This window comes from Clostridium pacaense (genome assembly GCF_020709765.2).
GTDB lineage: Bacteria > Bacillota > Clostridia > Lachnospirales > Lachnospiraceae > Enterocloster > Enterocloster hominis.
In genome coordinates this window covers 1-57,671 of record NZ_JAJFEB020000023.1, presented here as the reverse complement: position 1 = coordinate 57,671, position 57,671 = coordinate 1, and the positions used below count along the sequence as shown (strand labels likewise).

The window sequence follows — 57,671 nt, the reverse complement described above, 5'->3', positions numbered from 1 at the left end:
CGAATGGGCGGACCGGGTTCTCAACTGCCTGTCCTAAGAACTTAATCTCCTTCTCCATCAGGTAGCCAACCACGTTCTCCTTGGTGTATCTTGTGACACCTACATTGGAGCAGTGCGCCCTGTGGGCGGTACCGAATGCATCATTTACAAAAATGCCGTCGCACAGGTCAGCCAGTTCCTTGGCATAGGCTTCCGTAGCAGCATCGCCATCCTTGAACTTGGTCTCTTCAATCCTGTAACGTGTATTCTGAAGCAGAAGAACCTCGCCGTCCTTTAATTCAGCGGCAACCTTCTGTGTCTCAGGTCCGGTAACCTTGGCATCATCCACAAACTTAACTTCAACGCCCAGTCTCTCGCTGAGGGCCGGGGCAACCGGTGCAAGACTCATCTCAGGTACAGGCTCGCCCTTTGGCTTGCCCAGATGGGAACACAGGATAACCTTTGCGCCCTGGTCAAGAAGCTTCTTGATGGTTGGGATGGCACCGTCGATACGGTTGTAGTTCTGGATGACACCTTCCTTTAACGGCACGTTGAAATCGCAGCGCACCAGTACCTTCTTGCCCTGTAAATCCTTTAAATCATCTACTGTTTTCTTATTTAACATTGTATTAATCCCCTTTCAGAGTCTTAAGATTCCATGCAGGAACCCCTGCGCAAAAAAGGGTCCGGTCCAAACGACCGGACCCCTCATGAGTCAACTTATTGCTTCAATTAGCCAAGCTCAGCAAAGTACTTAATGGTCCTGACCATCTGGCTTGTGTAGGAGTTCTCGTTGTCATACCATGAAACAACCTGAACCTCATACAGATCATCAGCAATCTGAGCTACCATGGTCTGGGTTGCATCGAACAGGGAGCCGAATCTCATACCGATTACGTCGGAAGAAACAATGGCATCCTCGTTGTATCCGAAGGACTCAGAAGCAGCAGCCTTCATAGCGGCATTGATGTCTTCCTTGGTAACGCCAGCCTTCTTAACAACAGCTGTAAGGATTGTGGTGGAACCGGTCGGTACCGGAACACGCTGTGCGGAACCGATTAACTTGCCGTTCAGCTCTGGGATAACCAGGCCGATAGCCTTAGCAGCGCCGGTGGAGTTAGGAACGATGTTGGCTGCGCCGGCTCTTGCCCTTCTTAAATCACCTTTTCTGTGTGGTCCGTCCAGAATCATCTGATCGCCTGTGTAAGCGTGGATGGTGGACATGATACCGCTCTGGATAGGAGCGTAATCATTCAGTGCCTTAGCCATAGGAGCCAGGCAGTTGGTTGTACAGGAAGCAGCGGAGATGATCTTGTCATCAGCTGTCAGTACGTTCTCGTTAACACTGTATACGATAGTAGGAAGGTCATTGCCTGCTGGAGCAGAAATAACAACTTTCTTAGCGCCTGCATCGATGTGTGCCTGTGCTTTGTCCTTGGAGCAGTAGAAGCCTGTGCACTCCAGAACTACGTCAACACCAATCTGGCCCCATGGAAGGTCAGCAGCCTTTGGCTCCTTGTAGATGGTAATCTTCTTGCCATCAACAGTAATGGAATCCTCACCAGCCTCTACAGTATGAAGGCCCTGTCCATAAACACCAGCGTATCCGCCCTGTGCTGTATCATACTTTAAGAGATGAGCTAACATCTTAGGATCGGTTAAGTCATTGATTGCTACTACATCGTAACCTTCTGCTCCGAACATCTGACGGAAAGCCAGACGTCCAATACGTCCAAAACCATTAATTGCTACTTTTACTGCCATGATTCAATTCCTCCTAGTTTGTTAAAAATTATATTATTGTTAAATAATAATCAACCTTCTTACATTGTAATCAATTTCTCTGGAAATGGCAAGTCCTTTTTTCAATTTTTCGCAGGACAGGCTTTTTCTGGAAATTTCTTTCATCCCCTTGGTGATTATGTCCAAATGAATGCTTAGTCCTCATTATACCACAAATCTTCACACCTTTATACATCTAAATTATTATTATTATTGGCTTCTATTTTGGGAACTTTCTGTTATAATGAACCTGTTGAATGATTTGACCACAAGGAGAAACATTTATGATTAACGACTGTCATCTGCATACTGCATTTTCCGGTGATTCAGATACGCCTGTGCGCAGGCAGATAGAAAAGGCCATGGAACTTGGCATGAAGGAAATCTGCATCACGGACCACCATGATTATGATTCGGGGTTCTGTGACACGGATTTTAACCTGGACATTCCCTCTTACCTCTCTGCCATGAAGGCATTCCAGGCTGAATATGAGGGGCGTATCCGTATTAATATAGGGGTGGAGCTTGGGCTTCAGAACCATTTGGATGGATATCTCCATGAGTTTATCCGTGAACACGGCTCCAGCTTTGATTTCATCATTGGCTCCAGCCACTTCGTTTCCGGCATGGATCCCTATGAACTAAGCTACTGGGAGCATTACGGCGAGGAGCGCGGTCTGGAGGAATTTTTCAAGGTATCCTTAGAGCGCGCCAGGAACCTATATGATGTGTTTGATTCCTTTGGACACCTGGATTACATTGTCCGCTACGCGCCTCACCAGAACGCTTCCTATTCTTATGAGCGCTTCAGCCAGTGGATTGACCCCATCCTTATGGAGCTTATCGAACATGGCAAAGGGCTGGAGTGCAATACCGGGGGCCTCCGGTACGGCCTTGCACAGCCCAATCCCTCCCGCAGGATATTAAAGCGCTACCGGGAACTGGGCGGCGAAATCATCACCATCGGCTCCGATGCCCATACCCCGGACTATCTGGGCTACGGGTTCCAGGAATGCCGCCGCTTCCTCTTAAGGTGCGGGTTCCGCTATTATACCATGTTCCATGGACGCAAGCCTGAGTTCCTCCCATTATGAACCTTCCATTTCCTGAAAGCCCTGAACCGTATTGATTCCTATGTATTCCAGCGGCCGTCCTCTCCTGCCGGCGGCCGGGTATCCGGTTTGGGGCCGTTCCTACAGCTCCTTCATGGCAGCATCCACATCTTTTTTGAACTGTACCCATGCATCTTCATTGTCCACATAGTACTTGGGGCAAAGCTTGCCATTGATGTCATAGTGGCGGACCACGTCCTTCGACCCCAGCTTAAGTTCCCTGCACAGCCAGGCCGTCAGGTTCACCACGGATTCATAGGTTGCGTCATTGAACCTGCCTGTCTCATCCGGGTGGCAGACTTCAATGGAAATAGTATCGTCATTGCGCGGGGCATTGCCATAGGCGATTTCCGTGACCGGGATACACTGGATGACCTCCCCCTCCAGGCCCACCACAAAGTGGCTGCTGGTGGATGTACCGCTCTTCTGCGGGTCCTGGTCCGCCAGGCTGTCGAAATAATCCCTGTTGTTCTTTGCCGTACTTCCCGGATTGGCCACATAGTGGATTACGATATTATTAATCCGTTTCCGGCTCACATCCGGCCTTGAGAAAATGTTCTTCCTGATGAATTCCTGTTTTACCCATTCCGGGACCTCCACTGACTTCAGGTCAATGGTGTAAGGTCTCTCCCGGCCCCACAGATAATAACCGCCGCCCAGGCCCGCGCCAATCCCAAGGACCAGCACAAGCAGGAGTGCGATGAAAGGAACACCTTTCCTTCTGCCACCGCTGCCCCGGGCTGCCTTTCCCGCCGGATGCGGGTAGGATTCCCCTGGCCCGTCAACCGGGTGGAGCGTGACTTCACGCGGCGCGGATTCAAGCGGCAGCTGTCCGGCCCGCTGATTCCTGGATTTGGGCGTCCTGGTTTCCGTCAGCCCTGGTTCCCGTCTCCTGCCCGCTTCCCCTGCCTGGGCCGGTCTTCCCTGCCTGGAGCGGACCTCCTCTGCTCCCCTGCCTCCTTTTGCCCTGGAACGTCCATGTCCCTGGGTTCCGGCCTGTGCCCCGCTGCCATCCGTGACATTCACACTGCTGCGCTGGCGCGGCACACGGCCCAGACCTTCATCCATACTGCCCGCGCTGCTGCGCCGCCCTGACACGCCGCCCAGACCTTCATCCGTACTGCCCGCGCTGCTGCGCCGTCCCGGCACACGGCCCATTCCTTCATCCATACCGCCCGCGCTGCTGCGCCGTCCTGGCATGCCGCCCGGGCCTTCATCCATACCGCCCGCGCTGCTGCGCCGCGCCGGCGTCCCGCCTGTATAGGAAGCGCCGACCGGCCTTTCCCTGGGTCTTTCCTTTCCCGAAGCAGTCCTGTTCCCCGGCTCCAGGGGTACCTGGCGGATATCTTCCATTTCCTTATTTAAATCCATATCCTTTGTATGATCTTCCCTCATCTACCGTACACCTTTCATAAGATTCCTTTTAACAATATAGCATTTTTCACATTAAATTACAATGAATGTTGCATTTCTGATTTCTTACGATAAAATGTTTAAATGGATGCAACTTTACAGAATCCTCAAACGTCTAACAGACAGAACCAAATGAAAGGAGGATGCATTGCATGGGCTTTCAGAACAATACGGCGGAGACGGAACAGATCCTCACTGATAACTATGAGCGTTATTACCGCCTTGCATATAGCTATATGCGCAATGAAGATGATGCCCTGGATGTGGTCCAGGAAAGCGCCTACCGGGCAATCAGGGACTGCAGAAAGGTCAGGAATAAAGACTACCTGTCCACATGGATTTACAGGATCGTAGTCAACACCGCCCTGGATATGCTGCGCAGGAAAAAGAAGGAAACAACCACAGAGGAACTGCCGGAGATACCGGTGGAGGACCAGTACCGGGACCTGGAGCTGCGGACTGTATTAAACCAGCTGGATGACAAGAGCAGGACCATAATCCTGCTGCGGTACTTTGAAGATTTAAAGCTGGAGGATATTGCGGATATTGTAGGCGACAATTTAAACACAGTAAAAGCCAGATTATACAGATCCTTAAAAAAGCTCAGACTGAACCTGGAGGCAGAGCATTACAGGGAAATACCGGATAAGTCTTAGAAAGGAGCCATGTCCATGAAGCAGGAACATTTAAAACAGGACGAATCGAAACAGATTGATATGTTAAAGCAGGAATATGAACACATCCCCGTACCGGAAGAAGCCAGGCAGCGCATGAAAGCAGGCATTGCCCAGGCAAAAAAAGAACAGAAAGGCGTGATTATCATGAAATCTTTTAAGAAAACAGGCGGCGCAGCCGTTGCAGCCATGCTGACCATAACACTACTCGCCAATTTAAACCCCACCACTGCCAATGCAATGGAACAGATTCCCCTCATCGGTTCCATCGCCAAAGTGGTTACCTTCCGCACCTTTGAGGACAGCCGCGGAAACTTACAGGCAGACATAAAGGTCCCCCAGGTCACCCTGGACAATGGACAGGACACTCAGGTCCCTGCCAACAAGTCCATTGAGGATTATGCCAATGAGCTGATTGCCATGTATGAGGAGGAGGTTGCCAAGGATAACGGACAGGGGCATTATGGACTGGATTCCAGCTACAAGGTGGTCACCGACACGGACCGCTACCTGTGCATCCGGATTGACACCACCCTTACCATGGCCAGCGGCACCCAGTTTGTAAAGATATTTACCATTGATAAATCCACAGGCAATGTAATCCCCCTCAAGGAACTTCTTAAGGATAAGCCGGGTATGCTGGAGGCTGTCAGCAATAACATCAAACAGCAGATGACCGACCAGATGGCGGCTGACGACAATATCATTTATTTCTACAATTCCGAGATGCCTGAGGATGACTTCAAGGGTCTGACGGGAGACGAGAGCTACTATTTCAATGACAGGGGCGAGCTTGTGATAGCATTTGCAGAATATGAGGTGGCTCCCGGTTATATGGGGGCGGTTGATTTCACGATTCCCGCTTCGGTAACCGGAACATTTTAAATCATCAAAAGAAAAGTAAATTCTTATAAGGAAAATAAATCCTGATAAGGAAAACCCTGATAAAGCCGTGACTGTATGTGGTCACGGCTTTCTGTCATGCATTAGGTCGTATTTGAAAACAGGAATTCATATCATAATGTACGCGCATATTTTTGCTGTCCCGGTTCCATACTAACCGTGAGGTGATGAACATGATAAATAAGATTAACAATGATGAACTGCCCATCGGCTTTACCATGGAACTGGCCATGCACTCCGATGCCCTGAACCGCTTTGCCGGACTGAGCAAACCGGAACAGGAGCGGATTGTGGATGGGGCCAGGACCATTGAAAGCCGCCAGGAAATGCGCAACTATGTGGAGAATATGTTTACGAAAGGGTGATGGAACATGGATGCAGGACAGACCCAAAGGCCTATGGAACCAATGGAACTTCCGGGCCGGAACAGCAGCTCCTATGGAGATGGGGACATACCGGAGATTGACCTTCCGGGAGCTGATAACGCAACCCCTTCCATACCGGAAGAATGCCCCCAGCGCGGCATGCAGTCCTGATTCATCAGGGCTGTACATATACAGCATCTGCCCTTATCCCACCGGTACTATATAGAACATTTCCTCCGATGTTGTCCCGCATTCCCCTGCAGGCTTTGCAAACAGCAGGCTTTCCACCTGGTCCACATCCAGCACCCGGTCAATGGCAAACATGGTCCTGTAACGGCTGGATTCCTCTGATTCATATCCCATGCTTCCTGGTCCCAGATAAATATACGGATACATGGTCCCATCCTTCATGCGCACGCCCATGAGCCAGGGCGGCTCCGCATAAAATGTGGTTTCTTTTTCCTGTCCATTTTCATCAACCGCGGTCCCTGGTTCCAGCTGCCGGGGAAATTCATACTCCACTCCCAGGGAAATGGGGGAAATCTCCGCTTTTACCACACTTGCCCCCGTATTGCCCAGCGGCGTGTTAAGGCTGCACTCTTTCAGTTCCGGTGAACCGGACAAGGTTAAATCAAAGGTCCAGGTGCCGTCAATATCCGTCTCATACGCTGCCTTGGCCACGGTTCCCAGACCGGACAGTTCCACATGGACCGGCTTATTAATGAAGAATCCCCTTTTTTGTGTGTTGGACAGGGTAATCTGGTACTCCATGGTCCCGTCGTCCATTGTATAGTTTTCGATGAGGTTGCCGGCTTCGTCGGTCTGTACCGGGGAGCCGTCCGCATGGATGATTTTCCCGTTCTCCCCCATGATAAAGCCATTATAGAAGCCTGCAGTGTAATTGAAGCTGTCTTCCGGGGAAGCTTCGTCGTGCCCGTCCTTTCCATCAACCGTAACCTTAATTGTCCCAAAATCAGGCTGGGTTCCCACATCCACCTTATACCCCTCCACCCGGAAGGCAATATGGGTGTAATAATTGTCCGTTATGCTGTCCACTGCCGTTACCGTGATTCCTTTATCCGTACAGGACCGGTTCACTATGGCTGACAGGTGCTTTTCCTGCATCTGCACCTGCTGCTGTTCAGTGACCTGCATCCCCTCGGTAAGGCTCTTGCTGCGTTTCATATAATCGGCCACCGCAGTGATGGTACCCACAGCCAGCGCCGCCACTGCCGCCGCTATCCATATCTTCCTTCCCGGATGCCTGTGTGTCCCCGGTTTCCTGCGGGACCCCCGCTGTCCACGGTCATCTTCCATCCTTCTGTCTGCAGGAAGTCTTACGACGGGGCCGACGGATTTGCTGTTTTCTGCTTCCCTGTGGATGGCTGCAAATGCAGCGTCTGCCTTTTTCTGTACAATGTCAGGGATTTCTACCTCTTCCTGCAATGTTTTTATGATATCCTTATTATTCATATCTGTTTCCTCCTCAGTTCCGGGCGGTAATCCTCTGCCAGTTTTTCCCTTCCCCTGGACAGGCGGGTCCTGACCGTGCTCTCGGCGATATCCAGGATACTGCTGATTTCGCTGATTTTAAAACCTTCCACATAGTACAGTATCATGATTAACCGGTACCGCTCACCCAGCATGTTCAGCGCTTCCTTCCATTCCGTGTCCTCATATCCATTATCCCGGGATGGAATCTCCGGCACATCTTCCATCAGACAGAACTGCTTTTTCTTCTGTATGATATCGGTGCACTTGTTGACCAGGATGCGGGTCATCCAGGTCCTGAAATATCCATCCTGCTTCAACTGTCCGATTTTTTCCCAGCATGCCAGTATGGTATCTGATATGGCGTCCGCCACATCCTCCTCATTGTATAAAACAGCCCGGGCTGTTTTGTACATGTTCTGCATCTGCTGCTGCATCAGCTTTGTAAAAGCATCCGCATCCCGCAATTTTGCTTTCTTTATTAAGTTTTCCATTGCTGTTCCTCTCTTTTCTGTACGTACAGTCACATGTTTTCCATGCTTCTATCTATTAGACTGTAAAATGCCGGAAAAAGTCCCATTTAATTTGGATATTTTTGAAAATACCCCGGAACCGGGGCCAGTGGACATGAAAACCTGAGTTTCGGACACGAACACCTTGGTTTCAGATATGAAAACCTGAGTTTTGGACACGAACACCTTGGTTTCAGACATGAAAATACCGCCAGTCCATGAACTGACGGTCTAAAGTGCGCTTAGCAGGAATGGATGCCCATACCCGCGCCGGGCGTTTCAAACGGAGGAGGAGGGATTTGAACCCTCGCGCCGGTGCTACCGACCTACTGGTGTTCGAAGCCAGACCCTTCAGCCGCTTGGGTACTCCTCCAAAAAATGCCAACTACTGCATTATACACTAAATTTCGTGTTTTGTGTAGTAGCTGGCATAACTTTTTTACTCTTTTTTATAACTGGCCGGTATTACTGGTTGGCTGCTGCCGTTATATCGGTGTACTCGGCAACATTGGGGACCGGAACATCCACTGGCTGGCCGGGATCCGCGATGCCCACATCGCCGTCCATGCTCATGGTCATGGTCTCGCCGTCCATGGTCATGGATATATCCATCTTAAGACGCATCTTAATCAGATTGCCGTTTGGATCCACAACGTACTCGTACTTCATGTTATGAAGGCTCATGCTGGTTCCGTCCACCATTCCCATAAGTCCGGTGGAGTTCAATACGGTCTGAAGGAATTCATTCATCCGGTTGTCATCAATGGTAAATCCGATTACCTTGTTCTCGCCTTCATCCCACAGGTTCATATCCTTAATTATATCCGTGGGGACATCAAAGGCATTGGCGCTGGCCATGCTCTGCTGCATCATGTCACCCATGGCCATGGGCATCTTAATCTTCTGTCCCAGCATATCCATATACATATATCCGTCCAGATAGTACATGGAATAAGTCATCTGGCTGCCATCCTGGTCGGTCATCCTACAGTAAGCCATGTAGCGCATCAGGGCCGGTTCCGTCAGATGGTTCATCTTGACATTCATCTCCAGACGCATGTCTGTGTCGGTAAGACCTGCATTCTCCATCATGGAACCGCCAAGCTTAATCTTGAAATCATAAAAAGCATTCATGTCCGTGATGGCATTGCTCTTCTCCTGTACCTGGTCATACAATGTCCTGGCTTCCTCTGTCTGGCCGGCATACGCGGTCATAGGGCAGAGAAGCGCTGCGCCAAGGATAACAGCCAGCAGGCGTTTCATACATTTCATAAAAAGTCCCTCCTTATATTGACAATAATTAAACTGTTATACACATTGTAATGCAGTTTTCAGATTTTGTCTATTATAAGAAGGGTTATGTAAGAAAATGTTAATAAACAAACAAGGCTTTTATGTGCAGTATCCTATGATTGCCCAAAATACTGGTTGATTCCGGCCAGCAGGCCGTCTGCCAGCGTGTTCAGGGTTGCCTGTGAATGGTCGGATGCCTTATCCCCCAGCTCGATATCCACGGACGGGACAGTGGAATAGGAGGTCTGGGTCAGGTCCATGGCCATGGAACCGCCTGAGAAAATCTTTACCCCGGCGCCTTTCAGGCCTGCCACCAGGCTTTCCCCCAGCGCATTGTGCTGCTGCCAGTGGGATTTGACCGGCTCCATGTTCCTGTAGGACTCCACATTGGGCACGCTCATGTAAAATGCCCCCTTGTTGCTGGTGGTGGAATCCCAGTGAAGGGCAATGTGGCAGTCGCTGGCATTGTTGGCAATCACGGTCCTTGCCACGTTATCCAGCTGGACGTCATCATTTTCACGTATCATCAGCACATCATAGCCTGCCGCCAGAAGCTTATCCTTCAAGATCCTGGCCATGGCAAGGGTTACCTTGCTCTCCGCCGTGCCGTCCGCAAAGGTCATGCCGCCGGACACGGCTGCCGCGGATGTGGCGCCTGCGCCAGTGGTGCCGCCTGTTACCTTGGGCGTGCCGTCGGGATGGCACAGGTTCTTCACGGATGAACCGCCCTTGGTGCCGTGGCCCGCGTTGACGCAGATTGTGATGTTCTTCCTGGTCCCTGCCTCTGAACGGTACAGGACGGCAGCCCCTGTGTTGATTTTGGAGAACTCCGCATACTTCCAGGACGGGTTCAGCGTCACTTCCCCGCTGTCCACACACACGCCGCCAGCCGGTGCAGCCGTTGTCTCCGGCACGTCCGTGGTAATAAATGCAGATGATATGTAGGCCGGGGTACCGTTGTAATCAATCCTGGTCCATTCACTTCCCTTTCCGGTACGTGTAAGCCTGGTGCCGGAACTGGCGTATGTCACGATGTTGGCATCGCTGCCCGTGTCGCAGGATGAGCGCAGACGGACGCTTCCCCCATCCTCTGTCTTGACATATACATCGTCCTCCACGGAATCAAATTCAGGCATGGGGGCGGTTGTAAGCCCGGTCTCCACACGGATGGTTTCAGCTGACGGCCCTCCGGTCCGGTCATCCTGGCCGTCCGGCGTCCCCTGGCCATCCCGTGTTCCCGGATTGTCCGGTGTCCCACTGTCCGCTGTCCCGCTGTCCGGTTCCACCTGGATGCCCTGGCCGGACCCGCTCCCGCTGTCCGCCTGGTCCAAAAGGGAGGCTTCCGCCTGCTGCCTCAGTTCACTGCTTGACGCATAGCTGCCGCAGCCTGTCAGTGCCAGGCTGCCTGCCATGATTCCTGCCAGGGCCGCGGCCCCATATCTTTTTATCTGCAATCTCATAAAATCGTACCTCCGCCCGCCACATAGTCCCCGTCATAGAACACCACGGCCTGTCCCGGCGTGGCTGCCCTGACCGGTTCATGGAACCTGCACTCCACCAAACCGCGGCCAATCTCACGGATGGTGCACGGGGAACCCTTGTGGCTGTATCTGATTTTGGCAGTGACCTCCATGGATTCCCCATGCAGGCCGTCTATTGCCATCCAGTTCAGTTTATCGCAGCAGAGGACATTTGTAAATACATCTTTCCCTTCCCCGATAACCACCTCATTGGTCTCAGGCCGTATCTCCACCACGAACACGGGATGTCCCATGGACAGGTTCAGCCCTTTCCTCTGGCCTATGGTGTAATGGGAAATCCCCTTGTGTTTTCCAAGCACATTGCCCTCCAGGTCGACAAAATTCCCTTCAGGGACCTGCATCCCGGTATAGGCTTCTATGAAGCGGGCATGGTCGTGGTCCGGAATGAAACAGATTTCCTGGCTGTCCGGCTTGTGGGCCACCTGCAGGCCTATGTCCTCCGCCATCCTGCGGATCTCGTCCTTGTGGTAGCTTCCCACAGGCATCAGCGTTCGGGCCAGCTGCTCCTGGGTCAGGTTATACAGTGCATAGGTCTGGTCCTTTTGTGCTGTCACCGAGGTCTTAAGGGCATATCTTCCGCTTGGAAGCCGGCAGATCTGCGCATAATGCCCGGTTGCGATGTAATCCGCCCCGATTGCCATGCTGCGGCGCAGCAGCGATTCCCACTTCACATAGCGGTTACAGGCAATACACGGGTTGGGGGTCCTTCCAGCCACGTATTCGCCCACAAAATAGTCCATCACGTTCGTCCGGAACTCTTCCTTAAAATTCATTACATAATAAGGGATACCGAGGTCCATGGCAACCCTGCGGGCATCATCCACAGCGCTTAAGCCGCAGCACCCCCCTTCTGCCTCCTGGACATCCGTATCCTCATCCTGCCATATCTGCATGGTCACGCCAATGACATCGTATCCCTGCTGTTTTAAAAGCCAGGCAGCCACGGAGGAGTCAACTCCTCCGGACATGCCTACTACAACCTTCTTACTCAATAGTCTTCCTCTTCTTCCTCTTCCTCAATATTATCCTTGGGCTTCTCCAGTCCTTCAATGGTAATACCGTTTTTCTGTGCATAATCCCAGAGGGCGGCGTGGATGGCCTCCTCTGCCAGTAATGAACAGTGTACCTTAACAGGCGGCAGTCCGTCAAGTGCTTCCATCACTGCTTTGTTGGTCACTGCCATGGCTTCCTGTACGGATTTGCCTTTCACAAGCTCGGTTGCCATGCTGCTGGTGGCAACGGCAGCGCCGCAGCCAAAGGTCTTAAACTTTACATCCCTTATGATCTGGTTCTCGTCAATGTCCAGATAAATCCTCATGATATCGCCGCATTTGGGATTGCCTACGGTTCCCATGCCGCTGGGGTTCTCTAATTCACCCACATTCCTTGGGTGCTCAAAATGGTCCATTACTTTATCGGTGTACATCTGTTTTCCTCCTGATGGATTTCTGTCTTAATTTTGTTTGTTGTGTTTGTTATGCTTCATATAGTCTTCGTATAAGGGCGACATGCTGCGCAGGTAAGCCACTACCTCCTTAATCTGCTCCACCACGTAATCCATTTCTTCCTTCGTGTTTTCCTCGCTCAGCGTCAGGCGAAGGGAACCATGGGCAATCTCATGGGGCAGGCCGATGGCCAGCAGCACATGGGACGGGTCCAGGGAACCTGACGTACAGGCAGAACCGCTGGAACCGCAGATTCCGGCCATGTCCAGTTTAATCAAAAGTGATTCGCCCTCAATGAACTGGAAGGCAAAGTTCACATTATTAGGAAGGCGGCTGGTGCGTGAGCCGTTAATCCTGGTAAACGGCACCTCGTCCATGACCCGGTCCATCAGGTAATCCCTGAGTTCCGTTTCCTTCTTTGTGCGCTCTTCCATATTATTCATGGCAATCTCAACCGCTTTGCCGTAGCCCACGATGCCAGGGACATTTTCCGTGCCCGCGCGGCGCTTGCGCTCCTGTGCGCCGCCGTGTATAAAGGAGCGGATTTTCACGCCTGTGCGGATATAGAGGAATCCGATTCCCTTGGGCCCGTTTAACTTATGGCCGCTGGAGCTGAGCATGTCAATATTATATTCATCCACCTGGATGGGCACATGGGCAAAGGCCTGTACCGCATCTGTGTGGAAAAGGATGCCGTGTTCTTTTGCGATTGCGCCGATTTCCTTAATCGGCTCAATGGTCCCGATCTCATTGTTGGCAAACATGATGGAAATCAGGATGGTGTCCGGCCGGATTGCCTTCTTAAGTTCGTCCAGCTTGACCACTCCGTTCTCATCCACATCCAAATAGGTGACCTCGTATCCCCTCTTCTCCAGATACTGGCAGGTGTGGAGGATTGCATGGTGTTCAATCTTGGTGGTGATGATATGTTTTCCCTTTGAAGCATAGGCTTCCGCAGTTGCTGTCAGGGCCCAGTTATCGGACTCGCTGCCGCCTGCCGTAAAATATATTTCATTGGTCTTTGCCCCCAATGCCCGGGCAATGGTCTCCCTTGCATGGTTCACCGCTTTCTTACTCTCTGTGGAAAAATCATAGACCGAGGAAGGATTGCCATAAAACTCCGTGAAATACGGGAGCATGGCCTCAACCACTTCCGGCCTTGTCTTGGTGGTGGCCGCATTATCAAGATAAATCAACTGTTTCATATTAAAAATCCGCCTTTCTGTAGTCCTAAAGTTAAAAGCTTCATCTACGCTTCCTACTATATCATAGTATTCCTACAATTTCAATAGGAATACTTATATTTTGTCTGGTACTGTTATTATATGCAAAACAGTGACAATATCCACCCCGGATGCCCTATTCAGGACCGTCCGTATCCGCCACGCAGAACAGGCCGTATCTGTCCCCATTCTTATAACAGAACATCATTGCCTTTCCATAACACCCTGTATAGGTATAGGATACGTCCCTGGGAGGAAGGATATACACCTCATATCCGTCTCCAGGGCTTGCCAGCTTCCTGCCGTCATTGCCGTAGAACCCAGTGACCTGCCAGCCTTTGTGATACCAGCCGGTGAAGGAGCTGTCCGCCTTCTTTACACGGACATTCACATCCGGCAGAAGGGGCACCTCTATCATATCCCCGCCAATGTCCCGCTGAAGGTAGAAATTACTCGTCCCCCTGTTTTTATCCCCATCCGGGTCATCGTAGGCAGCGGGGGTTACAAGTCTTCCCCGCCGGTCCATGTATCCGGTCTTTCCCCCCAGCTCCACCTTTGCATAGCCGCCGTTAAAGTCATAGACATGATCATATATGGCAGGAGCGATTTCATTTCCCTTCGCATCCACGAACCCGAAACGGCCGTCCTTCATGACGGTAATGACACCATCCTCCCCCAGCGCGCTGACCCAGTCATATTGGATTGGGATCCGCGGTTTTCCATTGGTGTCAATCAGGCCGTATCTGCCGTCTTTGATGACCACTGCCAGCCCATTCTGGAAATTGGATGCAAAATCATAGGACAGTGGAATGACCTCACGGCCGTTCCTGTCCACATATCCCCATTTCCCATCCTTTGAAACCGACCCGCGGCCATAGCAGAATAAAAATGCGGCGTCGTATCCAAAGGGCACCATCTCCCTTCCCTCCAGGTCGATGTAGCCGTATCTGCCATCCAGACAGGCCGCGGCAATCCGGCCGCTGACGCTTCCAATCCAGTCATAGACCGGCTCCGTCACTTCCCTGCCAAGAGGGTCCATCAGGGCATATCCCGCCCCTTTGCTGACACTGTAATACCCGTCTGAAAGATTACTTATGGATTGGTACTGGTAAGGGACCTGGGTTCCTTCCCTGTAATTGACAAATCCGTATATGGTCCTGTAATCCCCTTTCCCTTCGCCTGTCTTTACATTGGCTCCGGTAAGCGCAATGTCATCATGACCGGTAAACAGATGGGTGTGCTCAATGGGCACCGCAATGCCGCCGTTCCTGTCAATCACGCCTCTTTTGCCATCCAGCCTGACTGCGGCATATCCGTTTTCAAACGGGGATACCTGGTCATAGATCACAGGGATGATTTCGCGGCCGGATGCATCTATGAAACCGTATTTCCCATCCTTCTTAACGTCTGACAGCCCTTCGCTGAACCGGCCTGCGTTTTCATATTGTATGTCCGTGACACGGTTTCCTTCAAAATCAGCGTATCCATACAGACCGTCCCGCTCCAGTATGACCAGTCCTCCTGAATATGACACTGGATTGTCGGTCAGTACCGGGTCCGTGATTATGTGGAAACGCGGGTCATGGTCCTTGTAAATGTAAATCTCCCCTTCCACCGTCCCCTGGTAATCCCCATACCGGTTCCCCTGCCCGGCGGCCGGATGGCTGCTGTCATTATAGATACCGGATGTCACTAATATCCCTGCTGCGGCAACCAGTTCCAATCCTGCAAGCAAAAAAAACACAAACAGAAGTTTTCTCATCTGCCTGTCCCCCTGTCCCCAAACATGCCATTACAAATACAATTAGGAGCGTACACGGCGCAGCCCCTGACTGCAGGCAGTGTACACTCCTATGATAAACCCGATGTATCCGGACGGTCAATACCGCGGATACCAAAAACATGCCCGCCTTAATACCAGTATGGCTCCCAGTCCTTTACCAGCCTCACCAGGGCTTCCATGTAAAAATAATCCCCCCATGTGTTGCATTCATCCACGCCCCGGTTGGAACAGGGATTGCCCGCGCTGTCCCTGGCATAGGTGCCGTGGAGGAGCAGGCCGTTGGACTCCTTCCTGCTCTTTACCGCGCACCTGCTGCAGAGGGCCTTTACCAGGCGTCTGGCCATATCCGTATAATAGGACGCCTCCTGTCCTTCCATGTATTTTGCCATCTCAAGCATTCCACAGGCGGCAATGGCCGCGGAGGAGGAATCCCTTGGTTCCCCACTGGGGTCGTCAAAGTCAAAGTCCCAGTACGGAATCAAATCCGAGGGCAGGTGTTCCAGGAAATAATCAGTCACATCCCGGAACATTTCCATATATCTCGGGTCGTGTTCCACGCGGTAACTGAGTGCGCAGCCGTAAATCCCCCATGCCTGTCCCCGGCTCCAGGCGGAGCCGTCCCGGTTGCCCTGATGGGTCACGCCCTTTAAGGGTTTCCCTGTATCAGGGTCAAAGAAATACGTGTGATAGGTGGAACGGTCCGGGCGGATGACGCAGCCCACGGCCGTCCGTATATGGGCGATTGCCTTTTCCCGGTAAACCATGTTCCCGGTGACCTCGCTGGCCCAGAATAACAGGGGCATGTTCAGCAGGCAGTCAATGATCAGCCTGTAATTGTCCCTGGCTCCCAGTTCCCCCCACGCCTGGAAGAACTGTCCCTTTTCCTGGAAACGCTCCAGCAGGTTATCCGCCGCCAGCAGGGCTGCCTTTTTTGCTGTCCTGCTGCCTGTCAGACGGTAGGCTGCCACGCAGGACGGGGTGTATAAAAAGCCCATGTCGTGATTGTCCGTGTCTATTCTTTTTTCAATCCTGTCCAGGAAGGATTCCACCTGGACGGCTCCGGCTTCCCTGAATACCTGCTCCCCGGTCATCTCGTAGGCCAGCCATATTTCCCCGGTCCAGAACCCTGTGGTCCACTCCCGGTTATCACCTGGCTGGTAAAATCCTCCTTCGCTGTTGGAGTATGGAAAGCGGTCCGTAAATCGGTCCAGGTTCCCCCTCACCAGGTCCACTGCCTTTGCAAGGTACTCCCCGGCCTCCTGATTGCTTATGGTCTTATATGTCAGTAAACTGGATTTTGTCTGCATAATCGCTCCTCATCATGATCCTTATGGTTCCATTGTGCGTCCTACCATTGAAGCACGGTCATCAGCGGGGCGGTCCCTGGGGTTCCTGGGGTTCCTGAAGTTCCCGGGATTCCTGAAGTTCCTGGGGTTCCTGGGATATACGTCCCCTGGGCCGGTTCCCCATATCCCGCTTCATCGCAGGCCATCACGCGCCCCAGGCCGTAGCAGCCGTCAGCGCCGATGTATTCGCTGTCAGCCCCTGTCTCCCTGTGGTTGATGACCACCAGCCAGGAATGTCCTCCTTCCCGGATGCGGACCGCCTCCGCCTCCCCGTCCCCAAGCTGGCGCCCGGTAACCGGGGCAATGACAGGCACGCGCCGGATGTCGCACCGTTCCCCATCTTTCCCGCCGTAACCTGTAATGACGGTCACCATGGACGTAAACAGGCTGTTTTCCCTGGAAATGCTGACGCATGGTCCCTGTTCCAGTTGGTTGTAATGGAAGGAAACCGGGGTATCCTCAAGTTCCAGGGCAGCGCCGGGGGTGAGCACGGTAAACACGGCCTCGGCAGCCCTTCCATGATAAAGGAAGGTATTCCCCTTAATTTCCGTGGTTCCAGCCGGGTTCAGATGGAAAATCTGGCTGCACACATGGGTTCCCTGTCCATAGAACCCGTCCACGATAACATGGATCCTGGTGCCGATGGAAATAATCCGGCGGTTCACCAGGACTCCGGCGGGCAGGTATCCCAGGTGGGTTCCCTGAAGGAAGGTAAATTCCCCCTTCCTGCACCACTGCTGTCCCGTGGCGCAGGCCGCCCCCTTTACATCCCAGGAGCCGGTGCACTGTGTGTATTCCTGCCAGTCCACCACCGGGACATTATGGGCGCAGGAGGATTTGAGCTGCCGCCGCAGGCCCCCGTCCACATAGGTGTATCTGCCGGAATCAATGAGCACATCCTCCCCGCGGACGGACAGGTCGATGTGAAGCTTGTCAAAATGTCCGTGTCCGCCGCCCAGTGAACCGCACTTGAAATGCAGGTAATCGCTGTCCCCATGCCAGCCGGAGCGCAGGCACCAGTTCCCGCTGTGTTCCATGACGGAAAAAAGCTGCTCCGGTTCCTTAGACTTCATGCTTTCATATTCCATGGCGGCCTCCGGCCCCAGTTCCCACACGCTTTCAAAGTCCAGACGTCCATATCCGGCATACCGCAGGTGTTTGTCCTTCAGTAAGAATGCGGCGGGTGTGAACACATCCCTCAGGTCCGTCCTGTCACTGTCCCCATTACAGGGCTGGGTATGGTCCGGTTTCATCCAGGCCAGGTCCGCATGGGCCATGGCCCGTGCCTTGTCCTTCAGGATGTCCGGCACGCGGATGCCGTGGCGGCGTGCCATGCGCAGGACCTCCAGCACGCAGCGCAGGACCTCGTTGTGATACATCGGTGACTGCTCCCACTGGACCCCGTCATCCATGACCTGGATGGACAGCTGGCGCACCAGGCGCTTCAGGGATTCCTCCACATAGAGGGCGGCTTCACCGGGGCTGTACGGCAGAATGGGATGCTCCGTCTGCATGGGCTGTCCAGGCTGTACGGACCGTCCCTCCTGTGCGGACTGTCCCGCCTGCCCGTACTCCCGCAAAAGTGCGGCCCCGATGCAGAACAGTCCATGGCTTTCCAGCACGCCCCAGTTGCTCTTGTCGCTGAAGGGCGTCCGGTGGTTCATGAGATAATTCCCATGTTCCCATAGACCTTTCCTGAACACGGCCTTTATCCCATCTGTCACGGTCCGGCTGTCCTTAAAATATTCCATGGCCTTTACCCAGTTCTCTCCCCGGATTCCAGCCTCGATGCTGCGCCATGTGGTCCTTTTTGTCTCTTCCGTGATGGGATTCTTCTCTACCCAGGAAACCATCTGGCTGGCAAAGCATTCCGCATACCGTTCATCCCCCGTCATGGCATAGGCCTGGCCCAGACAGATCCAGTAACGGTGGCGGTTAAACTGGTAGATGAACTCCGGATCCCCGTCCGGCATGTATTGCCAGTCAATCCCGCCCGTATTTCCGCCGAACTCCACTGCCCTGACGGTCTGCTCCATGTCCCAGGGCAGGTCGAACACGAACCTCTGCCTTACCGCATCATCCGCAATCCGCAGGATATGGGCGCATTCCTCGGGCCAGTAATTTTGGCAGTACTCGCTGCACCACTTCCAGTCATCGGATATGGCTCCGTATACGGCCGTCTTTCCATCCGTGGCCGTCTTTCCATCCATGACCGCCCTTCCATCCATGGCTGTCCTTTCATCCATGGCTATCCTTTCATCCATTTCCTTCTCCATCAGCCCTTTACGCCTCCAGCCGTGATTCCTTCCACAAACCATTTCTGGCAGACCATGAACACAACAAGGACCGGAATCAGGGAGCACACCGAAGCCGCCATGATAAGCGCATAGTCCGCGCCATACTGGGAGATGAACATCCTGATGCCCAGCTGGATGGTCTTTAATCTGGTGCTGTTTAAATAAATCAGCGGTCCCATAAAGTCATTCCATATAGTTACAAAAGTAAAGATGACCAAGGTTGCAATACCAGGTTTCACAAGGGGCAGGGCAACCTTTGCGAATATGCCGTACTCGGAAAGCCCGTCAATCCTGGCAGCCTCCAGCAGTTCATTGGGAACGCCGATCATGAACTGGCGGATTAGGAACACGCCGAACCCTGAAAATGCCTGCATCAGGATAAGTCCCAGATGGGAGTCCGTAAGGCCCATCCTGGAAATCAGCGCAAACTGAGGCACCATATATGCCTGCCAAGGCACTGCAAAGGTGGTCACGGATATCAGGAACAGGATATCCCTTCCCTTAAATTCCACCTTGGAAAAGCCGTAAGCCGCAAAACAGCTGGTAAATACCTGTAAAAGCGTTGTCAGGACCGCAATCTTGAATGTGTTCTTGAAAAAGGTCAGGAGGGGAATCTTATCCCAGATTGTCTGGTAATTGCCCCACTGGAACTCTTTTGGGAACAGCCGCATGGGAATGCTGAACACCTCGTTGCTGGTTTTGACCGAAGCCAGAAGCATCCAGAAAAAGGGAACCACCACCAGGACTGCCAGTACGGTCAGCAGTGTATAGATTATAACTTTGCTATGTAATGTTCTTGTCTCCATCTTCCTGCCTCCTATACGTAATCCGTAAACTTCTTCTCACCCTGGAACTGTACCAGGGTCACCACCAGCACAATGGCAAAGAGCACCAGGGCGCTTGCGCTTGCATATCCGAACTTGAAGTCCACAAAGGCCGCGTTGTAGATATGGTTCACCAGCACATTGGTGGAACGTCCCGGGCCGCCCCCCGTCATGACGTAAATCAGGTCAAATACCTTGAAGCACTGGATGGTCATCATGATGATGACAAAGAAGGTGGTGGGTTTAAGCATGGGAATGGTGATATAGCGGAATTTCTTAAAGCCGGTGGCCCCGTCAATGCTGGCTGCCTCGTACAGGTCCTGGGAAATGCCCTGAAGGGCGGCCAGGTACACCACCATGTAATACCCCATGTACTTCCACACGCTGACAATGATGATGACAATCATGGCCCAGTCCGTGGACGCGCACCACTTAGGCGGATTGGCAACGCCGACGAACTTGAGGAATTCATTAACCGGGCCGAACTCAGGCTGGAACAGCATGTTCCAGACAGCGCCCACCGCCACCAGCGAGGCAACATAGGGGAAGAAGAACGCGGTACGGTAAACCACGATTCCCTTAATCTTGGAATTCAGCAGCACTGCAATCAGAAGGGCCGCCACCATGGTAAGGGGAACGGTAAAGACCGCATAAAAGAGGGTGTTGCTGACTGAAATCCGAAAGCCGCTGTCATGGAACAGCTTCACGAAATTCTTAAGCCCTACAAACTCCATGGGCGCGCTGGAGCCGTCCCACTTCATCACACATAATACAAAGGTCAGAATTACCGGAACAAATATAAAGATAAAATATCCGATAAAATTCGGAAGTATGAAAGAGTAGCCAATGGCGTTCCTCTTCAATGCTTTTTTCTGTTTTCCTGTCATTTCCATCACCATATCCCTTATTCAAACACGCTTACACACTTATTTTAAGGCACAAAAAGAGCGTCCAACCTCCGTCAGCACGTCAGCGCGTGCCACGCCCTTAAACCAGGGCGTGTTTGAATAATCAGACGCTCTTTGTTTTATCCCGTGAATCCTTAGTCTTCCCTTGCCTCCTGGGCCCTCTGGTTCATGTTGGCAATACCGGTATCCACATCTTCCTCGCCAATCATGATCAGGTCATGCTCTTCTTCCAGAACCTTCCTTACGGCTGCCATCTTGGCATCCAGCGGACGGTCCAGGACCCAGCTGGTGGTCTTGAGCGCATCCTGGCTGTCCTCAGGGAATCCTGGGATTGCGGCCAGCCTGCTGCTGATGGCCTCGGACTCTGCTGCCGGGAAGATACCGTTGTCGGCCAGGACTTCCCCGCCCTCTTCGCCGGTGACGAACTTCACATACTCCCATGCCAGGTCAGGCACATCGGATTTTGCATTGATTGCAACCGGTGTGGTGGAACCAACGGTTGCACCGGCCTTGGTGTCAGCCGGATGGGGAATGGCTGTAACGCCCCAGTTAAAGTCAAACTTGCCTGCATCCTTATCCTGGATCAGGGTCCCGATGAACCATGAACCCATGGGAAGCATTGCACACTGCTGCTGCTCAAATACACTGATGTAGTGGATGCCGCCTGTCTTTAAGTTGGCATAGCTCTGCAGCACGCCTTCGTCCTGCATCCTTAAAGCCTGCTCATAGTATGGCTTTAAGAAGCTGTAGTCCTCGCTCATAAGGGTATTCTTCCCATCCTGTACAGCCCAGTTGGAAACCAGGGCCTGCCATGTGTGGTTGTGTGTTCCGTATACCTTGCTGCTTCCCTCGCCGCTTGTCATCTTCTTAGCCAGTTCCTCATACTCATCCCATGTCATGTCAGCGGATGGGTATTCCACACCTGCCTTGTCAAATAAATCCTTGTTGTAGTACAGCATGTACCAGTCCTTACGGAATGGAAGCGTATAGCTGCTGCCGTCCATCTTTAACTGGTCCGCAACCCCGTTATACATCCCAAGGTCAATGCCGTCCTTTGCAATATATTCATCCAGGTTCATGATCTGTCCCTTATCCTTCATGGTTACCTGGTTCTCTGTATCCTTTACGAATATGACATCCGGGTCAGAATCGCCGCCAGCCAGCATGACCGTTACCTTGTTGTTATATTCATCAGACGGGGCGTCAATGAACTCAACCTCCACGTCCGGATATTTCTCATTAAATGCCTTTGTAACGGAAGTGAACTGCGGGGTAGCGTCATTGTCCCAGACAGACACGGTCAGCTTCTGCTTCTCCCCTGTGCCGGTTTCAGGCGCCTTTGTCTCCTTGCTGTCCGCTGCCTCGCTTCCTGCCGCCGTGGTATTCGGTGCAGCGCCCTTATCCGATGATGATCCGCCGCATCCAGCTGCCATGGTTGCTGTCATGGCTGTTACCAATGCCAGTGCCACTGTCTTTTTTAATTTCATAATAAAACCCTCCTTAAAATTTGTTATTTCAAATCTTGATATAATCATACCAGAAAGGTTTTATGAACCGAATCCACCCTCAACATACTTTTTGCAAAATTTTCAGGTGGGCATGATTTTTACATGTAAAATTTTCATGTTTTTATAATTTTTTCTGCTTCAGGCACTGGGCCTCGTACTCCTTCGGCGAAATCCCCGCGACTTTCTTGAATACCTTGCTGAAATAAAAGGGCGTGTCAAAGCCCAGCAGGTCCGATATCTCATACATCATATACTGATGGCCTTCTATCAGCTCCTTGGCTTTTTCTATCTTAATGGCGGACACATAGCTGGTAAATGATTCCCCGGACTGTTTCTTAAAGGCAGTGCTTAAATATCCCTGGCTGATGTTCAGCGCTTCCGCCACCTGGCCCAGGGTTATGCGCTCTTTATAGTGCTCCATCACATATTCCCGCACCATCTCCGCAATCTTATCCACCCGCGTGTCCCTGCGGCGTTCTAAAATGGAGGAAACGGCTGCCTTAAACCAGTTAATCCACTGTATGATCTGGCCCAGGGTCCCAAGCCTCCCCAGTTTTTCCATGATATTGACCTCATAGGGGAAATCCTCTTCCTCCCCTTCCTCAAAAAAGGAGGCCAGGAAAAAATACAGGTTTGCACAGGCGTTCACGGCCTGCTGCCTGGAGGGGTTGTTTTCCTTTAACAGGCATACCACCTGGTCCAGTATCCCCTCCAGGGCGGCACTGTCATTCATGGCAACGGCCTGGGACAGATCCTTTTTCAGGAATCCGATATGGAAGCTTGCCGTATGTCTGGCGCTTGTCTCACACTCAGCCGAATAAAACACAACCGGGTCAGCAAAGCAGTAAAAATAATGGTTGGCCGCGCTCATGGCCTCATACAGAAGCTCGCCAAAGTCCTCAAGGCTCTCCTTCCTGGTGCTGACATGTACGGACACGGACACTTCGAAGTAGTCCTTTACCACGGAAATGATTTTCTCCCCAAGGCTTCTCATCTGCTCCCTGTAATCCGGCATGCCCTCTGCCGAAACCACCAGCACCAGGCTGGTCAGTTCCCTGCGCACCAGGCAGCTGTGGTCAAAATAACCTTTTACCATCTGCCCGATGATATTTTCCGCAAAGGAGATTACCTTCTTCTGGTCCTCCCTTGTGAAATCAGAGGAAAATCCCTCATAACCATAGTTGAAACTGATGATGGCCATGATTGGTTCCCGGAATACAGGGATGGTACCAGAAGCCGTCCGGTCTGCATCGGTCCGGATATCTGCATTGACCCGGGTATCTGCATCCGCCCGGGTATCTGCATTACCCCAGGTATCTGCATCGGCCCGGATATCCACATCGCGTCCTATCCCCGTACCATCCCCATTGACCATCTCCCCTCGCCCGATGAGAAGTCCCTCTATATACTCTTTCAGTATGTCCTCCTCCGACCGGGCCATGACGGTATCGGCCGCCTCTGCCTTGCGTTTCATTTCACGCCGGGCCACGGCCGCCTTCAGGCTGTCAGCCAGCTTATCCTCTGTCAGTTCCATCTTCACCAGATATTCCACTGCCCCAAGGCTCATGGCCTGGCGGGCCAGGCTGAACTCTTCCAGGTTGGTCAGCAGGATGAAGATGACATCGTCCCATCCCTTGTCCTTGACCTGCTTCATCAGCTCAATCCCGTCCATGCCCGGCATCTTGATATCCGTTATAACGATATCCGGCTTCTGTTCCTCCATCTGCCTGAGGGCCTGCTGGCCGTTGGCGCACCTGGCCCCCACGGTACAGCCGTGCTCCTCCCAGTTCAGCAGGGATGCAATCCCGGCCAGGATCAACGGTTCATCATCAACTATCATCACACGGTACATATCTCATTACCCCTTATCTTTTTCATCGGTTCCATCCCCCCGCCCCACGATTGTATCATATTCCAGGGGTATCTTAACAGTGATTTCCGTATATTTCCCCTCTTCGCTCTCAATGGTGAGGCCGTACTGCTCCCCGTAATTCAGCTTGATGCGGCGCTCCACATTGGGAAGGCCGATCCCGCTCATGGTATTGCCCTTGACCTTTTCCGTGTTGTCCAGGATGGCGGCAAGCTTCTCCTTCGGTATCCCCCGGCCGTCATCCCTTACCTGGATCAGCAGGCATCCTTCTTCCTCATATGCGCGGATCAGGATGGTGCCGTGTTTGCCGTTTGGTTCAATGCCGTTGAAGATGGCATTTTCCACAAGGGGCTGAAGGGTCAGCTTGATTACCATGGCGTTCAGAAGCTTCGGATCGTCCACCTTTACCTCCAGGTCGAACAGCTCCACATATTTCACCTTTTCAATGGTCACATAATCGTTCAGGAAATCCAGTTCCCGCTGAAGGGTGACCTTCTCGTCAAAGCCTTTAGCCATGTTCTTTAACAGGCCGGAAAGGGCGGTCACCATCTTCACAATGCCGCTGTTTTTCTGGATGACGGCAATCCAGCGGATGGAATCCAGGGTGTTGTAGAGGAAATGGGGATTGATCTGGGCCTGAAGCATTTTCAGTTCCAGCACGCCCTTTTCCCTTTCATTCTCCAGCCGTTCCGCCATCAGTCCGTCAATCTGCTGGGACATGTCATTGACCACCTTGCCCACGGTCCCGATTTCGTCCTCGCCCTCAATATCAGGATCCCTTGTAAAGTCCCCGGCCGCCACATCCCCGATGTGCCTGACCAGGCGGTCAATGGGCTTCTTAATCTGGTTGGTGATGAGCACGGACAGGATGAACCCGAATATCAGGCAGGCCGCGAACATGATGATGACGGTCTGGATGATCATAAGGCGGTCGCTGGTCAGGCTGTCCAGGGCCAGGTTCTCATATACCAGGATACCGCTGCGCTGGTATTTTTCAAAAGCCACCAGGCTCTGCTTCCCGTGGACCTTCATCTCAAGAAGCCCCTTATCCTTCCCGGAGTCCAGAAGGCCTCGGATGATCCTGTCATTCTCCTCCCTGTGTTCCTCCGGCTCGTAGAGGGAAGCCACCCGCTTGCCGTCCCCGGTCACCACCACGGCTTCCTGGCCGCCGCCCGCATCCTCCAGCATATCCTGGAACAGCTGGGTGGAAAGGCTTAACACCACCCAGCCCCCAGGCGCGGCGCTGCTGCCCAGGGTCCTGGCAATGGGGAGCACATTTCCCTCATGCTGGAAAAACGGGTTGGGCACCAGGTCCAGCTCATAGCTGTCCATTGTTTTTAACAGCTCGTCCTCCAGCCAGCCGCCTTTTAATATTTCCCTGGCATCCTCCGTGCTTCCAAAGGAGGTGCCTGTCTGCACAAGGCTCCCCCTGTCGTCAAAGACGGACAGCTTCACAATATAGTCCCCGTACTCCGTGATTGCACAGTAATCCTTGATGCGCTCCGCATAATCCAGCCCCTTCTTCCTGGCCGCAGGCGTTGTCTGCCTGCCCACTTCCCCCAGGTTGAAGGTCCCACGCTCCGTGCAGTTGAGCACGATGTTGATCATTTCCTCATAGGCCAGCTGGTAGCGGTAGGATACCCCCTCCACCTGGTGCTGCAGCGAGTTCTTAGCCACCTCCAGCGTCTTGCGGCTGGCCGTTATGTAAGTGCACACACTGACAAATATGGCAATGACGCAGATAATGAAAAAATTGTACCGTATCAGCCGCGAGCGCAGCGTTTTTCCCCATATGAGTTCCTTCATGACTACCTCCCGTACGCCTGTCCCATTGCGATGGGCTTCCCTCTATTATACCATGCGCCCTGTTTCTTGCAAACAACTGAAAAAAGAGCTGCCCCGCCGGGACAGCCCTCAAGTATGATTATGATTGTAATCCTAGAGCGTGTTTGAAAATTGCTTTCCGTCGGCTGTGCGTCCCACTTTGTGGGAGATTTGGTCCCGATGATGGAGGCGTAGCGGGCTACGCTGACTGAATCGGGGCCAAATATACCGCGAAGTGGGGCGTGCAGACGGCGGGAATGAATTTTCAAACACGCTCTAGCCCAGCACCTGGGGCAGCCAAAGGCTGATGGCCGGGATGAACGTAATAAGCAGCAAGGTGATGACCATGCACAGGTAAAACGGCAGGGTGGCCTTCACCACCCGCTCCATGGGCACCTTGGAGACGGCGGAGCCGATGAAGAGCACGGCGCCCACCGGAGGGGTCAGAAGGCCGATGCCGCAGTTTAACACTACCATGATGCCGAACTGGACCGGGTCAAGTCCGATGGAGGTGGCAATGGGCAGCAGGATTGGCGTAGCTATCAGTATGATGGGGGCCATGTCCATGATGCAGCCAAGAATCAGCAGGATCAGGTTCAGCAGCAGGGCCAGGATGATGGGGTTGTTGGTAAAACCTGTTATGGCGCCTGCAGCCATCACCGGAACATGGAGACGGGTCAGGCAGTAACCGAATATGCTGGAGGTCGCGATGAGGATCAGCACAATGGACAGTGTGTCCACACACTCTCCCATGACCCGCCACACGCCTTTCCAGTCAAGTCCCCGGTAGATGAACACGCTGACAACCAGGCTGTAGATGACTGCAATGGCAGCCGACTCAGTTGCAGTGAACACGCCGCCCACCACGCCTACCACCACGATCAGCACGGCCGCCAGGGCCCAGAAGGACACACTCAGCTGTTTTAAAAGGTTGGAAATGCTGAACGGGTCGCCCTTTGGATAATTGCGCTTCACGGAAATGATATAGGAACCTATCATCAGGGAAACCGCCAGCAGCGCGCCCGGTATGTACCCTGCCAGGAACAGGCTTCCTACGGAAACGCCTCCGGCCGTGGTTGCATAGATGACCATATTGTGGCTGGGAGGCACCAGAAGCCCCTCACAGGAGGAGGTGATGGTGACCGCAGTTGAAAAGTCATCGTCATAACCCTGTTCCACCATCATGGGAATCAGGATGGAACCGATGGAGGCCGTGTCCGCCGCAGCGGAACCGGAAATCCCTCCAAAGAAATAGGATGCCACAATATTCACCATGGCCATGCCGCCCCGCATCCATCCGACACAGGCATCGGCCAGGGCTATGAGTTTCTCAGAGATGCCTCCCGAGCCCATGAGACAGCCCATTACAATGAAAAACGGTACCGCCATCAGGCTGAAGGAGCTGATTCCCTTCACCATCTGCTGGCAGATGGCTGCCAGGGGGAGGCCCTGGTAGAGCAGGCAGAGCACAGAGGAAAGGGCCACTGCGTACGCAATGGGGAACCTCAGTAATATCATGGCAAAAAAGCTTGCAAGTAAAATCAGGATTGCAGTATTCCCACCGCCCATATGATCATTCCTCCTCTCTGGTGCAGATTGCTTTTATGTGGTTATACAGGGCTTCCAGCTCAAATATCAGCATCGCCACGCCTGCCAGGGGAACCGGGAAATACATCCAGAACCTGGACAGCCAGGGCATGCTCACATAGAAGCCCTTGGAGCCAATGCCCTTTGCATACTTCCAGCCCACGGTAATCATGATGACTGCAAGCACAAGGACAGCTGCGTCCGAGAGGATATCCAGGGCCCGCACCACCTGCTTTGGCAGATAGGTGTCAAAGGCAGTCATGCGGATATGGGCATTCCTGCGGATGGCCAGGGCGGCAGACAGCACTGCCATATAGGCCATACAAGTCAGCACAACCTCCTCACTCCAGGCCGGGTCCGGGATAAACGGTATGTAACGTCCGGCAACCGCCATACAGGTGATGAGGATATCCACGGTGAGGAGCAGTTTGCACAGGAACATGACGAATGCATAGGTCCTGTCATATACAGGTTTGATCTTGTCAATGGTTTGAAACAGAGATGACATGGCACTCTCCCTTCTTTTGATGATGGCATTAAGAAACCTGACCGCAGCGAGCTCTTACTGACTAAGTCATTATAAAAATATTATAAAGGAGATGGCGGGACTGTCCTACCGTAAGTTTTTGTGAATTTTAGTAAAATTTTATCTTTTTTATATATTGTGCACAAAAAATATGCCTGTTAAGAAATTTTAACAGGTTATTATTAACAATATTTTAACACTATTTTTATGGTATCTTAATGCTGCAGCGTGCCCTTTTTAGCTATCCTTATGCTTTTCTTATGCTGTCCTTATGATTTCTTAATGTACCGGGAAGGGGACCTGGAATGTCATAAAACCCGCCCGCTCCCAATATACTTTTAATAATTCCCATTTCCCGGAGTTCTCATGAAGGAGTCCTTAACACCATCTTCAAACATATCCAAACGCCTCTCCCCACGGAAGCTGGCATTCATTACAGGAACACTGCTCCTCACCTCAACGGGGTTCATATGCCGTATCCTGGGATTTTTTTACCGTATATTCATGTCCCGGACCATTGGCGCAGAGGGGCTGGGTATTTACAATATGGTACATCCCATATTCAGCATCTGCTTTGCGGTGTGCGCAGGCTCCATCCAGACCGCGCTGTCCCAGTACGTGGCCGCCAACCAGGCCCGGGGCAAGGCCGTGTTCAAGACAGGCCTGGTCATTGCCATGGGCATGTCATTCCTCCTGGCCTGGGGTATTTACGGCAACGCAGGTTTCCTGGCGGAAAAGTTCCTGTTAGAACCAAGGTGCGCCCCTTACCTGCCCGTGATGGCCGTGTCCGTGCCCTTTGCAGCCCTCCACGCCTGTATCAACGGTTATTATTATGGCATGCAGAAGGCCAGGGTGCCCGCGTTCTCCCAGGTGGCGGAACAGGTCATCCGCATGGGTGCCGTGTTCCTTATGGCCGGCGTTTGGCTGGATTCAGGACGTGAGATCACGGTCAGCCTTGCGGTATACGGTCATTTAATCGGGGAAATGGCTTCGGCTGCATTTACCGTATTCTGCCTTGGATTCTTCCCGCCTGCCGGAACGGAGGGTAATAAGATAAGGAAGGCAATCCCCCTCTCCTTCCGTGAAACAGCCGCCCCACTGATGGCCCTGGCCCTTCCACTGATGGGCAACCGGCTGATACTCAATGTCCTTGGCAGCGCCGAGGCAATCTGGATTCCCAACAAGCTGATGAGTTCCGGCCTCACCAACTCAGAGGCCCTGTCCATATACGGCGTGCTCACCAGCATGGCCCTGCCGTTCATCCTGTTCCCCTCCGCCATCACCAATTCCATGGCCGTCCTGCTGCTTCCAACGGTTGCCCAGGCCCAGGCGGACGGCAACGAGGGGCGTATCTCCTCCATGATTTCCATGTCCCTGCGCTACAGCTGCTACATGGGGGTCCTGTGCATCGGCATCTTCACCCTATTCGGTAACCAGCTGGGCGTGGGCGTGTTCCATGACCAGAATGCAGGCACCTTCATCACCATTCTGTCATGGCTGTGCCCGTTCATGTATCTGGCCACCACCATGGGAAGCATCTTAAACGGACTTGGGAAAACCTCGGTCACGTTTTTCCAGAATGTCTGGGCCATGGTCATACGGCTGGCTTTTGTGCTTTTTGCCATTCCAAGGTTTGGGATCCAGGGTTATCTCTGGGGGATGCTGGCCAGCGAGCTGGCCCTGGCGCTTATGAGTTTCCTGGCAGTGAAACGGCAGGTCCCTTTCCACTGGGACACGGCCAACATGATTGTGAAACCGGTCATCCTCCTTCTCATATCCATTGGGATGTACCTGGCATTCTCCTGTGTGGCAGCCTCTCTTGGCAGCCTGCCGCTCTTTGTCGAGACAGCAGTGAATATCCTGTTCCTGTGCCTCTGCTATATGGGGCTGCTTCTGCTGTTCCATAAAAGGAAACCGCTTCCGTAAAGGGCAGCCGCTTCCGTAAGGGCAATCATTTCTGTAAGGGCAGCCGCTTCCGTAAGGGTAATCACTACCATAAGAAAAGGAGGGGGGCACTCCCTCCTCCAATGGACTGTTTTATTGTGACAGCAGATAATCGATTGCCTGGGCCAGACCGCCTTCCCACACATTGCCAGTGATATGATCCGCGGCCTCAAGGGCCTTTCTGGTCCCATTGCCCATGGCGATACCAATGCCTGCGTATGCAAGCATGGACGCATCGTTATTCCCGTCCCCAATGGCCGCCATTTCCTCAGGTTCAATCCCGTACCGGGCAATCACTTCCCGGATGCCTGAGCATTTGCCTCCGCCCTTGGGGGTTAAATCCACGCCTTCCCCGTCATGCCATACCGTATACCCGCATTCCGGCAGGAAGGCTGCCAGCCTGACGGCTTCCCTTTCATTAAGATAGGGGATTACCTGGTATATATCATGTTCCAGGGCCTGCCTTACATCCCCCACCGGAGGAATCCTGGTTCCGATCCCATCCTGCACCCGGATCACACGCTCATCCACGTAGTTCAGATACCAGTTTTCCGCTTCCATGAACAGACAGGGAAATGGTGTCCCTTCCAGTATCTTAAGAAGGATGGCAATCTGGCTGCGTGGGATAGGGTTCTTATAGATGACCGGACGGCCAGGGGTTCCTTCATAGCAGTACTGGCCGTTCAGGGTAATATACGCGTCAAATGCCAGTCCCTCCAGCAGGTTCTCCGATTCCACCTCCAGGAAATGGCGGCCCGTCGCAATGAACAGCCGTATCCCCGCATTCCTTGCCCTGTCAAGGGCATGTCTGGTATCCTCTGAAATCCCCTTTTGATTAAATCCTCTCAGCGTACCGTCTATGTCAAAAAATATCGCCTTAACCATGTCCTTTCCTTCCTTTCCGCCCCGTTTTCCCGAAAACACGCGCTCCTGTCAAGAGGCTGTTACCATTATAGCAGTATGGAAACATTTGCGGAAGTACCGTTATTGACTTTCTTCTGGTTTGGATATATATTTATTAAACGGCTGTTTTTTAGACATTCGGATATTTATATATGGAAAGGATTGAATTTTTATGGGTTCTGCAAAAGAAGCAAAAGAAATAGACCTGGGTTCAGGAAGCGTGGGACGGCTGCTGTTTAAGCTGGCTGTTCCTGCCATCACTGCCCAGATCATCAATGTTTTATATAACATGGTGGACCGCATGTACATCGGCCACCTGCCCGGCGTGGGCGCCAGCGCCCTGACCGGTGTGGGTGTCACATTCCCGGTCATCATGGCCATCTCGGCCTTTGCCGCCCTGGTGAGCATGGGCGGAGCGCCAAGGGCGTCCATCATGCTTGGGAAGGGCAGGAAGGAGGAGGCTGAGAACATCCTGGGTAACTGTACCACTGCCCTGATTGCGGTGGCCCTTGTGCTCACTGTATTCTTCCTGACCTTTGGCAGGAGCATCCTGCTGATGTTCGGCGCCAGCGGCAATACCATCGAATATGGCTGGGCCTACATGCAGATTTATTCCCTGGGAACCATCTTCGTGCAGCTGGCCCTTGGGCTTAACGCATTCATCAATGCCCAGGGATATGCAAAGACAGGCATGCTTACCGTGCTCATCGGCGCTGTCTGCAACATCATCCTGGACCCAATCCTGATGTTCGGGCTGCACATGGGGGTGCGGGGCGCGGCCCTGGCAACCATTATCTCCCAGGGCATCTCCGCCACCTGGGTGGTGCTGTTCCTCCTGTCCGGTAAAAGCTACTTAAAGATACGCCCCTGTTATATGAGGCCCAGGGCAGATATCCTGATGCCCGCCATTGCACTGGGCGCGGCCCCATTTGTCATGCAGTTCACGGAAAGCATCCTGAACATCTGCTTTAATACCTCGCTGTTAAAATACGGCGGGGACGTGGCCGTGGGCGCCATGACCATCATGGGAAGCGTGATGCAGTTCTCCCTCCTTCCCCTCCAGGGCCTGACCCAGGGCGCGCAGCCCATCATCAGCTTCAACTACGGCGCAAGGAAGATAGACCGGGTCAGCCGCACCTTCTGGATCCTGCTGGCTACATGTATGTGTTATTCCACCGTGCTGTGGGCTGTCAGCATGTTCGCACCGGGGGTGTTCATCTCCATCTTTACAAAGGACGCTGCCCTGACCGCCTTCAGTACCTGGTCCATCCATGTCTATATGGCGGCCGCCCTGCTCTTCGGCGCCCAGCTGGCCTGCCAGCAGACCTTCATCGCCCTGGGCGACAGCAAGACCTCCCTGTTCCTGGCCCTGCTGAGAAAGGTCATCCTGCTGATCCCGCTTATCTATGTGCTGCCCGGGCTTTTTGAGAACAAGGTGTTTGCTGTTTTCCTGTCAGAGCCCATCGCGGATACCATTGCGGTATGTACCACGGTTACGCTGTTCATAATATCCTTCCGGAAGCTTAGGAGGACCATGGGGTAGGTTTACCTGAATCAAACCGCCCTCTTTAACTCCCCGCTTCCAATATCCATCACAAAACCATATATGGCCACGTCCTCCGGCATCAGCGGATGGTTCCTGAGCAGTTTAACGCTATCCCGCACAGAGTCCTGCGGATTTTCAAATCCGGTAAACCACTGATGGAAGTCCAGGCCCTGTGCCTTCATATCCAGGACAGCCCTGCGGGAAATGCCCCGTTCCACCATATGTGATACCACGGTCCGCTCATCCATGCCCTGCACGCCGCAGTCCGTATGGCCGATTACCATGATTTCCTCAACGCCCAGCTCCAGCACTGCAATCAGCAGGCTGCGCACCGTGCTGTCCAGGGGGTTGAGGATTAAACCGCCTGCATTTTTTATCATTTTCACATCCCCGCCCTTAAGTCCCAGGGCGGCGGGCAGGAGGGGCGGTCAGTCGGGTGTCCATGCAGGTCAGGACAGCCACTTTTTTTCTGGGCCTTTTATCTGACTGGTAAGACAGGGCTGCGCCGCTTCCGGCAAATCCTGCATTGAACTCCAGCATTTCCCTGATGGGACTGCCGTCCCTGATGTCCCAAAGGCTTTCCCCTGTCACTCCCATGAATCTATCTCCCTGGCTATCTTCTCTTTTGTCCACTGGTCCGCAAAGGAAGTCCGTATGGCATTCTTCATGACAGCCTTCCCTTCCTCCTTTGTCAACCTGAAATGTTCCTCCATCAGCCCCAGTTCCTGTGAAACCGTGGTTCCCGTCACGGTACGGTTATCCGTGTTAAGGGACACCAGGAGGCCATTGTCCAGGAACTCCCGCAGGGGATATTCCCCTATCCCGGCAACCGCCCCGGTCTGTAAGTTGCTCTTTGGACACATCTCGACCCCCACATGCTTCTCACGGCACAGTTCCTGAAGCCTGGGATTGCCTCTCATGGCAATGCCGTGGCCCACCCTGGCAGCGCCGTATTCCACAGCCAGTTCAATATTGCGGGCCCTGCCGCATTCCCCTGCATGGATGGTGAATGGTATGCCCGCCTCTCCTGCCCTGGCAAAATACTCCCGGAACAGCTCGTTGGGATAAGCCGCCTCATCCCCCGCCAGATCCACCCCGGCCACCCCCTTTCCCAGATACGCCTTCGCCAGTTCCAGGTTCTTAAGGTTCATCTCATCCGTAAACTGCCGCATCCCGCACAGCAGGATGGCGCAGATGATCCCGGTTTCAGTCCTTGCCCTGGATAATCCCGCTGCCACCGCCTCAATCACTGCCTGGGCAGGCAATGCGTCCGAAGCTGACAGAAGGGGGGCAAAGCGTATCTCCATATACCTGACATTTTCCCCGGAGGCGGCGCAGGCGGTATGATAGGCCGCCTGGTAGAACGCCTCCTCTGATTTCAGGCACCTGAGGGGAATCTCAAATGATTTTAAATAACCGGCCAGGCTCCCGCACTCCTCATCCGCCCGGACCAGCTTCAGGAAATCCTCCCGTGCTTGCGGAACCCTGACCATTCCCTTCCTGCACAGCTGCAATAATACATCGGCCGGAATGGAACCGTCCAGGTGACAGTGCAGCTCCACCTTCGGTATGCTGTCAATCCACATATCTTCCCCTCTCTTCCCTTATGGCTGCATGTTAGAGCGTGTTTGAAAATTCATTCCCGCCATCTGCACGCCCCACTTCGCGGTATATTTGGCCCAAATTCACTTAACGTAGCCCGCTACGCCGCGCTCATTTGGGCCAAATCTCCCACAAAGCGGGACGCACAGCTGACGGAAAGCAATTTTCAAACGCGCTCAGGCTTCCCTGATTTCCACCACATATTCTTTTTCCCCATCCAGGCCATATCTCCTGGCAAAGTATCCCTGATTGCAGCCAATGGTCACAAAGGAAGCCAGGTCATTGAAGATAAGGTTGGACCCTACTGGCACATATCCAAAGGAACGCTCATAGGGAACCCGCTCATGGAACACTTCCTCTCCCTCACAGGTAATGGTTATATCCGTCATGTCCCCATGCTTAAAACCGGTCTTCGCAAAATCCACGTTCAGCACGGATAATTCCGCGCTTCCAAACGGGTCATAGCTCTGGATGCACGCCTTCACATATTTGTCTGAAACCTCAGCCCCATATACCTCATGGCGCACGATTTCCTCCACGGGATAGGATTCCCCTACCTCCTCATAGGTAATCAGGCCGGAGGCCAGCTTTGCCGCGCAATATGCAAACAGATCCCTGCCATGGAAGGTGTGCACATCCCTGGTATTATTGTAGCGGTTTTTCTGTTCGTCAATCTCCCGTATCTGCGTGATTCCTATCATATCCTGGAGATATGTAAGGGTCCCGTTGTCCGGGGTCACAACATAGCTTCCATTTTTAAGCCTGGCCACGGACGCCTTGCGGCTGGTGCCCACACCCGGGTCAACCACGGACACGAACACGGTCCCTTCCGGCCAATATGGCACGGTATACTGTAAACAATAGGACGCAGCCTTTACGTCAAATGCAGGCAGTGCGTGGGTGATATCCTCCACCTCCAGTTCCCTGTCCACAATCCTGCACATTCCGTGCATGGATGCAACTAAACCTGAGTCCGTTCCAAAATCAGACTGCATTACAATAATCGGTTTCATGCCTTTACCTCCTTCTCAATCTCCATGGTCCAGTCCGGACCTTCATGTATATCATATGCTTCAGCCATGTTGACACAATTCGTGGCTATCTGTATCTGCAGTGTCTCGCTGGTCATCAGCAGCGGTTCCCCCTTTTCCACCGACCCGAAGGATGGCACATACGCTACATTGCCCTCAAACACAGGTTCCTGCCTGTTCCTGTTGCGGATTGCCACATGGAGCATATCGCCAAAGCTGATTCCATTTTCCTCAAATACCTCTGCCGGTATGTTGGTGCAGATAAGTCCGAAGTGATAGTCAATGGCGTCTATCATGCCGGATATCCTGCCTCCGTCTGCCTGGTACGGAATGATCTCATGTTCCACAATTTCCTCAACCGGGTAGCTCTCCCCCACCTCCCCGTAGGTGATGACTCCTGCGGCCAGCCTGGCGCCGCAGTATGCGAACAGGTCCCTGCCATGGAATATATGGCACTTCTTTGTTTTCTGGAGACGGTTCCTTGTCTCGTCTATGATACGCACTTCCTCTATGCCGAAAAACTTCTTTAAATGCGTCAGGCTTCCATTATCCGGCGTCACCACATAGCTGCCGTTTTTCAGCCTGGCCACACAGGCCCTCCTGCCGGTGCCAACCCCCGGGTCAACCACGGATACGAATACGGTTCCCGCAGGCCAGAAATCCACCACAAAGCTAAGGGATGTGGAAGCCTGGTAGGTGTCAAAGCTCCTGATATCGTGGGTGCTGTCAAATACCCTCAGCTCCGGGTCCACCATCATGCATACGCCCTGCATGGTACACACGGATATGTCTTTGGTAAAATCGGTCTGCATTACAATTGCTGGTTTTGTTTTCATAACTTGATTCCTCCATTTTATTTGTCTTACTGCAGTATCTATAGAATTGATTCGAACTCCCCGATGGGATATTCTTCACCATTTCTCTTTTTTTCCAGGGATGCCCTCAGGGCTTCCATCTTCCTGTCCTTTAACGGTGTGATGATGATTGCCAGGCTTGCAAGGACCATGCAGATGCCGGGCAGGACCGTGAACAGGGAGCTTATCATGCTCCTTACGCCCTCAGGCTGGACTGCCAGCGTCGCGTCGAACCCGCTTTTCTGAAGCAGGATTCCCTGTATCCCGGCTGCAACCGCGCCCCCAAGCTTTAACAGGAAGGAGTAATAGGACATGATGATGCCGTCCCGCTTCTTACCATTTTTAAACTCGTCATAGTCAATGACATCATATAAAAAGTTAAATACGCACATCCAGTAGGCGCATGTGCCCACTCCCACCAGGGCCACGTATATGCAGCCTGACACCACGCTGTTTATATCCACGAATTTCGCCAGGATCATCACGATTCCGCTGAACATGGTGCATGCCACGAACACCCCGGTCTTGGTGAATACGGCCACAGCCTTGGTGATGAATGGGATAAATGCAATGGATACGATATTCATGGCCGTAAACATGGCGGAAGCCTGGGTCTCGCCCATCCCCATGTTAAAGGTGACGTAGTACAGCAGGTTTGAGTTAAACAGAGTAAGGTAGACATTGGTGAACAGGGCGCAGGCAATGACCAGAAGGTAAGGCCGCATTTTCATAAGGCTCCACATTTCCCGGAAGAAGTCCCTTGCGTGCATGGAGGGCACGTCCACATTTTCCTCAATGGGTTCCTTTCCCTTGGTGCATCTCCACATGATAAGGATGGAGACAACCGTGATGGCGGCGGAGACCACGGCGGCGGCAAGCCATGCCTGGGAGTCGCCGAAGCCCTTTTTCAGCAGGCAGCCCACCAGGAAGGTGGGGACCGAGCTTGCACAGAATATCCCCACATAGCCCAGGACCTCCCGGAAGGCGGATACCTTCACCCGCTCGCTGTCAATGTCCGTGAGCACCGAACCAAATGAATAGTACGGTATGTTAAACGCGGTATAGGCGGTCCAGAATACCAGGACAAGGACCAGGAAATATATGTTTTTCTGTGTCTGGGGCAGGTTCACGTTCATGAACATGAAGATGATTGACGCCCCCATGGGAATCAGGGATCTGAATATGTAGGGCCTGCGCTTCCCCTTCCTGCTTTTTGAATGGTCCACCATGTATCCGATAACCGGGTCCGTGACAGCGTCCCAGGCAATGGCAATGGATATGATGGCCCCGGCTATGACCGGGCTTACCCCCGCCACCGTAATCATGAAAAATGAGAAAAATGACAGTACGAAGTTGTAACAGGTGGAATCCCCGATGGATCCTACCGTATAGCCTAGAATTTCCTTGATGGATAAGTGTCTGTTGTTCATATGTATGGTTCCCCTCCATTTTGTATAGTTCTTAGAACTGGGCCGTTCCCCAGCTTCCATATTCCACAAACCCTGCTTTTTCACACAGGGCTTTCGACGCCTCGTCCCCTGCAAAAATGCATGGGGTGCGTTTCCCCTTCTGAATCTCCCTGCACAGCCCTTCCATGATCCTGGACGCATATCCTTTCCTGCGGTATTCCGGGCTGACCCCGATTCCTCCCAGCATCACCGTCAGGTCCGCACTGGCCGCGCTGTTGCCATGGGCTATGATCTTCCCATCCTTTTCCATGATGACATGAATCCCCTCACCGCTGCGGATACGGTTCTCAATCATGGCCTTCTGGGTGTACAGCGGCCTTAGCTGGGGGATTCCCATAAGGAAATCATAAATCCGGTCCACATCGTCAAGACCGGCGGGCCGGACGGCGGGCGGTTCCTCTGTGGGAAGCTCCTCTGTGGGTGATTCTTCTATGGATTCTTCTGTGGGCTCTTCTATGGGATTTGCCGTCCCCGCCTTCCCTTCATAAGTGTACAGCACCTTCTGTCCATATTCATAATCCCGGTCCAGACCGGAACATATGCGGCTTACCAGCTCCGCCCGTCCCATAACCGTGGTAATCCCACCGGTGACCAGCGAACCTGCTTCCCGGTAATCAATGGCTCCGGCATCCCCCGCCACTATGAAATTATTATAGTACCTGAGGAAAATGCCGCAGCACCCTTCCTTTGCCTCCTGCATGTACACGGTCTGGTAATCCTTATCAAACCCGTATCTTGTGATATCGGCTATGATGAATGTGTGGTACACCGGTTCCTGTTGCAGATAGCGCATCAGCACATGGTAATCCTTGTCACTGCATTTTCTTATCATTCCTGCTTCCCTCAATCGCTTTCCATTCACTTGTTCAACATGTTTAACTTGTTTAAAGCTTATCACCAGTTTTTCTTAAAGTCAATAAAAGAACGGCAAAAATATTCTTTTCATTAATTTACACAAGTATTATGTCTCATTTTTATGCACATCTCACAAAATGTGTCTATTTCCCCATATATACTTCTGTTTCATCCCGGAGAGATATAATTGTATCTTGAATCACAAAGGAGACAGATTGGATATTTACATTGAAGTTTAAAGAAAAATATGTTAATATAAACATGTTGAACAACATGTGATGGTTTCTGGCCGGACGGAGTACTGGATGGAGGCTAAAAGGAGACTAAGATGAAGACTAATTTACGCAGTGAGACAATGCCCACCTACCTGGGCGTTTATAATTCTTTATATACGGATATCATGAACGGGGTCTATCCCCCGGAAACCTATCTTCCGGGCGAGACAGCGCTGTCTGAAACCTACGGCGTCAGCAGGAATACCCTGCGCCAGGCCCTTGCCATCCTGAACGAGGACGGCCTGATCATCAAGTCCCAGGGCAAAGGCACCTTTGTGCCCCCGCGTTCCAAGGCCACGGCAGAGGAACCGATTACCAATCTGATGATGTCCCCTAAGAAATGCCATGTGACGGAAACCATCCTCAGCTACAACTACGGTTCCCCCACCGACATCGCCCGCAATAAGCTGGAGCTTTCCAAAAACGATATCGTGCTGGCCTGCAACTGCGTATACAAATCAGAGGAAACAATATTGGGCTATACCTTTACCCAGATTCCAGCCGCTTTTTTCCCTGACCTGGATCTGAATACAGCAAATCAGGATTCCATCAGGACCACGGTGCTGGAAACCGTGTTCTGCCATGCGGCCAAGGAAACACTGACCATCAAGCTTATCTATGCCAATGAGATGGAGGTGGAGTTTCTTAAAACCCCTGTGGGCACGCCTCTCATCCTGATTGAATCCATATATTCCAACAAGGCTGGCAGGCCCTTTGCAAGGTATAAGTTTTATATCCTGCCGGAATATTATCATCTGGAATTCACAAGGAAGTGATGTCGCGGGATCCAATATGCAGAATGAGACACGGAAAAAAAGCAGGTACCTGATTCCCAAAAGGGAACGGTATCTGCTCTTTCATATCCGGCAGGCACGCAGCCAGCCAAACCGTATATGACGGGAAAGTCCCATACCGCCGGACGGTTATTTATCCTTCATATATTCATCCATGGCATCCACCACTGTCTTTGAGTATGCCACTGCCTCCACCACGGTCTTGGCGCCCAGGACCACGTCGCCGGAGGCAAATATCCCTTCCACCGTGGTGGCGCCATTCTCCGAGGTCTGAAGCAGGCCGTTCCTGGTGGCCTTCAGGCCGTCCGTTGTGTTGACCAACTTGCTCTTTGGCCCCTGGCTGATGGAGATGACAACCGAATCCACGTGAACCTGTTCCGTATCCTCTGAATACCCGGTGATATTGCCCTCCTCATCATAGAATACGTCCTTAAACACCGGACCGTCATCATTGATTTCCACAATCCCCTTGCAGAATTCAAACTTTGCCCCGTCAAGCATTGCATACTGTGTCTCGTGGAGGCTGGCGTCAGAGTGCCTGCCCCTGGCGTACAGGGTCACATGGCGGGAACCTTTCCGGATTACGGTGCGGGCCACGTCCATGGCGGAATTGCCCACGCCGATGATTGCCACCTTATCCCCCAGATCATATGCATCCGGGTTCGCCAGGTAATCAATGGCAAAATGGACATTGCCCAGGGACTCCCCCTTAACCCCAAGGGTCTTTGGACGCCACACCCCTGTGCCGATGAAAATACTCTTGTATCCGTCGCGGAACAGGTCCTTAATCTCCAGGGCGCCGCCGATGGTGGTGTTGGGCCTGATCTTAATGCCAATGGACAGAAGCTTCTTCTTATAACGGTCCAGGATGGACTTGGGGAGCCTGAATTCCGGTATGCCGTACTGGAGCACGCCCCCGATCTTGTCCCTGGAATCAAATATGGTCACGCTGTAGCCCCTCTGGGTCAGCATGATTGCAATGGTGATGCCTGCGGGGCCTGCCCCGATAACAGCCACCTTTTTCCCGTTCTTAGGAGCGCAGTCTATCTTAATCCTCTCCAGGCATGTATCCGATATATAGTTCTCAATGCTGCTCACATGAACCGGCTGCCCTTTCCTCCCCAGGACGCAGTGTCCTTCGCACTGGCGCTCATGGTTGCACACAAGGGAACACACAAGGGACATGGGATTATTGGCAAACAGCATGGCTCCCGCATCCTCAAGGCCGCCTTCCTTAAGGGCCTTGATCATGGCCGGGATCGGCGTATGGATGGGGCATCCCTGCTGGCACATCGGTTTTTTACATTGAAGGCATCTATCTGCTTCGTCAATTACATGAACTGCCATGGTATGTTTCCTCCTCATTTTGAAACATGGTCATCTGTTTTCTCTTCATTCCGTTTTTTGCAGACCCATCATAGCACGGCCTTAGGACGGCTGCAAGAGCGATGGTGTACTTTTTGCAGAACAGCTTGACGCAAAATTAACGGTATCACGGGGAATTTCCCATGATATTCCAGTTGCTGCCCACGGCCCTGCCCTGGGCCTTTATACGGGAAAATGCCTCCGGCAGACCATTTTACAGGTCCGCCGGAGGCATTTTCCCATTCCTGGATATTGTTAAATTTTTCATCCGTTAATAAAATAACTTTTATGCGGCAGCCCTGCTCCTGCCCAGGGCACGGAACACCCCTGTCACCTCCAGTATCTTTGCCACATTGAAGAAGATCAGGGAATCGATGGGCCACATAATCAGGTTCCTCATGATACGCGGTATCAGCATTGCCATGAATGCCTTTCCGTATAACAGGGAAAGCGCCCATGTGTTTAAGAGCAGGTTACAGACAATGGCAACCACCAGCTGGATTGCCAGTACCCGCCAGAAGCTGATGGGCTTTTTGTAGAACGCGCATCCGTACAGCAGGCCCTTTAACGCCACGATCAGGGTCAGGGCCGGCATGAATGGCCCCATTGGTTTTACCAGGTACTTGAGGATATCCAGGGCGCCGGCAAACACGCCCCCGGCCACAGGGCCGAACAGATAGGCGGCCAGCATGTTGGGAATCCCGGAAAAGCCTACCCTGACCGTATCTGTTATGTAGATGGTCAGGGAGCCCAGGATCACACCGATGGCTGCCAGCATGGCGCAGACCGTGATGGTCCTCACCTGCTTCAGTTCCCGGAAAGAACTTGTGAATGTTTCATTGAATCGTTTCATGGCAATTACCTCCTTTGCAGATTTCTCGTACTACAGACGGAGAGCATGCCAGGTATTGCCATTGGGCTGCCCCGCGCACGGCGGTGCATCCATGGAAGGCACAAAAAGCGGCCCTGCACGGAAAATCCGCGCAGTCAGGCCGCTCCATCATCTCTGTATGCAGCGGGATGCGGCTTATGTACCGCAGGAAACCGAAGGTTCCTTTCGTCCAGCTGACAACTCCCTGTTCAGCCGGCACTTAACGCACATATGCCTACTCTGCTCTTCAATATTTTATTATGCCGTTCAACACGGCACTTACTATACTATACACCATATGGTGAAATATGCAAGCACTTTTTGTTTCAATCCACGCTCGGTATATTGTCGAAGTGCGACTGCATCCTACGTAGATGCGTGGTTGACCTCATGGCAGTGGGGGATACCGATTACTCTCCGCCCACCACTGCCGTTAAGTTTGTTTTTGGCAATTCATCTCATCACCTTAGAGGATGGGAGAATCCTTGCTAATATTTGTTGAACAAAGGCGCCTACGGGGATTCCCAGTAATAAATCCCATCCTCCTTGGAACGGATGGCGAAGTCCGTGTCATACAGGTATTCGAGACAGGAAAATGTCTTGCTGATCACCATCTTAAGCTTGATGAACTCCGCCTCATCCCTTGGCACGGACTCCATGCCATAAGCCAGGCATGCCACCTCCTTGGTGGTCATCCTGTGATGGCCATGGTCCAGGATATGCTTAATCAGGTCCGTCTTGTCAAGATAGGCAAACACAATCCGGTTCACCACCCGCTTCACATCCGCCACCGGAAGCTTATGGGCCGGCAGCACCAGGCAGTCCGCATACTCATGCTTAAAATGCTCCAGAGATTCAAAATACCCCATCAGCAGGTGCTCATCCGGGTAGGTGGTACCCACAATGGGGACAATCCCGTCAATGACCTGGTCCGCGCAGAACAGTATCCTGCGGTTCTTTTCATAAAGCCCCAGCTGCCCGAAGGTATGTCCCTTAAGGGGCACTGCCTCAAAATCATATCCTCCATAGGAAAGGATCTGCCCCGCCTTCACAGGCGTATAGGAAAATCCCGGAATCTCAAATTCCCAGCCCTTGTGCTCGCTGACCCGCCGGTTCACTTCCATGAACATGTTCCAGACCTCGGGCGTCCCTTCCTCTGTCACGCCCACGGCCCTCAGCACCTCTGGCTGGTCCTCTTTCGAACCATGGCTGTGGTTATAGTACAGGCAGTCATAGCAATGCCTGTCTTCCTGGGGGTTCATGAACAGCCTGGCCCCCCGCTCCGCATAGACGCTGGCCAGCCCGCAGTGGTCATGGTGCTTGTGGGTCAGGAAAATATCCAGCTTATCATACGTAATCCCAAGGCTTCCCATGGCTTCCTCCATGGTTTCCAGGCACTGCCTTTTCCTGAAACCGGCATCCACCATCAGGCTGCGCTCCCCTTCCCTGCCGGGAATGAGGAAAATCTTTATCTCATCAATGCTTTTCTGATTGCTGTGAAGCACCACTTCATAGATACCCGGTGCGCGTTCCAACATATCTGCCACCTGTCTTTCTGTCACGATTTTTCTGTCATTGTCCGGGGAGGATCATTTAAGCGCCGCCTTTTTGCCGTCCTTGCCACACACCAGGCAATCACGGTCCCCAACGCCGCTCCTGCCAGCACATCCGTGGGGAAATGCACAAACAGATACAGCCTGGAAAATGCAATCAGCACAGCCAGCATCAAGGCCGGTATCCCCCACTTCCTGTTAAACATGAAAACAGTAACCGCCCCTTCAAAGCTAACCATGGAATGCCCGGATGGAAATGAAAAATCCCTGGGAACCTGGACCAGCAGCTGTACCGACGGATCCAGCCAGCAGGGACGCTGTCTGGCAGCCATGTTCTTAAGGGCCACATTCCCCAGAAGGAAACCGATACCGATGGATACCAGCATGCACCCGCCCATCATCCTGGTCCTTGGGACCGCAAAAAGCACGGCGGCCAGCAACAGCCAGAATATGCCATGGTCCCCCAGGGATGTGATGAAGGTCATAAGCCCATCAACCAGCGGAGTGTGCAGCTCCTGCAGTAAATATAAAAAACGGAATTCGATTTTGTCCACCTCTCTCTGACCGCTGAAGCTCATGCAATGCAGTTCTAAAAATAATGTCCCCTGTTCGTACCATTATATCCCACTGCCTATAAATTTGCAATATGTTAATATTTTCACAATTTAGTGCATTCTAATCGAAATAACTTGCATTTTTATAAAACTATGATAAAATCCCTAACTAAAGCATGGTTGGAAAACGCATTAGGATGTATTTTTCCGAAACCGCAAAAAGAGGGAGCGTATGAGTATGAAATCGACGAGTGTCAAGGAGTTTCTGAAACGAAAAAATGTGAACATCACCGTACAGACCTATCTGATTGATGCGCTGGGAGCCATGGCCTTCGGCCTTTTTGCATCCCTGCTCATCGGGACCATCTTCGGTACCCTGGGCCAGCAGTTCGGTATTGAAATCTTCAACGTGATTGCAGACTATGCCAAAAGCGCCACAGGCGCTGCGCTGGGAATCGCCATTGCCCATGCCTTAAAGGCACCGCAGCTGGTACTGTTCTCCGCAGCCACCGTGGGAATCGCCGGCAACACCCTGGGCGGCCCCGTAGGCGCCCTGGTGGCCACCATCGTGGCGGCGGAGCTTGGCAAGATCGTATCCAAGGAAACCCGCCTGGACATCATCGTGACTCCCGGCGTCACCATCATCTCCGGCGTGCTCATTGCCCAGTTTGTAGGTCCCGGGGTTGCCGGATTCATGGACTGGTTCGGCAACCTGGTCAAGACCGCCACGGAAATGCAGCCCTTCATCATGGGTATCCTGGTTTCAGCCCTTATCGGCATTGCCCTCACCCTCCCCATCAGCAGCGCGGCCATCTGCATCGCCCTTTCCCTGGACGGACTTGCGGGGGGCGCTGCCACGGCGGGCTGCTGTGCCCAGATGATCGGCTTCGCAGTCATGAGCTACCGGGAGAATAAGATTGGCGGCCTGATGGCCCAGGGGCTTGGCACCAGCATGCTTCAGATGGGCAACATCGTCCTGAACCCGCGCATCTGGATACCTCCCACACTGGCATCCATGATAACCGGACCCATTGCCACCATGGTCTTCCGTCTCCAGAACATCCCTGCCGGTTCAGGCATGGGCACCTGCGGCCTGGTAGGCCCCATCGGGATCTATACCGCCATGGGAGGCGGTTCCAGTATGTGGATTGGAATCCTTATGGTGTGCTTTGTGCTTCCTGCAGTCCTTACTTTTATCTTTGGTGAGATTTTAAGGAAGATGGGATGGATCAAAGAAGGGGATCTGAAGCTGGACCTTTAGAAATAGGAACCACTGCCGTCCGGCAGGGATATGAACAGACAGGAAGACAGGAATCCGCCGGACGGTGGGTTCCTGTCTTCCTGTCTGTTTTATGACATCTTTCCATGGTAATTCCTTTCATCATTTCTTTCAGGCATCACCTTTCACCGCCTTTGCCCGGAAGCCTATTCCTTCCAAGCCGACCTGTAAATCTGGACCGTACTGTAAATGTGGGATTCCAGCGCCTTCCTCAGTCCATCCACATCACACAGCAGCAGCTGGTCCACTATCTCCGTGTGCTGGTTCTGTACCTGGCGCAGGGTCTCCGGGGTGTGGCAGCCATATCCTGCGAACATGCAGGAGTGGGCATTCAGGCTGTTGTACATATTCATGATCTGCTGGTTGCGGCTGCATCTGACCAGTTCCGTGTGCAGCATGCGGTCATGCTCGGTGAGGAGGTTGAAGTTCTCTTTTGTAAAATCCGCAATGCACTTGCCGTATTCGCGGTTGGAGATATCCAGTATGTCCTGGATATGCTTTACAAAATCCTCGTCATGGCGTACGCGCTCCACTGCAGGCACGGCGCAGAACTGCTCTATCATCAGGCGCGCCTCCCAGTTGTCCTTCATGTCTTGGAAGTTAAAGGTCCGCACCTTCATGCCGCACTTTGGTATGGATACCACAAGGCCCGTTGCGACCAGCTGGTTAAGCGCCTGTTTAACCGGGGTCTCGCTGGTCCCGAATTCCTCGCAGAGCAGACGTACGGTAAGGCGGTCCCCTGGCTGATATTGTTGATTCTGAATCTTTGCCCTGATTTTCTGTGCCACCTCATCCGCAAGCAGCTCAGGTCCTTCATGCCTCTTTCCCATGTGGCAACTCTCCCCTGCAGCACTGGACCTTATTGAATCTTAATTCCAGTTATTTTACATCATTATAATATATTTTTCCAATTTCGTCCAGTCCAGCTCAACCCCCAAACCATCCCCCTGGGGGACGTAAAAGTTCATATGGCGGTCTGCCTGGAACGGCTCTTTGACAATGTCTGTCTTCAGAGGATTGGGATTCTCCTCGGATTCCATCATTTCCGTATTGGCCATGGATGCCGCCAGGTGCAGGCTGGCCCCAAACAGCACGGCGGAACCAAAGCAGTGGAGGGAAACCTTCCGTCCGGCCGCCTCTCCCATGGCGCCAATCTTGCGGCACTCCGTGAATCCTCCCGCCCAGCCGATGTCGGGCTGCAGGATATCAACCGCATCCATGCGCACCATGGTTTCAAAATTCTTCAGCCCCTGCTGTGTCTCACAGCCCGCCACCAGTATGTCAGGCAGCTCCCTGGAAATCCGCTGCATCCCCTCCAGGTCCTCAAAGGGAACCGGCTCCTCCAGCCAGCACACACCCAGGCGGTGCAGCTCCGGCCCGGCCTGGATGGCCGTATAGGAATCCCAGGACGCATTGGTATCCACAATCAGGCGGCCCGGCCCAAGGATCTCCCTGGCTGTCTCCATGCGCCTGATATCCTCTTCCACGGTCACGCTGTATTCCTGGTTCGCCATGTAACGCAGCGGGGAACCGGGACGGTCCAGGTTGCGCCCAATCTTGATTTTAGCATCCTGATAGCCTTTTTCCATATATCCCTCAAGTTCTGCCCTCAGCCCGTCAATCCCTTTGCCCGGTGCATAAAAACCTCCGCTGGCATAGGACGGTACCGTATCCGAACACGCGCCCAGAAGCTTATACACAGGCATATGGCAGATTTTTCCCAACAGATCCCAGAGTGCAATGTCAATACCGCTGATTGCTCCCATTACCATGCTTCTGCGGCCATGGGCAATGGTGCGCCAGTACATGGTGTTCCAATGCAATTCAATCCGCGCCGGGTCCTGGTCAACCAGGATGGGGGCCAGCTGCATTTCCACAATGTACTTCATGACAGCCAGCGGGGCCCCGTATGTAAATGCCTCACCGATTCCGTAATATCCGGAGTCAGTCTCTATCCTCACAAGAAGCGCCTGTCTGGCAGCAGAGGTTGACAGGGCGTCACTGATGGGGGAACAGGTACAGCCCAGGGGGATTCCTTTTACTGCTGTGATTTTCATGGTAATTTCCTCTTCTTTCTTAATAGATACAATATCAAAACACATCCCGGAGAGCCATCATCACACGCTCATCCCCAACAGGGTGGGGAACCACAGGCTTAACTGGGGGACAAAGGTAACCAGCAACAGGGCTGCCAGAAGGGCGCCCAGCCACGGCACCAGGGCTTTGGAAAACCTTCCGATGGAAATATGGCCAATCTTGCTGATGACAAAAAGGACCAACCCAAACGGAGGAGTCAGAAGCCCGATCATCAGGTTCAGCACCATGACAATGCCAAACTGGGTCAGGTTGATGTCATAGGCAGCCAGAAGCGGAAGGATCAGCGGAACCACAATGGTAATGGCCGACGCAGTCTCCAGAAAGCAGCCGATGATCAGCAGGAACACGTTGATGATGATTAACAGCGTGAACTTATTGGACACGATGCTGGTCATGGAAGCCAGTATCATCTGCGGGATCTTGGCCCTGGTCGCCACATAGCCAAAGAAGGTGGCGCCTGCTATGATCAGGGCAATGGTGAGGGAATCCCTTACGGTCTCCCGCAGGATGGCGATGAATTTCTTCATGGTCAGTTCACGGTAAACGAATACATCCAGCACAAGGCTGTAAAGCACCACGATGGCAGCGCTTTCGGTGGGGGTGAACACGCCGCCGTAGATGCCCACCAGCAGGATGAAGGGGGCCATGAGCGGAAGGATACCTTCCCTCAGCGCGTGGAAAAACTCCCTGGCAGTGGGGAATTTGGTCCTGGGATAATGACGCCTGACCGCATAGATGGTGACGACCACCATCATGATGAATGCCATTACAATGCCAGGTACGATTCCAGCCATGAACAAAGCCCCAACGGATGCGCCGGACACGGTGGCATATACCACCAGTGGGATGCTTGGGGGTATGATCGGGCCCAGCGTGGAGGAAGCGGCTGTTACACAGCATGAAAAGTCATTGTCGAATCCATTTTCATTCATGGCCCTGATTTCGATGGCCCCCAGCCCGCCGGCATCCGACACGGCGGTGCCGGACATCCCGGCAAAAATCACGCTGGACAGGATATTCACATGGCCCAGGCCTCCCGGAAGCCAGCCCACCACCTTCATACAGAACGCAAACAGCTTCCTCGTTATCCCGCCCGTATTCATCAGCTTGGCGGCCAGAAGGAACAGGGGGATTGCCAGCAGGGTGAATGAGTTGGTACCTGTATACAGATATTGGCTTAGTATACTCCACTTCATTCCGGTGGTAGCCATCATCAAAGCACAGCCGGTAAGGGCCATGCTGATATATACCGGGACCTTTAACAGGAACAGGGCCAGCATGCAGATCAGGATTACAATTATAATAAGTTTCATATGCCCAGGTCAACCTCCTTTTCTTCCTGCAAAGCCTTTTCTTTTGCTTCTGCGTTAATATCCATGGTCTGGGGTTTTCCAAGGATGGCGGCTCCTGCTTTTATGATTGAGACAACCAGCATGCAGCCAAAGGAAAACATGAACGCATAGTAAAGCCAGTTCATTTTTATCCATGTCATGGAAACAGCGGTGACGCCCTGGTTGCTTCCTGTAAATGTAATCAGGCTGCGGATACAGAACACGCTGAAGACCGCTGTGAGGGCACTGACCAGGATGCTGATGATCCTCTGTGCTGCCTGGGGAAGCATATTCACAACCATATCAACAGCAATGTCCGCTCCCTCTGTCAGCGCCAGCGGCGCCCCAAGGAAGATAAGGAGACTGAAGCTCAGCCTTGAAAGCTCCTCTGTAAAATTCTGTCCAATGGTAAGCAGACGGCAGGAAATCTGGATACACATGCAGGCCAGGATTAAAAGCAGAAGGAATACACAGACGGTTTCCACTATTTTAAGATAACAGTGTGCGATTTTTTTGAACATGCGGGAAGACCTCCTTGATGAAACCAGCCGGGTAACAGGGCCAAAATACTGCCCGCTGCCCCGGCCGGATTGTCCTGTTATTTTGCGTAGCTCATGACCTCGTCATATGTAGATACAGTCCATTTTGTCTCAAACTGCTGCTTGTAATAATCCGTCAGGGCATCGCGGAATGCATCACGGTCCACATCCACTAACGTCATGCCTCCGTCCAGGCAGTCCTTCTTGTACTGCTCCCTGTTTTCCTTGGCCAGCTGGTCCGCATAGGCCAGGTCCTTAGCCGCACAGTCATTCAATACCTGCCTCTGGCTGTCGCTCATGGAATCGTACAGGTCCTTGTTGATGAACAATCCCACAAACTCATATACATGGTCTGTCTCAGCAATATTCTTCTGCACCTCATAAAGCTTCAGGGTATCCATCTGCTCATAGCCGCCCTCGCAGGCCTCTGCCACCTTGGTCTGCAGGGCCGTATAAAGTTCACTCATGGCAACCGTGGTGGAACTTACATTCAGCGCGCTCCATGTATCCACGTACACGGTCATGCCTGGAAGACGGAGTTTTAATCCGGCTACATCGGCCGGGGACTTCACTTCCTTGTTGGAAGCCAGTTCACGGACATCCCTCTGGTGCCAGCCCAGGGTCACGAAACCATTTTCTTCATAGCGTTCTTTCAGTTTATCACCAATCCCGCTGTCCAGCAGGGCTTTCAGGTGGGCTTCGTCCTTAATCAGGAACGGGCAGTCCAGGAAGGTGTATTCAGGTGCGTAAAGATCCAGTCCCTCCAATCCGGTCATGGCCATGTCCAGGTCCCCGCTGGCCACGGAGGAATAGTTGTCGGAAGCGCTTCCCAGGGTCCCGTCTGCAAAAAGGCTGATGTTGATGGTGCCGCCGGACTGCTCCGCCACATCTGCCACAAACTGTAGAAGGGCCATTCCGGCCGGACCATCGGACGCATAGGCCGTGGCCAGGTCGATGTTAAAGGTCTTGTCATCCTGCGAGGCTGCATCTGATGAAGCCGCGGCCCCTTCACTTTTCTGTCCTGCCGCCTCTGAGGTCCCTGCCGCTTCCTGTCCGGCTGCGGATGTAACCTGGGAGGATGTCCCTGAACCGCCGCATCCGGTCAGACCGGCTGCCAGTACGGTACAACAAAGTAACGCCATGATTTTTCTTGATTTCATAATGATTCTCCTTTGCTTTTTCGGTGTTGATTCCCCGACCCATGTTGTTTGTAAATATTAGGTCTAATTTTGTTTCATGGGATTATTATATAAATTTATTGCCACTGTGTCTATATGCAATATTCATTAAATTTTAGGTCTAATATTATGCAGATATTACAATAATAATTGATATCATTAACTATTCTCATTGGTTTACGCATTAAATTAGACCTGATATTGCATGACATGTTAGTAAGTTTTCTCGCTTTTATATTAGGTCTAATATTAAAAATCAAAGCATCAAAAAAGAGAGGCTGAAAAACTGGCCAGCATCGTTTTTCAGCCTCCCTCATTTGAATTTCCATTTTCAGATCATATCAATCATCCAGTCAGTCCTTTGCCATCCCCGTCACTCCGCCAGCTCAATCCTGATGTTCTTCATGGAAGCCTCATACTTCCTGAACGCGCACTTGCCGCACATCTTGGCTGCAAACAGCGCTACATCCGCCTTATGGTAAAGGTCATCGAAATCCGTCCCCTGCTCCGGGACCATGACATAGCCCGCCGAAAGGGAGAATACGATATCGCGTCCTCCCCCGCGGCGTGTCATGGACATTTCATCCACAATCCTGACCAGCTTTGCCTCCACATCCTTTTCGCTGATATTCTTGCACAGGACGATGAACTCATCCCCTCCAATACGGCATACGATGTCATCGCTGCGGAAATAACTTTTCAGCTTTCTTGCATTCTGGACAATCATGGTATCCCCAAAATCATGTCCAAACACATCATTGGCCAGCTTAAAATTATCCAGGTCAAACATGATCAGGGATGATGGATTCCGTGTTCCCTGGGCCAGGTAAGCCTGTATGGCCGGTATGGCGGACTGGCGGTTTAAAAGCCCGGTCAGGGGGTCTGTGGAGGCCATCCTTGTCAGCATCTGGCTTTGCAGCCTGGTCTCGGTAATATCCGTGGTATATCCCACCACGACCACCGGGGTATTGTCTTCATCCACCAGCGTCTGGGCCGCTGTCCTGAACCACACCATGGAATCGTCCTTTGCAGCCACAGGGAATTCAAAAACAAGGGTCTCCCCGCTCCGGTCCGTGCGAAGCTTTTCATTAAAGGCATGTAACGCCTGCCTGTATTCACCGGGAATGCATGTCAGGGTTTCCAGGCATTGGGACAGGCCGCGTATGACGTTCCCCGCCTCCCTTCTCCTGCTGCAGAAATACTTCATGAAGTTTGAATCCGTCACATTGGTCAGTACCAGGGTATCCTGTCTGAGATCCCACTCCCAGCTGTTAATATCAGCCAGCCTGAGGATGGATTCCTGTTTCCGTCCCAGAAGGTCCAGCTCCATCCTTTTCTCCTGTATACCGGTCACATCCTTGTAATTAAACAGGTAAATGGTTTCATTGACCGTACGCTCCACGGACATGGCCTCTGTCCTGATCCACATACGCCTGCCGCCCCTGCACAGGAACGGTGATATATGTACAAAGCTTCCGCCTTTTTCCGACATTTCCCTGATTTCGCGGAGCAGGGTTTCAAATCCATGGCCCGTCTGTCCCTTCAGATATCCTCCGTCCTTTAAAAGTTCCAGATACCCTTCCCTGGAATAGCCCATGGTCCGTGCCAGCCCGTCAGCAATGATTTCATGTTCAAACCTTCCGTCATGGCAGCTGACAAGGACAAAATCCTCCGGCACATGGGCCAGAAGCAGCTGAAGACGCTCCCGCAGGGTTACCAGCTCCGTCACATCCAGGACCACTCCCTGGAAGAATTCATTTCCCTCATACATCATGTGCCTGCTTTGGTCAATGACCCAGATATATCCCCTGGCTGCCTTCATCCGGTACTCCATATTATAGGGTTTTTCGCTGCTGGTAAGGAAGTTCACCCCTCTTTGCACCTTGTCCCTGTCATCCGGATGCACCATATTTATGAATTTGTCATCAAACAGTTCCTTAATCTGCTCCCTGGTATATCCGAATATTTCCAGGAAACGGTTGCTTATGTATGTGAAATCAAAATCACTGTTCTTGGCACAGCGGTGGTATCCCCCCGGCATGTCGTTGTTAAGGAAATTCAGTTCCCCATTCCTCTGTTTCAGGCTGCTGTTGCTCTCCAGCAGGAGACGCTGGGCCTCCATGGTCTCAGAGATATCCGTACACGCGCTGACAATCGCAAGCCTCCCGTCCTCTGCCTCGATTACACGGCCCTTATCCAGGGTCCAGAACCAGGTCCCGTCCTTTTTTGGCATCCTGTAGGTGGTGGTATACTCCAGCCCTGCGTAATATTCCGGTCCAATATCCTTCCCCACCCGCATCCGGTCATCGGGATGGATGGTATTGACCACCTGATAATCAATTGCTTCCGCCAGTTCATCAAATGTCTCATAGCCCAGAAGCCGTACCATCTCATGGTTGGCAAAATACAGCGGGAATCCATCCTCACAGTATCCGCCAATCATGCCGCCTGGCGTCATCTGTGCAAATATGGACGCTGCCACACGGCGGTTATCCTCTGCCAGCTGCATGAAGGACTCATCCTTCTCAGAGATGTGGACCACGGCAGATAAGGCCCTCTGGGAGGCCTCCAGCATCTGTTCCCGGCGCCGCTGCTCCGTAATATCGGACACCGCGCCGTAAAACAGCTTCCGTCCATCCTGCTCCCTGAGGAAGAACACGCGCAGATGCATCCACATATAGGTGCCGTCCCCTCTTCTGCGGCGCAGGTCCCCTTCCGCCCCTTTCAGCGGATTATCATATGCCTGGGTAAATATGCCAAAGGCAGACTCCCTGTCCTCTTCCCTGGTATCCTTAAGGATGGATTTCCTCTGTTCCTCCAGTTCCACTGCGTTGGTGCCTGTAAGCGCGCAGTACTGTTCATTTACCCGCAGCAGCTCCAGCTGCCCGTCATATACCTCGTAGAATGCAACAGCGCCCAGTATGTTATTCATCATGGCATCGCTGGCAATATCCTCTTCCAGCATGTCCTTAAGCCTTACACGTTCAATCTGTTTTGCCCTGATTCCCCGGAAGTCTATGTTATCCTCATCCGCCAGAAGGGGTTCGAATACCTCTATGGGCATGGGATGGAAGAAATAATACCCCTGTCCATAGGTGCATCCCATGTTCATCAGGAAATCAATCTGCTCTTTTGTCTCAATCCCTTCCGCGATTATGCGCAGCCCCATGATATTGGCCAGCCTTGTGACTGCCTCCAGGATTTCCACGCCCTTGCCCATGGACCTGCCATCCATCTCAAGGAATTTCATGTCAATCTTGAGCACGTCCACATTGACATCCTTCAGCATGTTAAGTGAGGAATAACCGCTTCCAAAGTCATCCATCAGGACAGTAAAACCAGCCTCCCGCAGTGATTCCACCACGCCGGTAATGACATTATACTCTTCCACATAAGCGCTTTCTGTAATCTCCACTTCCAACAGACGCGGTTCAATGGCATATCTGTCTGCCAGCTCCTTAAACACAGCGGCCACATCCACTGCATAGATATCCATCCTGGAAACATTGACCGATATGGGGACCGGACGGTGTCCCCTGTCAATCCATCTGCGCAGTTTCCGGCAGACCTCTTCCCAGATGAACAGGTCCAGCTTGGTAATCAGGCCGTTATTCTCTAAAAGCGGGAGGAATACGCCGGGAGGAATCAGCCCCCTGACCGGATGGTTCCAGCGCACAAGGGCTTCCAGCCCCACGATCTTGCCCGTACTCAGGTTACACTTGGGCTGTGCGTAAAATAAGAATTCCCCATGGTCCAGCCCCTTCTGCACCTCGGACAACAGCTTATGGTTTTCCTCCATCTCCCGCATCATACGGCTGTCATACCGGCACAGCCTCCTGGCGTAGCTTCCCTTCACCGATGCCAGGGCTATGCACGCCCTGTCGTACATGGTGCTGATGGACAGGGATCCGTCCTCAATACCATAGATTCCAAAGGCAGGCAGGAAACCGGCCGTTCCCCCGCTCTGCCTTACATACGTCATGATCCGGTTCTGCAGTTCCCCGATGGCTTCCCTGTCATCCGGGATGATGATGACAAAATCATCCCCTCCCATATATCCTGCAATCCCGTTGTATGAAGTCTCAATATCCTTAAGGTGGCCGCCAATCCTGGCCAGAAGCCTGTCCCCTTCCTCCTGTCCGTACCATTCATTAAACAGCTTGAAATGCTCTATATCAACCGCTGCCAGACAGTATGACCCGTTCTTTTTGGAAAGGAATTCCTGGGCGCGCTTAAGGAACACGGTCCTTCTAAGCAGTCCGGTCAGATGGTCAAACTCCCCGTCCCTTGAGGCCAGCATCCTCTTTATCTCATCTTCCCTGGATTTCTGTTCGCTGATATCCTGGATAAAGCACATCACGGTCTCATCATCATTGGAACCGCGCTTAAGGGGTACCACAATCTGGGACACCCAGGTATAGGCGCCATTCAGGCGCAGCCTCCTGAACTGTCCCTTGAGCGCCGCGTTATCCCCCTCATGCTTCAGGCATTCACTGATTGTATCCCTGTTCCAGAATTCCCGGAAGGAACCAGCATCATCCGGATGGACCATGCGCCCCGCCACTTCCTCAAGCATCCGGCTAAGCTTTCCTTCCATGCCGTGGATTACATACTTGTCCTCCACATGATACAGAAGACGGTAGCTGTCCCTGGTTAGATTCAGCTCATACAGCTCGTCATATGCAGATATATTGGTCAGGCTGTAAAACAGGTTCTTATTCCCCTCACGGATCTCGCGCACTAGGACCATGTTGCATGTGCCCTTTCCAGGCCACTCAATCCGGCCAGTCCCTACCTCCAGCCACTTCTGGACCACCTTATTATAGAATACCACCGCCTCGTCACCCTCCTGGTTAAAGGGACAGCGTGCGCATGGCCTCACTTCCTGGCACAGCTTCTCATAACATATGTCACCGCACTGCAGTTCCGGGAACTTATCCCGAAGGGTTGAATTAAAATGTACAATCCGGTAATTGTCATCAATAATATAAATACTGGTTTCGTTGCTGCTTTTCACCGTGTTCATGCACAACCTCTTTTCCCTAATCTGCCAGGGCGTGTTTGAAAATTCATTCCCTAACACTTATGGTACCATTATATTCTTTTTTCAGCATCCCCGTCAACCAGAGAATCTTCTTTCAGGCCCCTGGAGCGTGTTTGATAATTGCTTTCCGTCGGCTGTGCGTCCCACTTTGTGGGAGATTTGGTCCCGATGATGGAGGCGTAGCGGGCTACGCTGACTGAATCGGGGCCAAATATACCGCGAAGTGGGGCGTGCTTTGTCCTAAGGGGGTACCTCTGGTGGATTCCTTAGGGCAGACGGCGGGAATGAATTTTCAAACACGCTCCAGTACGGAAAAAGGATTCCCGGCCATTACTGATGGGAATCCTTTTATGTCATACTTCATCCGAGTACTTCTTCAGATGGTTCAATATGGTCTTTTTATAATCCAGGAACACGTCCGTCACCTGAAAATCCCTTGCCCTTGGTTTCGGCTCCTTCACCACGATTTCCCCGGTTATGGTGCCCGGCTTTCCTGTCAGCAGGTATATCCGGTCAGACAGGAGCACTGCCTCGTCAATGTCATGGGTAATGAACAGGGTGGAAAGGCGGATCTGCTCCATCACGTCCAGATACCATTTGTGGACCGACTGTTTGGTAAGCATGTCCAGGGCGGAGAAGGGCTCATCCAACAGCGCCACGCTGCCGGAAAAAAGATAGGTCCTAAGAAGCGCCGCCCTCTGGCGCATCCCGCCTGAGAGCTGGGCCGGATACTTCTTCTGGGTTCCCTCCAGGCCGAATCCTGCAAAATACTCCCCTGCCTGCTGTCTGGCCTCCTTTTTCTTCACGCCCTTGATAATCAGGGGAAGGGCCACGTTATCCTCAATGGTCCTGAAGGGGAACAGCAGGTCCTTCTGGAGCATATAGCTTACCCGCCCCGGGCATCCTGTTATATCCTCCCCTTCCATCACCACCCGCCCCTCATCCGGGGTGCTTAAGCCTGCAATGATGTTGAACAGGGTGGTCTTACCGCCACCGCTGATGCCTAACAGCGATACCAGTTCCCCCTTGTGCAGTTCAATGGAGATATCCCGGATGACCGGTTCCCCGTCAAAGGATTTGGATACCCCCTCAACCTTCAGCTGTGCCATGTATTCCTCCCGTCCCTTTGCCACGCCTTCCCTCTATCCGGATCAGGCCGTGTCTAAAAATCCGTTCCCGTCATCCGTCCTTTGGCAGATATTCATTGGAAAAGCCTGTATTTTCCTCAATCGGCGTCTCCGTCAGCCCATTCTTGGACAGCCAGTCATAATATGCGTTCCAGCGTTCCGGGGAAATGTATCCCCACTGCGCTGCATCTGCCTGATACTTATCAGCCAGGTAAATCTGGCTTGCCTTTATAAGTTCCGGGTCCAGCTCAGGCGCCGCCTTGCAAAGGATGTCCGCCGCCGCCTGCGGGTCCCTGGCCGCATCCATATATCCCCGGCTCACTGCTTCCATAAACGCCTTTGCCGTGTCGGGTTCATTTTCCAGGAAATCATTATTGGCAATGATGACCGGGGTGTAAAAATCAAATACGGGATCCACGTCTGCAAATGCAAAATAATCGGTTTCCAGTCCTTCCAGCTCCGTCTTCACCCCGGCCCAGCCATAAAAGATCCAGATGGCGTCCACTGATTTCGTCTTAAGGGCAGTCACCTCATCCGTAACCATGCTGGGAATCAGCTTAACCTTATCAAAATCCCCGCCGTCCGCTTCCACAACCTCCCGGATAGTGGCCTTTTCAATGGGAAGGTCCCAGGTGGCATACTGTCTGCCTTCCAGTCCCCTGGGCCTGTCCATCCCCTCCCCCTTCCGGGAAATGATGCCGGATGTGTTGTGCTGGATGACCGCCGCAACCGCTGTCACCGGAAGCTTATTTCCGCCTGAAAACGCAGGCGCCAGGCTGTCCTGAAAGGACATGGCAAACTGCGCCTTGCCGGACGCGGCCAGCACCTCCGCGCCGTTTTCCGGTGGCTGCACCATGGTCACATTAAGCCCGGCATCCTTAAAATATCCTTTTTCCTGGGCCACATATAAGCCTGTGTGGTTGGTATTGGGCGTCCAGTCCAGTACAAAGGTAATCTCCTTAAGGGACTGTTCCTTCCGGTCACCCGCCGCCTGACTGCTCCTGCCGGATGCTCCCGCGCACCCGGTCAGGGCAATTCCAAGCAATGCCGCTGCCAGAATCACTGTATATGTTTTTTTCATCTGTTCCTCCTCCTGCCTGTCCCGTCCAGGCATCCTGTCCCATGGCATAATCATCTGTCCCTGGCGCCGTTGTCCCATGGCATGATCATCTGTCCTTGGCGCCGTTGTCCCATGGCATGATCATCTGTCCTTGGCGCCGTTGTCCCATGGCATGATCATCTGTCCTTGGCGCC

General features: G+C 52.7%; 50 protein-coding genes, 1 tRNA gene, 4 pseudogenes and 1 riboswitch (1 of these 56 running past the window's edge). Of the genes and pseudogenes, 11 read left to right on the top strand and 44 right to left on the bottom strand.

Annotation, left to right across the window (positions count from 1 at the left end):
* A protein-coding gene (locus LK536_RS54240; RefSeq protein WP_008722651.1) for a phosphoglycerate kinase crosses the window boundary here: on the bottom strand, positions 1 to 604 show its beginning. 611 nt of this gene lie to the left of the window's left edge; 604 of the gene's 1,215 nt are visible here — the first part of the coding sequence; its start codon is at positions 602 to 604; its stop codon lies off the left edge, out of view.
* Between the two features lie 107 nt (positions 605 to 711).
* A complete protein-coding gene (gene gap / locus LK536_RS54235; RefSeq protein WP_008722649.1) occupies positions 712 to 1,743 on the bottom strand; it encodes a type I glyceraldehyde-3-phosphate dehydrogenase in 1,032 nt (343 codons plus the stop codon).
* A gap of 302 nt (positions 1,744 to 2,045) precedes the next feature.
* On the opposite strand from gap, the gene LK536_RS54230 reads away from it, so the two are divergent.
* Positions 2,046 to 2,855, top strand: a complete 810-nt coding sequence (locus tag LK536_RS54230; RefSeq protein ID WP_025482731.1) for a histidinol-phosphatase HisJ family protein — start codon at positions 2,046 to 2,048, stop codon at positions 2,853 to 2,855.
* A 99-nt stretch (positions 2,856 to 2,954) separates the two neighbouring features.
* On the opposite strand, the gene LK536_RS54225 is transcribed toward LK536_RS54230, so the two are convergent.
* Positions 2,955 to 4,268 (bottom strand): peptidoglycan recognition protein family protein, encoded by a 1,314-nt coding sequence (locus LK536_RS54225; protein ID WP_227796685.1) that lies wholly within the window; start codon positions 4,266 to 4,268, stop codon positions 2,955 to 2,957.
* A gap of 170 nt (positions 4,269 to 4,438) precedes the next feature.
* Here LK536_RS54225 and LK536_RS54220 point away from each other — a divergent pair, with 170 nt between their 5' ends.
* The 4 genes from LK536_RS54220 (at position 4,439) to LK536_RS54205 (ending at position 6,399) form a co-directional block, all read left to right on the top strand.
* Positions 4,439 to 4,942: an RNA polymerase sigma factor gene (locus tag LK536_RS54220; protein ID WP_025482736.1), complete on the top strand. Its 504-nt coding sequence runs from the start codon at positions 4,439 to 4,441 to the stop codon at positions 4,940 to 4,942.
* A 15-nt stretch (positions 4,943 to 4,957) separates the two neighbouring features.
* Positions 4,958 to 5,845: an anti-sigma-V factor RsiV gene (gene rsiV / locus LK536_RS54215; protein ID WP_034576136.1), complete on the top strand. Its 888-nt coding sequence runs from the start codon at positions 4,958 to 4,960 to the stop codon at positions 5,843 to 5,845.
* 191 nt (positions 5,846 to 6,036) lie between these two features.
* On the top strand, positions 6,037 to 6,228 hold the full coding sequence (locus LK536_RS54210) for a hypothetical protein (RefSeq protein WP_008722637.1): 192 nt from the start codon (positions 6,037 to 6,039) through the stop codon (positions 6,226 to 6,228).
* 6 nt (positions 6,229 to 6,234) lie between these two features.
* Entirely contained in the window at positions 6,235 to 6,399 is a 165-nt protein-coding gene (locus LK536_RS54205) for a hypothetical protein (RefSeq protein WP_227796684.1), read from the top strand.
* A gap of 33 nt (positions 6,400 to 6,432) precedes the next feature.
* On the opposite strand, the gene LK536_RS54200 is transcribed toward LK536_RS54205, so the two are convergent.
* The 17 genes and pseudogenes from LK536_RS54200 to LK536_RS54120 all read right to left on the bottom strand — a co-directional run.
* Positions 6,433 to 7,701 carry a DUF4179 domain-containing protein gene (locus tag LK536_RS54200; RefSeq protein WP_227796683.1) on the bottom strand — a complete coding sequence of 423 codons (1,269 nt, stop codon included), beginning with the start codon at positions 7,699 to 7,701 and terminating at the stop codon, positions 6,433 to 6,435.
* Positions 7,698 to 8,213, bottom strand: a complete 516-nt coding sequence (locus LK536_RS54195; protein WP_227796682.1) for an RNA polymerase sigma factor — start codon at positions 8,211 to 8,213, stop codon at positions 7,698 to 7,700. The genes LK536_RS54200 and LK536_RS54195 overlap by 4 nt, the downstream gene beginning before the upstream one ends.
* Before the next feature lie 302 nt (positions 8,214 to 8,515).
* Positions 8,516 to 8,604: transfer RNA gene (locus LK536_RS54190), tRNA-Ser, on the bottom strand.
* Positions 8,605 to 8,696: 92 nt separating this feature from the next.
* Positions 8,697 to 9,503: a DUF6612 family protein gene (locus LK536_RS54185; protein WP_227796681.1), complete on the bottom strand. Its 807-nt coding sequence runs from the start codon at positions 9,501 to 9,503 to the stop codon at positions 8,697 to 8,699.
* A gap of 134 nt (positions 9,504 to 9,637) precedes the next feature.
* Positions 9,638 to 10,984, bottom strand: coding sequence for an N-acetylmuramoyl-L-alanine amidase (locus LK536_RS54180; protein ID WP_227796680.1), 1,347 nt, complete (start codon positions 10,982 to 10,984; stop codon positions 9,638 to 9,640).
* Positions 10,981 to 12,057: a tRNA 2-thiouridine(34) synthase MnmA gene (gene mnmA, locus LK536_RS54175; protein ID WP_120056737.1), complete on the bottom strand. Its 1,077-nt coding sequence runs from the start codon at positions 12,055 to 12,057 to the stop codon at positions 10,981 to 10,983. The genes LK536_RS54180 and mnmA overlap by 4 nt, the downstream gene beginning before the upstream one ends.
* Positions 12,054 to 12,491, bottom strand: a complete 438-nt coding sequence (gene nifU / locus LK536_RS54170; RefSeq protein WP_008722626.1) for a Fe-S cluster assembly scaffold protein NifU — start codon at positions 12,489 to 12,491, stop codon at positions 12,054 to 12,056. Before nifU ends, mnmA begins: the two co-directional genes overlap by 4 nt.
* Before the next feature lie 27 nt (positions 12,492 to 12,518).
* Positions 12,519 to 13,715, bottom strand: a complete 1,197-nt coding sequence (nifS, locus tag LK536_RS54165) for a cysteine desulfurase NifS (protein WP_008722624.1) — start codon at positions 13,713 to 13,715, stop codon at positions 12,519 to 12,521.
* Positions 13,716 to 13,869: 154 nt separating this feature from the next.
* Entirely contained in the window at positions 13,870 to 15,495 is a 1,626-nt protein-coding gene (locus tag LK536_RS54160; protein ID WP_227796679.1) for a WG repeat-containing protein, read from the bottom strand.
* A gap of 149 nt (positions 15,496 to 15,644) precedes the next feature.
* A complete protein-coding gene (locus LK536_RS54155; protein WP_227796678.1) occupies positions 15,645 to 16,823 on the bottom strand; it encodes a glycoside hydrolase family 88 protein in 1,179 nt (392 codons plus the stop codon).
* A 41-nt stretch (positions 16,824 to 16,864) separates the two neighbouring features.
* On the bottom strand, positions 16,865 to 19,138 hold the full coding sequence (locus LK536_RS54150; RefSeq protein ID WP_227796677.1) for an alginate lyase family protein: 2,274 nt from the start codon (positions 19,136 to 19,138) through the stop codon (positions 16,865 to 16,867).
* On the bottom strand, positions 19,138 to 19,965 hold the full coding sequence (locus LK536_RS54145; RefSeq protein WP_120056741.1) for a carbohydrate ABC transporter permease: 828 nt from the start codon (positions 19,963 to 19,965) through the stop codon (positions 19,138 to 19,140). Before LK536_RS54145 ends, LK536_RS54150 begins: the two co-directional genes overlap by 1 nt.
* An 11-nt stretch (positions 19,966 to 19,976) precedes the next feature.
* The gene (locus LK536_RS54140; RefSeq protein WP_008722615.1) at positions 19,977 to 20,876 is read right to left on the bottom strand and encodes a carbohydrate ABC transporter permease; all 900 of its coding nucleotides are present in this window, start codon (positions 20,874 to 20,876) and stop codon (positions 19,977 to 19,979) included.
* Positions 20,877 to 21,025: 149 nt separating this feature from the next.
* Entirely contained in the window at positions 21,026 to 22,378 is a 1,353-nt protein-coding gene (locus LK536_RS54135; RefSeq protein ID WP_227796676.1) for an ABC transporter substrate-binding protein, read from the bottom strand.
* A 142-nt stretch (positions 22,379 to 22,520) separates the two neighbouring features.
* Positions 22,521 to 24,251: a response regulator transcription factor gene (locus tag LK536_RS54130; RefSeq protein WP_227796675.1), complete on the bottom strand. Its 1,731-nt coding sequence runs from the start codon at positions 24,249 to 24,251 to the stop codon at positions 22,521 to 22,523.
* Between the two features lie 6 nt (positions 24,252 to 24,257).
* A complete protein-coding gene (locus LK536_RS54125) occupies positions 24,258 to 26,075 on the bottom strand; it encodes a sensor histidine kinase (RefSeq protein ID WP_227796674.1) in 1,818 nt (605 codons plus the stop codon).
* A gap of 2 nt (positions 26,076 to 26,077) precedes the next feature.
* Positions 26,078 to 26,302: pseudogene (locus LK536_RS54120) on the bottom strand (DUF6783 domain-containing protein); the annotation flags it as partial.
* Here LK536_RS54120 and LK536_RS54115 point away from each other — a divergent pair.
* Positions 26,219 to 26,401: pseudogene (locus LK536_RS54115) on the top strand (DUF6783 domain-containing protein). The pseudogenes LK536_RS54120 and LK536_RS54115 overlap by 84 nt on opposite strands.
* Here the strand turns inward: LK536_RS54115 and LK536_RS54110 are convergent.
* On the bottom strand, positions 26,370 to 27,662 hold the full coding sequence (locus tag LK536_RS54110; protein ID WP_008722609.1) for a TRAP transporter large permease: 1,293 nt from the start codon (positions 27,660 to 27,662) through the stop codon (positions 26,370 to 26,372). The pseudogene LK536_RS54115 and the gene LK536_RS54110 overlap by 32 nt on opposite strands.
* Positions 27,663 to 27,666: 4 nt before the next feature.
* Positions 27,667 to 28,188 (bottom strand): TRAP transporter small permease, encoded by a 522-nt coding sequence (locus LK536_RS54105; RefSeq protein WP_008722607.1) that lies wholly within the window; start codon positions 28,186 to 28,188, stop codon positions 27,667 to 27,669.
* Positions 28,189 to 28,572: 384 nt separating this feature from the next.
* Between LK536_RS54105 and LK536_RS54100 the strand changes: the two genes are divergently transcribed.
* A complete protein-coding gene (locus LK536_RS54100) occupies positions 28,573 to 30,132 on the top strand; it encodes a putative polysaccharide biosynthesis protein (protein WP_040381514.1) in 1,560 nt (519 codons plus the stop codon).
* Positions 30,133 to 30,243: 111 nt separating this feature from the next.
* Here the strand turns inward: LK536_RS54100 and LK536_RS54095 are convergent, their stop codons facing one another.
* On the bottom strand, positions 30,244 to 31,035 hold the full coding sequence (locus LK536_RS54095; RefSeq protein WP_008722600.1) for a Cof-type HAD-IIB family hydrolase: 792 nt from the start codon (positions 31,033 to 31,035) through the stop codon (positions 30,244 to 30,246).
* 190 nt (positions 31,036 to 31,225) lie between these two features.
* On the opposite strand from LK536_RS54095, the gene LK536_RS54090 reads away from it, so the two are divergent.
* Positions 31,226 to 32,596 (top strand): MATE family efflux transporter, encoded by a 1,371-nt coding sequence (locus tag LK536_RS54090; RefSeq protein ID WP_008722598.1) that lies wholly within the window; start codon positions 31,226 to 31,228, stop codon positions 32,594 to 32,596.
* An 11-nt stretch (positions 32,597 to 32,607) separates the two neighbouring features.
* Here LK536_RS54090 and LK536_RS54085 read toward each other — a convergent pair whose 3' ends face one another.
* The 8 genes and pseudogenes from LK536_RS54085 to LK536_RS54050 form a co-directional block, all read right to left on the bottom strand.
* On the bottom strand, positions 32,608 to 32,979 hold the full coding sequence (locus LK536_RS54085; RefSeq protein WP_331472249.1) for a beta-class carbonic anhydrase: 372 nt from the start codon (positions 32,977 to 32,979) through the stop codon (positions 32,608 to 32,610).
* A gap of 16 nt (positions 32,980 to 32,995) precedes the next feature.
* On the bottom strand, positions 32,996 to 33,196 hold the full coding sequence (locus LK536_RS54080) for a hypothetical protein (protein WP_331472248.1): 201 nt from the start codon (positions 33,194 to 33,196) through the stop codon (positions 32,996 to 32,998).
* Positions 33,187 to 34,185: an adenosine deaminase gene (gene add, locus LK536_RS54075; RefSeq protein WP_227796673.1), complete on the bottom strand. Its 999-nt coding sequence runs from the start codon at positions 34,183 to 34,185 to the stop codon at positions 33,187 to 33,189. Before add ends, LK536_RS54080 begins: the two co-directional genes overlap by 10 nt.
* 18 nt (positions 34,186 to 34,203) lie before the next feature.
* Positions 34,204 to 34,371 (bottom strand): annotated as a pseudogene (locus tag LK536_RS54070) (DUF6783 domain-containing protein).
* Between the two features lie 6 nt (positions 34,372 to 34,377).
* Positions 34,378 to 35,214 carry an SAM hydrolase/SAM-dependent halogenase family protein gene (locus LK536_RS54065; RefSeq protein ID WP_227796672.1) on the bottom strand — a complete coding sequence of 279 codons (837 nt, stop codon included), beginning with the start codon at positions 35,212 to 35,214 and terminating at the stop codon, positions 34,378 to 34,380.
* Positions 35,211 to 36,068 (bottom strand): SAM hydrolase/SAM-dependent halogenase family protein, encoded by an 858-nt coding sequence (locus LK536_RS54060; protein WP_227796671.1) that lies wholly within the window; start codon positions 36,066 to 36,068, stop codon positions 35,211 to 35,213. The genes LK536_RS54065 and LK536_RS54060 overlap by 4 nt, the downstream gene beginning before the upstream one ends.
* 38 nt (positions 36,069 to 36,106) lie before the next feature.
* A complete protein-coding gene (locus LK536_RS54055; RefSeq protein WP_008722589.1) occupies positions 36,107 to 37,516 on the bottom strand; it encodes an MFS transporter in 1,410 nt (469 codons plus the stop codon).
* Between the two features lie 31 nt (positions 37,517 to 37,547).
* The gene (locus tag LK536_RS54050; protein ID WP_227796670.1) at positions 37,548 to 38,387 is read right to left on the bottom strand and encodes a GNAT family N-acetyltransferase; all 840 of its coding nucleotides are present in this window, start codon (positions 38,385 to 38,387) and stop codon (positions 37,548 to 37,550) included.
* A gap of 351 nt (positions 38,388 to 38,738) precedes the next feature.
* Here LK536_RS54050 and LK536_RS54045 point away from each other — a divergent pair, with 351 nt between their 5' ends.
* Positions 38,739 to 39,461, top strand: coding sequence for a GntR family transcriptional regulator (locus tag LK536_RS54045; protein ID WP_008722585.1), 723 nt, complete (start codon positions 38,739 to 38,741; stop codon positions 39,459 to 39,461).
* 147 nt (positions 39,462 to 39,608) lie between these two features.
* Here LK536_RS54045 and LK536_RS54040 read toward each other — a convergent pair whose 3' ends face one another.
* The 4 genes from LK536_RS54040 to LK536_RS54025 form a co-directional block, all read right to left on the bottom strand.
* A complete protein-coding gene (locus LK536_RS54040) occupies positions 39,609 to 40,826 on the bottom strand; it encodes an NAD(P)-dependent oxidoreductase (RefSeq protein WP_025482754.1) in 1,218 nt (405 codons plus the stop codon).
* Between the two features lie 304 nt (positions 40,827 to 41,130).
* On the bottom strand, positions 41,131 to 41,697 hold the full coding sequence (locus LK536_RS54035) for a folate family ECF transporter S component (protein ID WP_008722581.1): 567 nt from the start codon (positions 41,695 to 41,697) through the stop codon (positions 41,131 to 41,133).
* A gap of 158 nt (positions 41,698 to 41,855) precedes the next feature.
* Positions 41,856 to 41,960: riboswitch (THF riboswitch) on the bottom strand.
* 267 nt (positions 41,961 to 42,227) lie between these two features.
* Entirely contained in the window at positions 42,228 to 43,253 is a 1,026-nt protein-coding gene (locus LK536_RS54030) for an MBL fold metallo-hydrolase (RefSeq protein WP_008722579.1), read from the bottom strand.
* 20 nt (positions 43,254 to 43,273) lie between these two features.
* On the bottom strand, positions 43,274 to 43,822 hold the full coding sequence (locus LK536_RS54025) for a phosphatase PAP2 family protein (protein ID WP_008722577.1): 549 nt from the start codon (positions 43,820 to 43,822) through the stop codon (positions 43,274 to 43,276).
* A gap of 232 nt (positions 43,823 to 44,054) precedes the next feature.
* Between LK536_RS54025 and LK536_RS54020 the strand changes: the two genes are divergently transcribed.
* Positions 44,055 to 45,083: a PTS sugar transporter subunit IIC gene (locus tag LK536_RS54020; RefSeq protein ID WP_008722576.1), complete on the top strand. Its 1,029-nt coding sequence runs from the start codon at positions 44,055 to 44,057 to the stop codon at positions 45,081 to 45,083.
* Positions 45,084 to 45,247: 164 nt separating this feature from the next.
* Here LK536_RS54020 and LK536_RS54015 read toward each other — a convergent pair whose 3' ends face one another.
* The 6 genes from LK536_RS54015 to LK536_RS53990 all read right to left on the bottom strand — a co-directional run bounded on the left by LK536_RS54015 (position 45,248) and on the right by LK536_RS53990 (position 55,272).
* Positions 45,248 to 45,931 (bottom strand): GntR family transcriptional regulator, encoded by a 684-nt coding sequence (locus LK536_RS54015; RefSeq protein WP_008722574.1) that lies wholly within the window; start codon positions 45,929 to 45,931, stop codon positions 45,248 to 45,250.
* Positions 45,932 to 45,985: 54 nt separating this feature from the next.
* Positions 45,986 to 47,158 (bottom strand): mandelate racemase/muconate lactonizing enzyme family protein, encoded by a 1,173-nt coding sequence (locus LK536_RS54010; protein ID WP_081739030.1) that lies wholly within the window; start codon positions 47,156 to 47,158, stop codon positions 45,986 to 45,988.
* Positions 47,159 to 47,218: 60 nt separating this feature from the next.
* A complete protein-coding gene (locus LK536_RS54005; RefSeq protein ID WP_008722569.1) occupies positions 47,219 to 48,511 on the bottom strand; it encodes a TRAP transporter large permease in 1,293 nt (430 codons plus the stop codon).
* Positions 48,508 to 49,050 (bottom strand): TRAP transporter small permease, encoded by a 543-nt coding sequence (locus LK536_RS54000; RefSeq protein WP_025482761.1) that lies wholly within the window; start codon positions 49,048 to 49,050, stop codon positions 48,508 to 48,510. The genes LK536_RS54005 and LK536_RS54000 overlap by 4 nt, the downstream gene beginning before the upstream one ends.
* Positions 49,051 to 49,127: 77 nt before the next feature.
* Positions 49,128 to 50,228, bottom strand: a complete 1,101-nt coding sequence (locus LK536_RS53995) for a TRAP transporter substrate-binding protein (protein WP_227796669.1) — start codon at positions 50,226 to 50,228, stop codon at positions 49,128 to 49,130.
* 391 nt (positions 50,229 to 50,619) lie between these two features.
* Positions 50,620 to 55,272 (bottom strand): EAL domain-containing protein, encoded by a 4,653-nt coding sequence (locus tag LK536_RS53990; RefSeq protein ID WP_227796668.1) that lies wholly within the window; start codon positions 55,270 to 55,272, stop codon positions 50,620 to 50,622.
* Positions 55,273 to 55,331: 59 nt separating this feature from the next.
* On the opposite strand from LK536_RS53990, the gene LK536_RS53985 reads away from it, so the two are divergent.
* Positions 55,332 to 55,490, top strand: coding sequence for a DUF6783 domain-containing protein (locus LK536_RS53985; protein ID WP_329602496.1), 159 nt, complete (start codon positions 55,332 to 55,334; stop codon positions 55,488 to 55,490).
* On the opposite strand, the pseudogene LK536_RS53980 reads toward LK536_RS53985, so the two are convergent.
* From LK536_RS53980 to LK536_RS53970, 3 genes and pseudogenes are all read right to left on the bottom strand, one after another.
* Positions 55,440 to 55,553, bottom strand: a pseudogene (locus LK536_RS53980) (DUF6783 domain-containing protein); the annotation flags it as partial. The gene LK536_RS53985 and the pseudogene LK536_RS53980 overlap by 51 nt on opposite strands.
* Before the next feature lie 90 nt (positions 55,554 to 55,643).
* Positions 55,644 to 56,399 (bottom strand): ABC transporter ATP-binding protein, encoded by a 756-nt coding sequence (locus LK536_RS53975; protein ID WP_008722536.1) that lies wholly within the window; start codon positions 56,397 to 56,399, stop codon positions 55,644 to 55,646.
* Positions 56,400 to 56,469: 70 nt separating this feature from the next.
* Positions 56,470 to 57,498: an ABC transporter substrate-binding protein gene (locus tag LK536_RS53970; protein WP_227796667.1), complete on the bottom strand. Its 1,029-nt coding sequence runs from the start codon at positions 57,496 to 57,498 to the stop codon at positions 56,470 to 56,472.
* Positions 57,499 to 57,671 lie beyond the last annotated feature (173 nt).

Excerpts from the sequence above, each read along its gene's own strand:
- LK536_RS54010 (WP_081739030.1), bottom strand. The coding sequence starts at position 47,158 with ATGAAAATCACAGCAGTAAAAGGAATCCCCCTGGGCTGTACCTGTTCC.
- LK536_RS54230 (WP_025482731.1), top strand. The coding sequence starts at position 2,046 with ATGATTAACGACTGTCATCTGCATACTGCATTTTCCGGTGATTCAGAT.
- LK536_RS54085 (WP_331472249.1), bottom strand. The coding sequence starts at position 32,979 with ATGATAAAAAATGCAGGCGGTTTAATCCTCAACCCCCTGGACAGCACG.
- LK536_RS54015 (WP_008722574.1), bottom strand. The coding sequence starts at position 45,931 with ATGGGAAAGAGGCATGAAGGACCTGAGCTGCTTGCGGATGAGGTGGCA.
- rsiV (WP_034576136.1), top strand. The coding sequence starts at position 4,958 with ATGAAGCAGGAACATTTAAAACAGGACGAATCGAAACAGATTGATATG.
- nifS (WP_008722624.1), bottom strand. The coding sequence starts at position 13,715 with ATGAAACAGTTGATTTATCTTGATAATGCGGCCACCACCAAGACAAGG.
- LK536_RS54145 (WP_120056741.1), bottom strand. The coding sequence starts at position 19,965 with ATGGAGACAAGAACATTACATAGCAAAGTTATAATCTATACACTGCTG.
- LK536_RS54020 (WP_008722576.1), top strand. The coding sequence starts at position 44,055 with ATGAGTATGAAATCGACGAGTGTCAAGGAGTTTCTGAAACGAAAAAAT.
- gap (WP_008722649.1), bottom strand. The coding sequence starts at position 1,743 with ATGGCAGTAAAAGTAGCAATTAATGGTTTTGGACGTATTGGACGTCTG.
- LK536_RS54045 (WP_008722585.1), top strand. The coding sequence starts at position 38,739 with ATGAAGACTAATTTACGCAGTGAGACAATGCCCACCTACCTGGGCGTT.
- LK536_RS54210 (WP_008722637.1), top strand. The coding sequence starts at position 6,037 with ATGATAAATAAGATTAACAATGATGAACTGCCCATCGGCTTTACCATG.
- LK536_RS53990 (WP_227796668.1), bottom strand. The coding sequence starts at position 55,272 with ATGAACACGGTGAAAAGCAGCAACGAAACCAGTATTTATATTATTGAT.
- LK536_RS54030 (WP_008722579.1), bottom strand. The coding sequence starts at position 43,253 with ATGTTGGAACGCGCACCGGGTATCTATGAAGTGGTGCTTCACAGCAAT.
- LK536_RS54140 (WP_008722615.1), bottom strand. The coding sequence starts at position 20,876 with ATGGAAATGACAGGAAAACAGAAAAAAGCATTGAAGAGGAACGCCATT.
- LK536_RS54150 (WP_227796677.1), bottom strand. The coding sequence starts at position 19,138 with ATGGAGAAGGAAATGGATGAAAGGATAGCCATGGATGAAAGGACAGCC.
- LK536_RS54080 (WP_331472248.1), bottom strand. The coding sequence starts at position 33,196 with ATGGGAGTGACAGGGGAAAGCCTTTGGGACATCAGGGACGGCAGTCCC.
- LK536_RS54060 (WP_227796671.1), bottom strand. The coding sequence starts at position 36,068 with ATGAAAACAAAACCAGCAATTGTAATGCAGACCGATTTTACCAAAGAC.
- LK536_RS54100 (WP_040381514.1), top strand. The coding sequence starts at position 28,573 with ATGAAGGAGTCCTTAACACCATCTTCAAACATATCCAAACGCCTCTCC.
- LK536_RS54105 (WP_008722607.1), bottom strand. The coding sequence starts at position 28,188 with ATGTCATCTCTGTTTCAAACCATTGACAAGATCAAACCTGTATATGAC.
- LK536_RS54125 (WP_227796674.1), bottom strand. The coding sequence starts at position 26,075 with ATGAAGGAACTCATATGGGGAAAAACGCTGCGCTCGCGGCTGATACGG.
- LK536_RS54005 (WP_008722569.1), bottom strand. The coding sequence starts at position 48,511 with ATGAAACTTATTATAATTGTAATCCTGATCTGCATGCTGGCCCTGTTC.
- LK536_RS54180 (WP_227796680.1), bottom strand. The coding sequence starts at position 10,984 with ATGAGATTGCAGATAAAAAGATATGGGGCCGCGGCCCTGGCAGGAATC.
- LK536_RS54130 (WP_227796675.1), bottom strand. The coding sequence starts at position 24,251 with ATGTACCGTGTGATGATAGTTGATGATGAACCGTTGATCCTGGCCGGG.
- LK536_RS54205 (WP_227796684.1), top strand. The coding sequence starts at position 6,235 with ATGGATGCAGGACAGACCCAAAGGCCTATGGAACCAATGGAACTTCCG.
- LK536_RS54040 (WP_025482754.1), bottom strand. The coding sequence starts at position 40,826 with ATGGCAGTTCATGTAATTGACGAAGCAGATAGATGCCTTCAATGTAAA.
- LK536_RS53970 (WP_227796667.1), bottom strand. The coding sequence starts at position 57,498 with ATGAAAAAAACATATACAGTGATTCTGGCAGCGGCATTGCTTGGAATT.
- LK536_RS54135 (WP_227796676.1), bottom strand. The coding sequence starts at position 22,378 with ATGAAATTAAAAAAGACAGTGGCACTGGCATTGGTAACAGCCATGACA.
- LK536_RS54065 (WP_227796672.1), bottom strand. The coding sequence starts at position 35,214 with ATGAAACCGATTATTGTAATGCAGTCTGATTTTGGAACGGACTCAGGT.
- LK536_RS54090 (WP_008722598.1), top strand. The coding sequence starts at position 31,226 with ATGGGTTCTGCAAAAGAAGCAAAAGAAATAGACCTGGGTTCAGGAAGC.
- LK536_RS53975 (WP_008722536.1), bottom strand. The coding sequence starts at position 56,399 with ATGGCACAGCTGAAGGTTGAGGGGGTATCCAAATCCTTTGACGGGGAA.
- LK536_RS54055 (WP_008722589.1), bottom strand. The coding sequence starts at position 37,516 with ATGAACAACAGACACTTATCCATCAAGGAAATTCTAGGCTATACGGTA.
- LK536_RS53995 (WP_227796669.1), bottom strand. The coding sequence starts at position 50,228 with ATGAAATCAAGAAAAATCATGGCGTTACTTTGTTGTACCGTACTGGCA.
- LK536_RS54220 (WP_025482736.1), top strand. The coding sequence starts at position 4,439 with ATGGGCTTTCAGAACAATACGGCGGAGACGGAACAGATCCTCACTGAT.
- LK536_RS54185 (WP_227796681.1), bottom strand. The coding sequence starts at position 9,503 with ATGAAATGTATGAAACGCCTGCTGGCTGTTATCCTTGGCGCAGCGCTT.
- LK536_RS53985 (WP_329602496.1), top strand. The coding sequence starts at position 55,332 with ATGGTACCATTATATTCTTTTTTCAGCATCCCCGTCAACCAGAGAATC.
- LK536_RS54000 (WP_025482761.1), bottom strand. The coding sequence starts at position 49,050 with ATGTTCAAAAAAATCGCACACTGTTATCTTAAAATAGTGGAAACCGTC.
- LK536_RS54160 (WP_227796679.1), bottom strand. The coding sequence starts at position 15,495 with ATGAGAAAACTTCTGTTTGTGTTTTTTTTGCTTGCAGGATTGGAACTG.
- LK536_RS54155 (WP_227796678.1), bottom strand. The coding sequence starts at position 16,823 with ATGCAGACAAAATCCAGTTTACTGACATATAAGACCATAAGCAATCAG.
- LK536_RS54110 (WP_008722609.1), bottom strand. The coding sequence starts at position 27,662 with ATGGGCGGTGGGAATACTGCAATCCTGATTTTACTTGCAAGCTTTTTT.
- nifU (WP_008722626.1), bottom strand. The coding sequence starts at position 12,491 with ATGTACACCGATAAAGTAATGGACCATTTTGAGCACCCAAGGAATGTG.
- LK536_RS54095 (WP_008722600.1), bottom strand. The coding sequence starts at position 31,035 with ATGGTTAAGGCGATATTTTTTGACATAGACGGTACGCTGAGAGGATTT.
- LK536_RS54225 (WP_227796685.1), bottom strand. The coding sequence starts at position 4,268 with ATGAGGGAAGATCATACAAAGGATATGGATTTAAATAAGGAAATGGAA.
- LK536_RS54050 (WP_227796670.1), bottom strand. The coding sequence starts at position 38,387 with ATGATAAGAAAATGCAGTGACAAGGATTACCATGTGCTGATGCGCTAT.
- LK536_RS54195 (WP_227796682.1), bottom strand. The coding sequence starts at position 8,213 with ATGGAAAACTTAATAAAGAAAGCAAAATTGCGGGATGCGGATGCTTTT.
- add (WP_227796673.1), bottom strand. The coding sequence starts at position 34,185 with ATGTGGATTGACAGCATACCGAAGGTGGAGCTGCACTGTCACCTGGAC.
- LK536_RS54200 (WP_227796683.1), bottom strand. The coding sequence starts at position 7,701 with ATGAATAATAAGGATATCATAAAAACATTGCAGGAAGAGGTAGAAATC.
- LK536_RS54035 (WP_008722581.1), bottom strand. The coding sequence starts at position 41,697 with ATGAAACGATTCAATGAAACATTCACAAGTTCTTTCCGGGAACTGAAG.